This is a genomic window from Dietzia sp. IN118 (genome assembly GCF_032905965.1).
Taxonomy (GTDB): domain Bacteria; phylum Actinomycetota; class Actinomycetes; order Mycobacteriales; family Mycobacteriaceae; genus Dietzia; species Dietzia kunjamensis.
This window is the reverse complement of record NZ_JAUMSR010000001.1, coordinates 2496480-2552384: the sequence shown is the minus strand read 5'-3', so window position 1 is coordinate 2552384 and position 55905 is coordinate 2496480. Positions and strand designations below refer to the sequence as shown.

The window sequence follows — 55905 nt, the reverse complement described above, 5'->3', positions numbered from 1 at the left end:
AAGGAGTACCTGATCCTCTCCTCGCGTGACGTCCTCGCGGTCATCGACTGACGTGAGCTGTTGACCCCCGCCCCGGCGGCGCCGGCCAGAGCCAGGCACCACCGGGGCGGAGGTGTCTCACCCCGCGGTACCCGCCCGTCACGACCACCCACTTCCCTCCAGGAGTTCCATCGATGTCCAAATTGATCGCGTTCGACGAGGAGGCCCGCAAGGGCATGCTCGCCGGTGTCGACGAGCTCGCCGACACCGTCAAGGTCACGCTCGGCCCGAAGGGCCGTCACGTCGTGCTCGCCAAGGCCTTCGGCGGGCCCACCGTCACCAATGACGGTGTCTCCATCGCCCGCGAGATCGAGCTCTCCGAGCCGTTCGCGAACCTCGGCGCACAGCTGGTCAAGAGTGTCGCCACCAAGACCAACGACGTCGCGGGCGACGGCACCACCACCGCCACCGTGCTCGCCCAGGCACTCATCCGCCAGGGGCTGCGCAACGTGGCCGCCGGCTCCAACCCGATGGCGATGGGCAAGGGCATCGAGAAGGCCTCCGCCGCCGTCGTGGAGTTCCTCCGCGCGGCAGCGACACCGGTCTCCGGCTCGGACGCCGTCTCGCAGGTGGCGACCGTCTCGTCGCGTGACCCCGAGATCGGTCGCATGGTCGCCGAGGCCATGGACGCCGTCGGAGTCAACGGCGTCGTGTCCGTCGAGGAGTCCCAGGGGCTGCACACCGAGGTGTCGGTCACCGAGGGCATCGCCTTCGACAAGGGCTTCCTCTCGCCGTACTTCGTCACCGACCCCGACGAGCAGAAGGCCATCCACGAGGACGTGCTGATCCTGATCCACCGGGAGAAGATCAGCTCCCTGCCGGATCTGCTGCCGCTGCTGGAGAAGGTCGCCGAGACCGGCAAGCCGCTGCTCATCATCGCGGAGGACGTCGACGGCGAGGCGCTGTCGACCCTCGTGGTCAACTCGATCCGCAAGACCCTCAAGGTCGTCGCGATCAAGGCGCCGTTCTTCGGCGACCGGCGCAAGGCCTTCCAGGAGGATCTGGCGATCGTCACCAAGGGGCAGGTCATCAGCCCCGACCTGGGCATGAAGCTGTCGGAGTGCGGCCTGGACGTGCTCGGTCAGGCCCGGCGGGTGACCGTGTCCAAGGACAACACGATCATCGTGGACGGTGCCGGCGACCAGGCGGACGTCGACGCCCGCGTCGCGCAGCTGCGCCGCGAGGCCGAGGCCACCGACTCCGACTGGGACCGCGAGAAGCTCGAGGAGCGCGTCGCGAAGCTCGCCGGCGGTGTCGCCGTGATCCGCGTGGGTGCGGCCACCGAGACCGAGTTGACCGAACGCAAGCTCCGCGTCGAGGACGCCGTCAACTCGGCCAAGGCGGCCGTGGAAGAGGGCGTCATCGCCGGCGGTGGCTCCGTGTTGGTCCAGGCGGCCGCGGCACTCGAGCGGCTGGCCGCCGACACCGCCGACGCCGACGAGGCGGTCGGGGTGAACGTGGTCCGCAAGGCGCTGTCCGCCCCGCTGTTCTGGATCGCCGCCAATGCCGGCGAGGACGGCTCCGTCGTGGTGAGCAAGGTCTCCGAGATGGGCCCGCGCGACGGCTTCAACGCCGCCGTGGGGGCGTACGGTGACCTGGTCTCCGCCGGGATCATCGACCCGGTGAAGGTCACCTCCTCCGCCGTGGTCAACGCCTGCTCGGTCGCCCGTATGGTCCTCACGACCGAGACGGCGATCGTCGAGAAGCCCGAGGAGAAGGGCGCCGGCGGCCACTCGCACGCCGGTCACTCGCACTGATCGCGTCCGGCCTCCCGGGCCCCGCTCTCCGCGCCGCGGGGGACGGGGCCCGGCCCCGTTCCGGGCCGGTCACGTGGTCCCGCACGCCCCCCAGCGGTTACGCTTGGCGCTCAGCAGTGGTCCCACGACCCAGGGGTCACACGCCTGTTCTGAGCCCGAGCCGCATCGGCCGCTGACGGGCCGGGACGTGGGATCCGTCGTGACGTGCGTCGCGACCCGAGAGAAAGGCCGTGCCCCGTAACACATCCGTGTAACACGGGGCCCCCGTAATCCGATGACAGGTACAGCAGACGAGTTGGAACTCGCCGTAGCCGAGGCGGTCAAGGGTGACCGCATCGCTGCCACGCGGGTGCTGGAGCTCGTGCGGCCCGGTGTGGTGCGGTATTGCCGTTCCCGCGTCGGCGGCTCGGAGAGGGTCAACCTGTCTGCTGACGATGTCGCCCAGGAGGTTCTGATCGCGGTTCTCTCGGCTCTGCCGGGGTACCGGGACCAGGGACGTCCCTTCATGGCCTTCGTGTACGGGATCGCGGCCCACAAGGTCGCGGACGCCCATCGTGGCGCCGCGCGGAACAAGTCCGACCCCGTGGAGTACCTCCCCGAGGTGCTCTCGACCGACACGGGGCCGGAGGACCACGTCCTCGACGGCGAGGTGTCGAGAGCGGTGAGCCGCCTCCTCGAGACCCTGCCCGAGAAGCAGAGGGAGATCATCCGGCTACGTGTGGTGGTCGGACTCTCCGCGGAGGAGACCGCGGAGATCGTCGACAGTACGGCCGGGGCCGTGCGCGTCGCCCAACACCGGGCGATGAAGCAGCTCCGGGCGAGGATCGAGCAGGACGGAGAGGAGCGATGGCGATGAACGACGAAGTCGATCCCGGCACCCGGGACGATGACGCCTCGCTCCACGTGCATGACGTGGACGGCCACGACGAGGACCGGGTCGACGAGGACCGGGTCGAGGTGGATCGCGACGACGAGCTCCTCGACGCGCTCGGACGCGGCGATCGTCCCGAGGGGGATGAGCCTCTCGTCGCGCTGCTCGCGGACTGGCGCGCCGAGGTGGACTCGGCCGGACTGCCGGAGCTGCCCAGCGACGAGCAGATCGAGGTGGCCCTCGCCCCGAACGTCTCCCGGCTGTGGCCGCGCCGCGGGTGGGTGCGCTCGGGCGAGCACCACCACGGCCAGCGTCCGGCCCTGTGGCAGGCGGTGACCGGCGCTGCCGCAGTGGCGGCCGTGATCGTCGGCGGCCTGTCCGTGGCCGCGCACAGCGCGATGCCGGGCGACCCGCTCTGGGGCGTGTCCAAGACGATGTTCTCCGACCGTGCCGGGAACGTAGAGCTCGTGAGCGATCTCAGCGAGGACCTCGCCGCCGCGGACCTCGCCGCCCGAGAGGGGGACCGGAACGAGGCCGAGCGGCTGCTCGATGAGGTGAGCGCGCGGCTCGACGAGGTCTCCGACGCCTCCGAACGTGTCGAGCTTATGAAGCGTCGGGACGCCATCAAGCGCGATCTCAGTCGGGTCACCCCGAGCGTCGTCCCGTCGCCCGCCCCGGCACCCGCGCCGGCCCCGTCGCCCCCGCCCGCTCCGGGTGTGGCGACTCTCGTTCCCGGCCTCCCCGTGCCGTTGCCGTCCAACCTGGTCCCCCCGCCGCCTCCGGGGATGCCGGTCATCCCGCTCCCGCTCGACGGGCTGCGGATCTCGACCACGCTGCAGATCCCGATCGACACCCAGCGGATCCAGGATTTCCTGTCACCGACGACCGGACGACAGGGTGACGAGGCGGACGATGACCGGGTGGTGCCGGCGCCGACACCGAGCCGCACCACCGTGACCCAGGTCCCGACTCCCACGCAGCCGGCGCCGACCGACTCACAACAGACCTCGCAGTCGGTCCGTCCGACGAACTGACCCCGCGAAACGACTCGATCCCCGCCCCTCTCGGAGGGACGGGGATCGAGTCGTCCGGGCCGGGCCGGGCCGGGCCGAACGGGCGGCACCCGCGCACGGCGACCGCCTCCGTTCAGCGGCGCCAGTTGAGGCGACGGGGGCGCAGGGCGCGGGCGGCGTCCGCGTAACCGCGGCAGTACTCCCAGGTCACGTAGTCGTCCGGGATCGGGTCGAAGGCCGGCTCGTGGGGGAGCAGGGAGCCGTCCTCGAGGAGCTGCATGAGGTTGGCGCGGAGCATGTCCCACTCGTGGTAGTGCTCCTCGGCGCAGTCGTCACACTGGACCGCGACCCCCTTCACCCCGATCGGGGCCAGCAACCGACGGAACTCCGCGAGATCCGCGAGGTCCTCCTCGATCGCGCGCCGCTCGTCCGCGTCGAGCGGGCCCGTGGGCATGTCGTCATCGACGGGGTCGAGCTCGGCCAGCTCCGCGGCCGGATCATCCGGATCGCCGGCGAACGGGTCGGGCGGCATTCCGTGCCGTAGGGGATCGTCCACGACCTCCACCGTACCCGTGACCACGGTCTCACGTGGTCGACGGTTCGAGCCGCGGACCCCGGAACCACTATCCTCGAAAGACAGCACCTAGACGACCCCCCAGGAGGACGGCAGATGAGCGAGTCGAATGGCCCCGTGCGTACCGGCGGCGACGACCCGACCAAGGTCGCGATGGTGGGCCTGACGTTCGACGACGTGCTCCTCCTCCCGGCAGCCTCGGAGGTGGTCCCCAGTGAGGTCGACACCAGTACCCGCCTGACACGGGACATCACCCTGCGGGTGCCGCTGATCTCGTCGGCGATGGACACCGTGACCGAGGCCCGCATGGCCATCGCCATGGCACGGCAGGGCGGGATCGGCGTCCTGCACCGCAACCTCTCCGTGGGGGACCAGGCCGCCCAGGTCGAGACGGTGAAGCGGTCCGAGGCCGGGATGGTGACCGACCCGGTGACCTGCGCGCCCAGCGACACGTTGGCGGAGGTCGACGAGAAGTGCGCCCGCTACCGCATCTCCGGACTGCCGGTGACCGACGAGCGCGGTGAGCTGGTCGGCATCATCACCAACCGCGACATGCGGTTCGAGATGGACAAGTCCCGACGGGTCGACGAGGTCATGACCCGGGCGCCCCTGGTGGTCGCGCGGGAGGGCGTCACCGCGGAGGCGGCGCTCGGCCTGCTGCGCCGACACAAGATCGAGAAGCTGCCGATCGTCGACGGTGACGGGCGACTGACCGGACTCATCACGGTGAAGGACTTCGTCAAGACGGAGAAGCACCCCGACGCCACCAAGGACTCGGACGGCCGGCTGCGCGTGGCCGCCGCCATCGGCACCGGGGAGGACGCCTGGCAGCGTGCCGGGGCCCTCACCGACGCCGGGGTGGACGCCCTGGTGGTCGACACCGCCCACGCCCACAACCGCAACGCCCTCGACATGGTCGCCCGGGTCAAGCGGGAACTCGGCGACCGTGTGCAGGTGATCGGGGGCAACCTCGCCACCCGCGGGGCCGCCCAGGCGATGATCGACGCGGGCGCGGACGCCATCAAGGTGGGCATCGGCCCCGGGTCCATCTGCACCACCCGGGTGGTCGCGGGCGTGGGTGCCCCCCAGATCACCGCGATCCTCGAGGCCTCGGTCGCCGCGCACGCCGCGGGCATCCCCGTCATCGCCGACGGCGGTATGCAGTACTCCGGTGACGTGGCCAAGTCGATCGCCGCCGGCGCCTCGGCCTGCATGTTCGGGTCCCTGCTCGCGGGGTGCACCGAATCGCCGGGTGAGCTGATCTTCGTGGACGGCAAGCAGTACAAGGTCTACCGCGGCATGGGTTCGCTGGGCGCGATGCGTGGGCGCGGCAAGCCCGGGCAGGAGAAGTCGTTCTCCAAGGACCGGTACTTCCAGGACGATGTGCTGTCCGAGGAGAAGCTGGTGCCCGAGGGCATCGAGGGGCGGGTCCCGTATCGGGGAGACGTCGGTCAGGTACTCCACCAGCTCGCCGGCGGGCTGCGCGCAGGCATGGGCTACACCGGAGCCGCCACCATCCCGGAGATGCACCGTGCCCAGTTCGTCCAGATCACGGCCGCGGGGCTCAGGGAGAGCCATCCGCACGCGATCCAGATGACGGTCGAGGCCCCCAACTACAACGTCAAGGACTGAAGTCGCGTGCGCAATGTCGTGGAGATCGGCCTGGGTCGCGAGGCCCGTCGGATGTTCGGGCTGGGCGAGGTCGACATCGTCCCCTCCCGCCGGACCCGCAGCTCCAAGGAGGTGTCCACCTCCTGGCAGATCGACGCCTACCAGATGGACATCCCGGTGATGACACACCCGACCGACGCGGTGGTCTCCCCGGACTCGGCGGTGGAGTTCTCCAAGCTCGGTGGTCTGGCCGTGCTCAACGGAGAGGGACTGTGGGCCCGTCACGCCGATCCCGGTGCCGTGATCGCCGAGCTGCGGGAGCTCGCGCTGGATGACGTGACCGGACACCGGGCCGTGGCGCGACTGCAGAAGCTGCACCGTGCCCCGATCGACCGCGAGCTCCTCGCCGCCGCGGTTCACCGCATCCGCGACGAGGGCGCGACCGTGGCGGTGCGGGTCTCACCGCAGCACGCGCGCGAGCTCACCCCGGGGCTCGTCGCGGCGGGGATCGACCTGCTGGTGGTGCAGGGCACGATCATCTCGGCGGAGCACGTCAGCGGTGAGGACGCCCCGCTCGACCTCAAGGAGTTCATCGGTGGCCTCGATGTCCCGGTGATCGCCGGCGGCGTCGTCGACTACAAGACCGCCCTGCACCTCATGCGCACGGGCGCCGCCGGTGTGATCGTGGGATACGGCGGGGTCGACGGCATCACCACCACCGGCCAGGTGCTGGGTATGGAGGTCCACATGGCCACCGCGATCGCCGACGCGGCCGCAGCCCGGCGGGACTACCTCGACGAGACCGGAGGCCGCTACGTGCACGTGCTGGCCGACGGCGACATCTACACCTCCGGTGACATCGCCCGCGCCGTGGCGTGCGGCGCCGACGCGGTGGTCCTGGGTCCGCTGCTCGCCGGCTCGCTGGAGTCCCCGGGCCGCGGTGTCTACTGGGACGCGGTGTCCGCCCACCCCAAGGTGCCGCGCGGGCATGTGTCCGAGGTGGAGGACGAGACGGCCCTGGCGCCACTGGAAGAGGTCCTCGAGGGGCCCACCAGCGTCCCCGACGGCACCCGCAACCTCATGGGCGGACTGCGTCGCGCGATGGCGAAGTGCGGCTACTCCGATGTCAAGGGTTTCCAGAAGGTGGACCTGTCCGTCCGGCCCTGACCGCCCGACCATGGGTCGGACGCATCCACACTCTGGACAAACCGGGGCCTACTGTCCGGTAGGTTCGAGGGTGCTCGGGTACTGTGATGCCCACCATCGACCACTCCTGGGAGTTGCACCATGACGCCGCACACACCGTCGACCCCGACCGACGCCCCCACCACGCCGACGGACACGGATGTCGTCGTCATCGGATCCGGTTTCGGTGGCAGCGTCACGGCCCTGCGGTTGTCGGAGAAGGGGTACCGCGTCACGGTCATCGAGGCGGGTCGCCGCTTCGAGGACGCGGACCTGCCCAAGACGTCCTGGCGACTCCACCGGTACGTGTGGGCGCCCAAGCTCAAGCTGTTCGGGATCCAGCGCGTCCACATGATGCGTGACGTGATGATCCTCGCCGGCGCGGGCGTGGGCGGGGGATCGCTCAACTACGCCAACACGCTGTACAAGCCCACGAGCCAGTTCTTCAAGGACCGGCAGTGGGGTCACATCACGGACTGGGAGTCCGAACTCTCCCCGTTCTACGACCAGGGCCGCCGCATGCTGGGCGTGGTCACCAATCCCACGCACACCCACTCGGACGAGGTCATGAAGAAGGTGGCCCGCGACATGGGCGCCGAGGACACCTTCGTCTACACCCCGGTCGGCGTGTTCTTCGGCGAGAAGACCGGCGGTCAGGGCAAGCCCGGCGAGCTCGTCCCCGATCCGTACTTCGGCGGGGTGGGGCCGGACCGCAACGCGTGCATCGAGTGCGGCGAGTGCATGACCGGCTGCCGGCACAACGCCAAGAACACGCTGATGAAGAACTACCTCGCCCTCGCCGAGCGCGCGGGCGCCCGCATCCTGGACCGGACCACGGTCAGCGACCTGCGCGAGCGCGGCGACGGCACGTGGGAGATCACCCTCGAGCGGACGGGCGCCTGGACGCGTCGCGGCAAGCGCACCACCACGGTGACCGCCGGTCAGGTCGTCGTGGCGGCCGGCACCTGGGGAACCCAGCACCTGCTCCACTACGCCAAGGACTCCGGGTCCCTTCCCAAGCTGTCGGATGCGATCGGTCGGCTCACCCGCACCAATTCCGAGGCGATCCTCGGGGCGATGCGACCGAACTACAAGCCGGAGCAGGACTTCTCCGAGGGAGTGGCCATCACGTCGTCGTTCCATCCCCGGTCGGACACCCACATCGAACCGGTCCGGTACGGCAAGGGCTCCAACGCCATCGCCATCCTGCAGACCCTGCTCACGGACGGTGACGGGCCGCTCCCGCGGTGGCGCACCCTGCTGGGCGAGGTCCGCCGCAACCCGGCCATGTTCATGCAGCTGTTCTATCTGCGCCGCTGGAGCCAGCGTTCGGTGATCGCGCTCGTGATGCAGAACCTGGACAACTCGCTGCAGACCTACGTCAAGCGCTTCGGTCCGTTCAGGTACGTCACCAGCAAGCAGGGTCACGGGGAGCCCAACCCCACCTGGATCCCCGCCGGAAACGAGGCCACCCGGAAGATCGCCGAGGAGATCGGCGGCCTGCCCGGGGGCACGTGGGGCGAGATCGCCAACATCCCGCTCACCGCCCACTTCCTGGGCGGCTGCGTGATCTCGGATTCGCCCGAGACCGGGGTCGTGGACCCGTACCACCGCGTGTGGAACTACCCGACGATGCACATCGTGGACGGCTCGGCGATCTCCGCGAACCTCGGTGTCAACCCGGCGCTCAGCATCACCGCCCAGGCCGAGCGGGCCATGTCGCTGTGGCCCAACAAGGGTGAGGCCGACCAGCGCCCGGCCCAGGGCGAGGACTACCGGCGCCTGTCGCCGGTCCCGCCCGTGTCGCCGATGGTCCCGGAGGCCGCGCCGGGAGCCCTGCGGCTGCCGATCGTCCAGGTCAGCTGAGGGTCGACCCCCGTGGTCAGGACGTGGTGAGCCGGGTCAGGAGGCGGTGAGCTCGAGCAACTCGTCGAGCGCCGCCGTGATCCCGCGGGCCACCGCGTCCGGGTCCGGCACCAGGTGTTCGCACGAGATCACCCCCAGGTCGAGCCGCCCGTCGGTCGACAGGCTGGTCACGGAGAGCCCCGCACCGTGGAGCAGCGGGCCGAAGGGGTGCATGTGGGTGATCCGCGCGCCGAGGAAGTAGAGGGCGTGACGGGGGCCGGGCACGTTCGAGACGATGAGGTTGTAGATCACCGGGTGGACGTCGGCCAGTCTCAGCGCCTCGTACGCCCGCATGCCCATGTCGAGTAGCCGACGGGGGCCCATGCGGGCCCAGTTGTCCAGGAGCGCCGGGCGGATGCTCGCGGCCTGGCGCTTCGTGGTCTCCGCTGCGGCGGAGATCCGCTCGTACCGTTCGACCGGGTCGGCTACATCCGTGGCCAGGGAGGCGAACATGGCCGACACCTGGTTGGCGCCGCCGGTGGCCAGATCGTCTCGGGTGGACATGGGGACGATCGCCACCATGGAGGAGGTGGGAGAGTCTCCGTGGGCCTCGAGGTAGGACCTGACAGCGCCGCCGACCACGGTGAGGAGGACGTCGTTGACGGTGCCGCCGAGGCGGGCGGTGACGAGCTTGACGGACGCCAGGTCGAGGGACACGGTGGCCACGGCGCGGTGCGGGGTGAGCGAGTGGTTGAAGAGGGTCCGCGGCGCCGTGAACGGGGCCGGCATGGATTCCCCGTGGCCCGCCCGGCCGCGCGCGCGTCTCATGGCCGCGGGGACCGACAGCGTCTCGGGGAGCAGTCGGAGGAGGGCCAGGGGCCGGCCCAGCACGTCGCGGGCGCCACCGGCGATCAGTTGCAGGGTGTTGGCCCGTCCGACGTGCGTGCGCGCGAGCGCGGGATCCTGGTCGGGCGTGGTGGCGTCCGTCGCGGCGAGGGCGGAGAGCAACTCGGCGCCCAGCATCCCGTCGATCACCGAGTGGTGGACCCGGCAGAACGCGCTGACGGTCGGCGCGTGCGGGTCACCCCGCTCGAGGATCCAGATCTGCCACAGCGGGTGGGCGCGGTCCAGCGGGGTGGAGGCGAGCCGACCGCACGTCTCCAGCAGCTCGTCCTCGGTGCCGGCCGGCCCGAGTTCGATCCGGCGTAGGTGGTGGGTGATGTCGAAGTCGAAGTCCTCGACCCACGCCGGGTGGCCGGGGTTCCACGGTGAGTCGTGGACCTTGCGGCGGAACGGGGGGACGGCTTTGACCCGGCGGGCGAGCCCGGATCGGAGGCGTTCGAACGAGTAGCCCTCCTCGATGGTGGTCACGTCGAGGTGGACCAGGCCGTTGATCACCATCATCTGCTCGGGGGTCTCGAGGTAGAGGAAGCTCGCGTCGAGCCCGGTCATCCGTTCCACGTGTCAGCGCTCCCCGGCGGCCGCCGACCGCGCCGCCTCCCGGGTGAGTTCCAGCAGTCGGGCCATCGCCTCCCGGATCCCGGTGGCGAGCAGGTCGGGGTCGGGGGCGAGGTGCTCGCAGGCGTTGATCCCCACGTCGAGTCGACCGCCCATGGACATGGCGGTGACCGAGAGTCCGGAACCGTGCATGAGGGGCCCGAGCGGGTAGACGTGGGTCACCCGGCATCCGAGGAAGTCCAGTCCCTGACGGGGCCCGGGGATGTTCGACACGACGAGGTTGTGCACGACGGGATGCAGGTCCGCCAGGTGGAAGTCGCCGTAGATCCGCATCAGCATCTGCAGGGTCCGGGCGGGGGCGAGCGTGGCGATGTCCTGGATGAGGTCCGGCCGCATGCCGTTCTTCGACTGCTTCTTGCCCCGGCTGGTGCGGGCGGCGATGGCGCGCAGGCGCTCGAGCGGGTCGGCGATGTCGGTCCCGAGGGACGCGAACAGGACCGTCACGCGGTTGTTGCCCCGGGCGTCCTCGGCGTCGCGGGTGGAGACGGGGACCACGGCGACGAGCGACGTGTCGGGCAGGTCGTCGTGGGAGCGCAGGTACCGCCGCAGCGCGCCGCCCATCACCGCGAGGAACACGTCGTTGACGGTCACGCCGAAGGCGTCTTTGATTTCGCTGATCTCGCCGAGGTCGAGTGGGGCACCCCAGACCGCCCGGTGGGGGGTGATGGTGGCGTTGAAGCGGGTGCGGGGCGCGGTGAACGGTGCCGCCCTGGGGACGACGACGCCGTCGTCCGTGGCGTCGGCCGTGCCCGTTTCCCCCGGGGCCGGATCGTCCGACTTCTTCTTGGCGGCCGTGGCCCTGCGCAGTGCGAAGGGGAGCGCGGCGAATTCGGGTACCAGCCGGGCCAGGGTCAGCGGGCGGCGTACGGAGAAATCCCACCACCCGCCGGCGAGGAGCCGGATGGGGTTGGCGTTGCCCGCCTCGACGCGGACCATGTCGAGGTCGCGGGCGGAGGGCTGCTCTCCGGCGGAGGCGAACTTGCGCAGGATGTTCGCGCCGTTGGCCCCGTCGAGGATGGCGTGGTGGGCCCGGAAGTACACGACGATGGTGTCCGGTTCGGTGAGCCGCTCGAGGACCCACATCTCCCACAGGGGGCGTGACCTGTCCAGCGGGCGGCTGCCGAGGGTGCCGCACATCTCGAACACCGCGCGGTCGTCACCGGGGTGGTCCACGTCGACGCGGCGGACGTGTGCGGTGATGTCGAGGTCGTATTCCTCGACCCAGGCGGGGTGGCCGAGGTTGAGCGGGGAGTCGTAGATCTTGCGGCGGAGTTCGGGTAGTTCCTTGATCCGGCGGCCGAGCTCGGTCCGGAGCCATTCGAAGGAGTACCCGACCTCGAGGCCGGAGACGTCGACGAAGAGGATCCCACCCACCACGAGGGGTTGCTGGGGGGGTCTCCATGTACAACAGGCTCGCGTCGAAACCGGTCATTCGCTCCATCGATGCGCTCCAGCTCTCTCGGTCCCGGGACGGCCGGGGTCGTGGTGGGGTTCATTGTGAACCCCGGCACGGGGGATGTGGCCGAGTTCGGCGGATGGGGCGCGGGGCCTAGACTCGACCCCGTGGCCGAGAACGCACAGACCGACTCCCAGATCGCCGCCGAGGCGGTGGCGCCCCGCCCGGTACTCGTGGTGGACTTCGGCGCCCAGTACGCCCAGCTCATCGCGCGCCGCGTGCGCGAGGCGCGCATCTACTCCGAGGTGATCCCGCACACCGCGACGATCGAGGAGATCCGCGCCAAGGATCCCGTCGCCCTGGTGTTGTCCGGCGGACCGGCGAGCGTGTACGCCGAGGACGCGCCCTCGCTCGACCCGGCGGTGTTCGATCTGGGTCTGCCGGTGTTCGGCATCTGTTACGGCTTCCAGGCGATGGCCGGTGCCCTCGGCGGCGAGGTCGCGCACACGGGTAGCCGCGAGTACGGCCGCACCGACGTGAGCGTGTCAGGCGGCCTCCTGCACGCCGGCCTGCCGGAGCACCACCCGGTGTGGATGAGCCACGGGGACGCGGTCACGGCCGCGCCCGAGGGGTTCACCGTCACCGCGTCGTCGTCCGGTGCCCCGGTCGCCGCGTTCGAGTGCACCGAGCGGCGCATGGCCGGAGTGCAGTACCACCCGGAGGTCCTGCATTCGCCGCACGGCCAGCAGGTGCTGAGCCGCTTCCTCACCGAGGTGGCGGGGCTCGAGCCGACGTGGACCGCGTCGAACATCGCCGACCAGCTGGTGGAGGCCGTCCGCGAGCAGATCGGCGACGGCCACGCGATCTGCGGCCTGTCGGGCGGCGTCGACTCGGCCGTCGCGGCCGCCCTGGTCCAGCGTGCGATCGGGGACCGCCTCACGTGTGTGTTCGTCGACCACGGACTGTTGCGTGCGGGCGAGCGTGAGCAGGTCGAGAACGACTTCGTGGCCGCCACCGGTGCCCGCCTCATCACGCTGGACGACTCCGATGTCTTCCTCGGGCACCTCGCCGATGTCACCGACCCGGAGACCAAGCGCAAGATCATCGGCCGCGAGTTCATCCGGTCCTTCGAGCGGGCGGTGACGCAGGCGCTCGAACTCCAGGGTTCCGGTGAGGCCGCCGCCTCCTCCGTCGACTTCCTCGTCCAGGGCACGCTCTACCCGGACGTCGTCGAGTCCGGTGGCGGAGCGGGTACGGCCAACATCAAGAGCCACCACAATGTCGGCGGCCTGCCGGACGATGTGGAGTTCACGCTCGTCGAGCCACTGCGGCTGCTGTTCAAGGACGAGGTCCGCGCCGTGGGCCGTGAGCTCGGTCTGCCCGAGGCGATCGTCGGTCGCCACCCGTTCCCCGGTCCGGGCCTGGCGATCCGCATCGTCGGCGCCGTGGACCGCGACCGACTGGAGACCCTGCGCGCGGCGGACGCGATCGTGCGCGAGGAGATGACGGCAGCGGGCCTGGACTCCACGGTGTGGCAGTGCCCGGTGGTCCTGCTGGCCGATGTCCGGTCGGTGGGCGTGCAGGGCGACGGCCGGACGTACGGTCATCCGATCGTGCTGCGGCCGGTGAGTTCCGAGGACGCCATGACCGCCGACTGGACGCGCGTGCCGTACGAGACACTGGCGCTGATCTCCAACCGCATCACCAACGAGGTCCCTGACGTCAACCGGGTCGTGCTGGACGTGACGAGCAAGCCGCCGGGCACCATCGAGTGGGAGTGAGCCGCCTCCGCACGCCCACACCACCCCACCGCCCCCACCGCCCGGGCATCCGCTCCCGCGCCTGAACTCTCGCTCGCGCGCCTGTACGTTCCGGACACAGCCGCCGACGAATCCGGGGCCGATGGATGGCGCAGTGGCCGTGCGCTGCGTATCGCGGCCGGGCGTCAGCGGCGGGTGACCATCATCAGTCCCACGAGTACCGCCAGGACGAGTCCCGCGGCCAGCAATGCCGTCGGGGCGATCGCGGGCGCTCCCAGGATCGCCCACACCGCCACTCCCAGCGAGGTCACGCCGGCCAGGGCGAGCACCGGCGACCCGAACCGCCGGTGCTCCACCACCTCGACGGCGCCGGCCGGGGTGGTCGCGGGCTCGGGGGAGACCCCGAATCCGAGCGGTTCGGGTGTCGGGTATCCGGTGCCGTAGGGCAGCGGGTCGTACAGCTGCGGGTCGAACCGCGGCGACTGCTCGGGCGGGGCTCCCGCGGTGGAGTGGTGGCGGTCGTCTGCGGGCGTGTTCGTACTCATCGGGTGACCTTTACGCTTCCCATCTCGGTGGTGATGTCCAGGGTCAGGACCGGCCCGTCGGTGTCGGCGGGCGGGTCGGGGCAGTCGACGGAGCCGATGTCGGTCCGGCAGTCGGCCTGCACGGCGAGCCCGTCGGGCAGCAGCACCCGCACCTCACCGACCTGGTTGGTGATGCTGTAGCTGCGGTCGCGGTCCAGGTCGAGCTCGCGCATGTCGACGGTGACGGTGCCGACGTCGTGGGTGACCGGCGTGTCCAGTTGTGCGGGGGAGGTGATCTCCACCCGCTCGTCGCCGATGGTCTCCCAGCCACCCGCGGGGACCTGGACCGACAGGGCGAGCAGCACGAACCCGACGAGTGGTCCGGCCACCACGAGCAGCCCGTACCCGCGGCGGGTGACGGCGCCGACGAGCAGCCCGCCGGCCACCACCGCCAGGGCGATCGCGGCGATGCGCGTGGTGTCGAGCCAGGTGAATCCGCCCAGCGTCGACAACCCGGTGGCGACCGCGGTCGCGATGAGTGCCAGGCCGATCGTGACCTTGGTCAGCCGCGACCGGGGCCGGGTCGGTTCGACCGGGGCGGGGGCGACGCCGGGTTCGGGCAGGTCCCACGCGAACGGGGCGGCGCCGAGCGGATCCCACGACGGCGGCACCGGGGGCCCGAAGGGGGCGTCGGGGCCGGAGCCGGGCGCCTGGGAGGCCCCGGGCGCGCGCCACGGCCCGGCGTCTGTGGCCGCGCCCCTCGACGCGTCGGAGCCGTGCGTGGTGGGGGGCCGCACCGCGGAGACCTCCGCCCACCCGGCGGGTGGTTCGGGGGTGCGCCGGTGCAGGCCGTACCAGCCGGCGAGCATCGCCGCGACCATGAGGAACCCGGCGCCGACGAGGAGGGTCTCCCCGGAAGCGCCGAAGGTGGGGGCGGAGAGGAGGACGACGACGACGAGGATCACCGCGGTGACCTTGGAGCCCGACGCCCGGCCCTTCCCCAGGAGCGCCTCCCCGGAGGAGACCTCGTCGCCGGCGGAGCGCAGGAGCAGCCACATCAGGGCGTACAGGAACACGCCCGCCCCACCCCACAGTGCGGCGATGACGAACGCGACGCGGAAGAGGACCGGGTCGACGCCGTAGCGCCGACCGAAGCCGCCGCACACGCCGGCGATCCTGGAATCGTCCGGGGTCCGGACGGGTCGGGTCCGCCACAGGGAGCGGCGCTCGGACGGGAGGTCGTGGGTGTTCGTTCTGGACATGACCCCATCGTGGTCCGTGGGCGTCCGCGGCACATCGGGGTCCGACCCTGATTTCCGACCCCGAGACCGCAGGGGAGGGAGGATGGCGGGATGGTCGACACCGTCATGGGTTTCCTGGGCTCCGACGAACAGCTGCGGCTCTTCGGGGTGACGCTGGTCGGGGTCAGCGGGCGGACCGTTCTCAAGGTGCTGCTCAGCATCCTGTTGTTCGTGTTGCTCTCCCTGTTCACGTCGATCTCGCGGGCGGTGATGCGGCTGATCACTGGGCCCGCCGGGTCCGCGTCGAGGTTCTGGACGAAGCAGAGTCTGCAGCTGTTCACCGCCATCGTGGCCGTGCTGGCGCTCTTCTCCATCTGGGTGACCCCGGGAACCGACCTGACGGTGGGGGTCGGACTCGTCACCGCGGGCCTGGCGTTCGCGTTGCAGAAGGTGATCGCGAGTCTGGCGGGATACTTCGTCATCCTCCGGGGGAGGGTCTTCGCGGTCGGTGACCGGATCGCCGTGGGAGGGGTCCGGGGCGACGTGATGTCGCTCGGGTTCCTCCGCACGACCGTCATGGAGATGGGGTCCCCGTCGTCGATGGCCGGCGCGGAGACCGGCAACTGGGTACCGAGCCGTCAGTTCACCGGCCGGGTGGTGACGGTGTCGAACGGCGTCATCTTCGACGAGGCGGTCTACAACTACACCCGCGGGTTCCCCTTCCTCTGGGAGGAACTGTCGCTCACGCTGCCGTTCGACGTGGATCTCCGACGTGTCGACAGGGTGTTCCACGCCTGCGCCGACCGGCACACGAGGGAGCTGAGCGACGAGGCGATGGCGAGCATGCAGCGGATGGGCCGCGTGTACGCGGTCGATGTCCGGGAGTTCGGGCCGCAGGTGTTCATCTCGCTGCAGGAGGACGGGATCCTCGCCACCGTCCGCTTCGTCGTGGGCAGTCACGGTGCGCGGGCGGTCAAGGACGCCATCTCCCGCGACCTGGTCGCCGGATTGCGGGAGGGGGGTGTCTCGCCGGCGAGCATGGCCGTGGATATCCGGGTACTTCCCGATTCCCCTCGGGGCGATGATCTGTGACGATGGCGTCCATGAGTGAGAACGCGACCGATCCCGCGCTGGCCACCGCGGTCCGGTCGGCGTCCCCGGTCGTCGGTCCACCGGTGCGGACCGCCGCCGTGGCGACGACAGATTTCCGGTGGTACCCACGGTTGACCCGGGGCAGCGACGGATCCGTGGTCGCGGGCGTGTGCGTGGGCCTGGCCGACCACCTCGGGGTGCGGGTCGTCCACGTGCGCCTGGTCATGGTCCTGCTGGCCACGCTCTCGGGCGCCGGCGTCGCCCTGTACTCGGCGCTGTGGGCGCTCACCCCGGCCGGTCCCGCGCGGGAGGGCGCGGTTCCGGTCGACGAGCGCGAGCGCAGACGCGGCATGGCGCTGGCCGTCGTGGCGGTGGCGGGCGCGGTGCTCTCGTTCATGGTGACCACCGCCACGGGACTGAGCGTCATCGTCCCCGTCCTCGTCGTGGCCCTGGGTGCCGGGCTGGTCTGGCAGCAGTACGACGGTGGGGGACGAGTCGCGCCGCGGTCGGTCTTCGACTGGGCCAGGGTCACCGCAGGGGCCACCCTCGTCGTCGTCGGGCTCGCCGTCGTCGTCCTCGGTCAGGTCGAGTTCGCCGCCCTGCGGTCGTCCCTCCTCGCGGTCGTGGCCACCCTCGTCGGCGTGGGATTGCTCAGCGTGCCCGTCGGACTGCGACTGTGGCGGTCCCTCGAGGAGGAGCGCGCGGCGCGGATCCGTGAGTCCGAACGCAGCGACATCGCCTCCCACCTGCATGATTCCGTCCTGCAGACCCTGGCACTCATCCAGAAGAGATCCGATGACCCGGGCCAGGTGGCGCGGCTCGCCCGCCGACAGGAACGGGAGCTCCGGCAGTGGCTGTTCGGCGCCGGCTCCCGGATGTCCTCGGGCGCGGCGACCTTCGCGGGGGCGGTCGAGGTGATGGTCGGCGACGTCGAGGACGTCTACGGACTGCGGGTGGACCAGGTCGTGGTGGGTGGCGACGGCCCGGTCGGCGACGCCGGGGAGGCGGTCCTGGGCGCCGTCCGCGAGGCCCTGGTCAATGTGGCCAAACACGCTGGCGTCGACACCGCCGACGTGTTCGTGGAGAACGACGGACGTACGCTCAGCGCGTTCGTCCGCGACCGCGGACGCGGCTTCGACCCCGATGCCGTGGGCGGTGACCGCCACGGGCTCGCGCAGTCCATCCGACACCGCGTGGAGAGCCGCGGTGGGACCGTGCGCGTGCGCAGTACGCTCGGGCGCGGGACGGAGATCGGGATCGAGATGCCGCTGGAGGGCGAATGACGGACGGGCCACGCGACGGGTCGGGGGAGTCGACGACGGGCGGCGGCGGGATGTGCCGGGTCTTCCTCGTGGACGACCACGCGGTGTTCCGCAGCGGGGTCCGTGCCGAACTCGCCGGGCAGTCGGCGATCGAGGTCGTCGGCGAGGCGGGCTCCGTCGCCGAGGCCGTGACCGGCATCGGCCGGGCGCGTCCCGACGTGGTGCTGCTCGACGTGCACATGCCCGACGGCGGCGGCGTGGCCGTGCTGCGCTCGGTGCTGGGGGCCGACCCGGGCGGCGTGGCCGATCCCGCCCGCGCCCCGGAGCCGACCTTCCTCGCGTTGAGCGTCTCCGACGCCGCCGAGGACGTCATCGCCGTGATCCGGGCCGGCGCCCGCGGTTACGTCACCAAGACCATCACCGGCGTGGACCTGGCCGACGCCGTGCGCCGCGTCGCCGACGGGGACGCCGTGTTCTCCCCGCGGCTGGCCGGGTTCGTGCTGGACGCGTTCGCCCGCGCCGCCCCCGGGCCCGCCGATCGTGGCGAGCCCGTCCACGACCCCGAGGTCGACTCGCTCACCCCGCGTGAGAAGGAGGTGCTGCGGCTGCTGGCCCGCGGCTACACCTACAAGGAGATCGCCGAGGAGTTGTTCATCTCGGTCAAGACGGTGGAGACCCACGCCTCCAACGTCCTCCGCAAGACCCAGCAGTCCAACCGGCACGCGCTGACCCGCTGGGCGCAGTCCCGGCACCTGGACTGATCCCCGCGGCCGGCCGGCCGGAGTGGTTTCTCGCCCGGGTCGGCTCCGCGCACCCACCCGGACCGATAGCGTGACCGGGATGAGCGAACCGCGCGACCTGCCCGTGTGCATCATCGGTGACTCGTTCGTGGCCGGATACGGCGATGACACGGGCCGCGGGTGGACCGCGCACCTGATCGAGGCCGGCCCCGCGGCCGGTGTGCACATCCACGCCGCGGTCGCCGGGATCGGCGGGGACACCTCCGAGATGATCCTGGCCCGCTGGGACGAGGTCGATCGTCGGCGGGCCGCGTTCCCCACGACCGCGGTGATCGCGGAGTTCGGCGTCAACGACGTCATGGAGCACGAGGGTGCGTTGCGCGTCGACGAGGCGGGTACCGTCGCGGCGCTGCGCGGAATGATCGACCGGGCGCCCGAGGGGCGGTTCCTCGTGGTGGGGCCGCCGCCGGTGGTGTGGGACGAGGTCAACGAGCGGATCGCGGCCCGGGCCGAGACCATGGCGCAGGTGTGCGACGAGGCCGGGGTGCCGTTCGTGCCGACCTTCGACGTGTTGCTGGCGGGTGGTCAGTGGATGCGCGAGGTCGCCGCCGGCGACGGCGCCCACCCCGGGCCCGGCGGGTACGAGCAGTTCGGCCAGGTGATCTCCGGTCCTGTGCTCGAGTGGTTGCGTCTCCTGCCGGATGTCGAGCCGGGCTACTAGCGGGAACTCTTCATGGCGGCCCTGACCGTCACCGTCGGGTCCGCCTCGAGCTCGGCCACGCGCGTCGAGTCCATGGGCAGCAGCGCGATGCGCCCGTCGGAGTCGAAGTGCAGCGCCCAGCCGTAGGTCTTGGCCAGCGGGGAGGTGCGCAGGCACGGTTGGCCCGTGGAGAAGAACCGTTCGCGTTCGGCTGCGCGGTCGACCTCGGCTATATCCTTGCGCTGGCAGTACACGTCGAAGATCAGGTCATCGCTCGTCCACCTGTAGTCCTCGCCCGAGAGTCGTTCGTACTGCAGCTCGGCCACCGACCCCTTCCCGGAGGGCGGGGCGGTCGCCGCCACGGCCCTGGTGTCCGGGGCGGGCAGGATCAGGGTGTCGGTGTAGTGGGTGGTGTGCATTGTGCGCCTCTGTTCCTGTAGCGGTTCTGGGTGTCCGGTCGTCCCGGCGGTGAGGTGATGGTCTCCGGTAACCTGATTCTCGTCGTACGCCCCGTACGGCGGCAGGAGGATGAATCATGACGAGTCCGCAGAACCCTGACCGTGTCGGCGAGCATTCCGAGGAGCCCGCGGACAAGGCCCGGTATGACCACGACGACGCGGTCGCCGACGAGTGGGGTGACGAGTCCTTCCCGGCCAGTGATCCCCCCGGCGCGCTCTGAGTCAGCGCAGGATCTCGAACTGTTCGGACACCGCCCGCAGTGCACTCGCGCTGCGGGCGAACTGTTCGCGTTCGGTGGTGTCGAGCTCCAGCTCCACCACCCGCTGGACGCCGGTCCGCCCGATCACCGCGGGCACCCCGATGAAGATCCCGTCCTGGTCGTACTCGCCCCGCAGCAGGGTGGAGACCGGTAGCGAGACCTGCTCGTTGCGCAGCACCGCCCGGGTGATGCGGGCCAGCCCCATCCCGATGCCGTAGCTGGTGGACCCCTTCGAGTCGATGATCCGGTAGGCGGCGTCCCGGGTCTCGTCGAAGATCTGCGTCAGACGTTCCCGCTTGGCCGGGTCGCCCGCCAGGTCGCGGCGCAGCGGCACCCCGGAGACGTTGGCGGAGGAGAAGACCGGCAGCTCGGTGTCGCCGTGTTCCCCGATGATCGAGGCGTGCACGCTCATCGGTGCCACGTCGTAGTACTGGCCCAGCATGAACCGGAAGCGCGCCGAGTCGAGGATCGTGCCGGAGCCGATGACCTGCGCGGCGGGGAGCCCGGAGTAGCGCCACGACGCCTGGGTGAGGATGTCGACGGGATTGGTGGCCACCAGCAGGATGCCGTCGAACCCGGTCGCCATGACGTCACCGACGATGTTCTCGAACAGCGTCATGTTCTTGCCCACGAGGTCGATGCGGGTCTCGCCGGGTTTCTGGGCTGCGCCGGCGCAGATGACCACCATGGTGGCGTCGGTGCAGTCGGCATAGGTGCCCTCGGTGACGAGGGTGGGGGAGGGCGCCCACACGACCCCGTGGTTGAGGTCCATGACCTCTCCGAGGAGTTTGTCGTGGTCGATGTCGATGATGGTCAGATGGTCGGCCAGCCCCTGGTTGACGAGCGCGTAGGCGTAGGCGATACCCACGTCCCCGGCGCCGATGAGCACGATGCGATTCCCGACGGAGGCCTTCATGCCCGCAAGGGTAGAGGCGTGGGGTCGCCGCCCGGAGGGTATCGGAGGAACGTCGGTGGGCCCTGCCGTCCGGCTCGGCCCCGCTATCCGGCGGCGTCCAGTACGGCGCGGTGACGACGCTCGATGGTGATCCGGTCGTCGGCGTTGCGGGTGGCTTCGAGGGCGTCGTCACGGAGCTTCGTGGCGTGGTGGGTGAGGACCGCACGACGGTCGGGGTCATCGAGGACCTGCGTCGCGACGGCGAGGACGTCGAGAATCCTGATGCTGACCGCTGGCGCACCCGCACCGTACTGCCGCATCTGGTCGAACATCGTGGCGACGAGGCCGGCGAAGTCGGAGGTCGCCACGACGAGGCGGACCTCCCCGTCCCTGGCGTGCACCCCGGTCGGCCATTCCCTGTCCTCGAGGGTGCACAGGGCGTCCCCGAAGCGGTCCACGACGTCGACGGCGGTGAACGGGTCGTTGGTCCCGGGGCTCAGGGCACGCGTGCCCACCTCGGCGAGTAGACGGACGGCGTGCTCGACATCCTGGTCGCGGGTACGGGATTCACCGACCGTGAGGGCGGGCATGATGCCCTCGGGCAGGGTGGGGACGGCCTCGGCCACGGGGGAGTTCGGATAGAGATAGTCCCCGGGTCGCACGAGGAGCCGGATCGTCGTCCCGGTCTCGACGGCGAGTTCGACGAGCCGCCCGTGGTCGACGAGCTGCAGGTAGCCGCCCTTCTCCACGAGGAGAGTCTCCGCGTCCGCCCAGAACTCCTCCTCTGGTGGGGGCAGCACATCGCGGTCCGGATCCGTCAGTTCGGTGGCGGTGAGCAGGGAGGAACGTAGATCCGTGGTGAGGAGGTTCACGACGCGGGTGGTGTTGATCGACCCGGTGACGTGGCCGATGAAGTACACGAGTGCGCTGATGCACCCGAGCGCCAGGATGAGGGCGAGGGTGACGTTGTACTGGGGGACGAACGGGGTCCCCTCGTCGCCACCGGTGACCGTGCGGAGGCTGTAGAGGCTGAAGGCGAAGGTGGAGATGAAGACGCCCAGTGTGATCTGGTTGCCGCGGTCCTCGGTGAAGTTCTGGAGCAGGCGCGGCCCCATGGTGCCGGCGGCGTAGGAGAGGGCGGCGATGGTGATGGAGAAGACGGTGCCGCCGACGCCGATCGAGCTGCTCGCCACGGCGGCGAGGATGCTCCGGGAGCCCTCCACGCCGCCGCCGTAGATCCAGGAGGCCGCCTCGTCACTCGTGCCCGGGTTGGTGGACAACCACGCCCCCAGGTGGGCGAGGCCCAACGCGACGAGGGTCATCACGGCGGGGAGAAACCAGAAGCGCCGGCTGATCTGTCGGAGTCGGAAGCGTAGTCCGGCCATGGCTGTCCTCTCTGTGGTGGACACAGCGTAGCCGGTGGGTCCGACGGTGAAGCGCGTTCCGGCCTGTCGAACAGGTGTTCTTGCGCGATGTCGTACCCGTGGTGTTCACTGATCGCGTACTCGAAAAGCCATTCGATCAATGGTCTGTCCGGCGTGTCGGACCCGGTGGGAGGTGGGGATGATGGTAGTGGCGACGTCACCTGTCGACCTGTCCGGCCTCGGCCGGGAGGAGCGTGTCACGGAGCTGCGTCGCCGCCTGGCCGCGATGCCCGGCGGCGGTGCACCCGCCGCGGTTCGCGCCCAGGCCCCGGCAGGGCCGGCTTCGGTCGTCTCTGCGCCCTCTGCTCCGGCTGCCCCGGCTGCCCCCGTTGCCCCCGTTGCCCCCGCGGAAGCGGCGGAGATCGTGGTTCCCGGAGTCGCGGTTCCGGGGTCGGTGGCGCCCCTGTTGCCGGGTGGGGTGCTGCCCGCGGGCCGCGTCACGGCGGTGTCCGGCAGCGCCACCCTACGGGTGGGGTTGCTCGCCGCGGCCACGGCCGCCGGTGCCAGGTGTGCGGTGGTCGGATGGCCGGAGCTCGGCGTGGCCGCGGTGGCCGAGCAGGGAGGTCGACTGGACTGTCTGGCGCTGGTCCCGGATCCCGGCCCGGATCCCGCAGCGGTGGTGTCCGTCCTGCTCGACGGGCTGGACCTGGTCTTGCTGGGGCCTGGTGTGGCCCCGGTCGCCCCGTCCCGTGCGCGGGTGCTGGCGGGGCGGGTCCGAGCCGCTGGCGCGGTGTTGCTCGTGGGCGCCGGGTGGCCCGGGGCGGAGCTGACACTGGCGGGGCGGCACTGCCGCTACGGCGGACTGGGTGCGGGCGCGGGTCGGCTGGCCTCGGTCTCCACGGTGGTGCGCTGTTCCGGCCGGGCGGCACCCGCCCGGACCGCGGAATGGGTGGCGGCGGGATGAGCGCCCGGGTCATGGCGGTGTGGTGCCCGGACTGGCCGACGGTCGCGGCGGCACGGGCCGAGGGGCACGGGCTGCATCTTCCGTTGGCGGTCGTCGGGCCCCGGGGGGTGCTCGCGTGCAACGCCGTCGCCCGCGCGGTGGGGGTGCGTCGTGGTCTGCGCCGGCGTGAGGCGCAGTTCCGCTGTCCCGAACTCGTGGTGGTCGCGGCCGACCCGGCCCGGGACGCCGCGTGGTTCGAGCCCGTGGTGCAGGCGCTCGATGCCGTCGTCCCGGGTATCGAGGTGCTGCGCCCCGGACTGTTCGTGTTCTCCGCAGCGGGTGCCCTGCGCTTCCACGGTGGGGTCGAACAGGTCGTCACCCGCGTCGTCGACGCGGTGGCGGCCGCCGGCGCGGAGTGTCAGGTGGGCCTCGCGGACGAATTGCCCACGGCCGTGCTCGGGGCCCGCGGTTCGGCACTGCTGGAACCAGGTGGGGACGCTGACTACCTGGCCGGATTGCCTGTGGACGCACTCGTGGTGGAACCCGCGTTGGGGGACCCCGAGGTGCTGTCCGAGTTGGTCGGGTTGCTGCACCGCCTCGGCGTGCGGACGCTCGGCGACTTCGCCGCGCTACCGCCGCGTGATGTGGCCACCCGCTTCGGGGAGGGGGGTGCGGTGGCGCACCGTATCGCCCGCGCCGTCCCGTGGCGTCCGCCCTCGGTGTCCGCGGTGCCCACGGGGTCGGCGGTCGAGCACCGGTGCGACCCGCCACTGGAGCGTGTCGACGAGGCCGCGTTCCTCGGCCGGCGGCTGGCGGGGGAGTTGCACGCCGTGCTCGCCGCGTCCGGCGTCTCGTGCCTGCGTCTGTCCATCACCGCCCGGGTGGAGGGCGGTACGGAGGTCAACCGGGTGTGGCGGTGCTCATCGCCCCTCACCCCGGAGGGCACCGCCGATCGGCTCCGCTGGCAACTCGAGGGTTGGCTCACCGGGACCGCGATCGCCGGTGGGGCCGGGGGCGCGGTCACCGCCCTCGTCCTGGAACCGGTGGAGGTGGTCCCCGCCGGCCGCGTACAGGAGGGGCTCTGGGGCGAGGCCGGGCTCGCGGAGGCCCGCGTCCACCGCGCACTGGTGCGGGTCCAGGGTCTGCTCGGGCCCGAGGCGGTCCGTGTGCCCGTGGAAGTGGGTGGCCGCGGGCCGGCCGAGCGGGTGCGGTCACTGCCGTACGGTGACGCCCCGGCCGAGCCCGCCGCTCAGGGGCCGTGGCCGGGGGCGCTGCCCGCCCCCTCGCCGTCGGTGGTGTGGCCGGGGCCGGGCTACCGGTTGGAGATCCGCGAGAGCGGCGACCCGGGAGCCGCCGTCGCGGCGCGGGTGGCCCTCGTCAGGGGAGTCGTGCTGCGCAGTGCAGCCGGAGATGTCGTGGGGGTGACCCCGCGGGGTCTGCTCAGCGGCAGGCCTGCCGCGGTCGAGGTGGGCGGTCGCCGTTGCGCGCTGCTCGGCTGGTCACGGCCGTGGCCGATCGACGAGGCCTGGTGGGAGCCGACGCCCGACGGCGAGCCTCGCCGCCCTCGGGCCCGCATGCAGGTCGTCCCCGAGCGTGCGGCGGCATTGCTGCTCTGCGGCGTGCTCGGGGACGAACAGGGGAACTGGATCGTGGAAGGAGTCTACGAATGAGCCGTTCGCGGATGAGGCGCCCCCGGCGCGGCTCAGCGCTCGATGTCGACCACCAGGCGGGTCGGGTTCTGCAGCAGGAAGGCGGAGAATGCCCGGTCCGAGCCCTCGAGGCCGATCACGGACTGCGCCTGCCCCTCGAACTGTCCCGTGAACGCCACGCCCGCCACCCCGGTCGCGTCGTCGCCGGCCACGGTGCCCACGGGGACCTCCTCCATGCCGGTCTGGGTGGGCAGGACCTGGCCGCCGATCGTCACCTGCAGGAAGGAGTCGCCCGGCACTTCCACCGGAAAGCCGCTGCCCTGCTGGGCCGGGCTGTCCACATAGTCCACGGAATAGCTCGGGGTCCCGCGGCCGTCGAGTTCGAAGACCACACGGTCCTTGCCCTGGAAATTGCCCATGCGGATCTCGGATACCACCAGTTCTGCGCGTCCGGCGGCAGCGTCCGCCTCCTCGCGCTTGGGGGCGGAGTCCGTCGGGCCGGCGGTGGGGTCGGCGGCCTCGGTCTCCTCCGGCGCCAGAGCCTGCGCCAGGGCGGCCGGGGAGGATCCCGCAGTGGTCGTCTGGCTGGTGGCGGGGGCGTCGGTCGAGGTGTCGGCCCCGCAGCCCGCCATGGCCAGGGACGCGGCGGCGGTCAGGGCGGCGGCCGCTGCGAGGCGGCGATGTCGGGTACGCATGGCCCCAGCTTAAGTCCCTCTCATCACTTTTGTCCCACGAGGTGGCTACAGTTACACCACGTCGCGCGGTGGGGCACCATGGGGGCGTGTCAGTCATCGATCCCACCCCACTCACTGCCTGGTGTTCCCTCCAGTCGGCCGATGAGCCGCCCGCCGGTACCGCGGCCCACGAGGAATCGTGGGTCCTGTTGGAGGTTCCCGCGCGCTGGGGACGCGATATCTTCGACGGCGAAGCCCTGGGCGAGGAGCTGTCCGAGCGACTCAAGGAACATGTCTCGGCCTGCGGATCCCGGATGCTCTTCATCCGGCGCCCGGGCCGCGAGGGCCAACGCATCGACCGTCACCGTTTCTACCTGTGCGACACCAGGCCCGGCCGGCGGAGTATCCGGGTCGGCCGTGTCGACCGTCCCGCGGACATGCTCGACCTGGACCTCTCGCCCGGTGGGCACGTGGCGGGTACCCGCGAGATCTCGGCCCCGGTGCCGCTGGTGTGCACCCACGCCAAGCGTGACCAGTGCTGTGCGGTCCGGGGGCGTCCGGTCGTGGCCGAACTGGATGAGCTGGTCGGAGCCCGCCTGTCCGCGCTCGATCCGGACGCCGCGGTGTGGGAGTGCTCCCACACCGGCGGGCACCGCTTCGCCCCGGTCCTGCTGCTCCCCGGCACCGGCTACACCTACGGACCCGCGGAGGCGGATCTCGCGGCCCGCATCGTCGAGGCCGAACTGGACGGTCGGGTCGTCACCGAGCACCTGCGGGGTCGCAGCACGTGGGCGCCGGCCGGGCAGGTGGCAGAGGTCGCCGTCCGGGAGTCCGGCGTGGAGGCGGGGATCGACGATCTCATCGTCGACGTCGACCCGGATGACCCGCTCGTGGTCGTCGTCCGGCACACCGACGGACGCGCCTGGCGGGTCGAGGCAGGGAAGCGACCGCTCCCGCCACGCCAGCAGAGTTGCCGCAAGCCCGCCGGCGAGGCCTCGGCGTGGGTCGTGGAGTCCCTCACCCTGCTCTGAATCGACCCACCGACACCGGGCGGGTGAGCACCGGTGAACTGGTACCACGGACCCAGGACGTGGTCGGAACTCGAACGGGTGCTCTCCGGACGACCGGGCCCGCGAGGGGCCGAGAACCCGCACCCCGGCGACGGCAGCGACGCCCCCGCCTGGTCACGCAAGCGTGGCGGGTACACGGCCCCTCCGCGGGCCCGCGCCCGGGGGCGAGTGCCGTACGCGGAGCTGCACGCCCACACCGCGTTCAGCTTCCTCGACGGGGCCTCCTCTCCCGAGGCCATGGCCGAGGCGGCGGCGGAACTGGGGCTCACGGCGCTCGCGATCACCGACCACGACGGGTTGTACGGGGTCGTGCGCTTCGCCGAGGCCGCCTCCGAGCTGGGACTGGCCACGGTGTTCGGGGCGGAACTCTCGCTACCGGGCGGCGAGCACCTGCTGGTCCTGGCCAGGGGTGAGGAGGGCTACCGGCGGTTGTCGCGCTCGATCGCCCACGCCCACCTGCGGGGTGGGGCAAAGGGCGAACCGCGGTACGAGATGACCGAGCTCGCGGAGGCGGCCGGCGGTCACTGGTATGTGCTCACCGGCTGTCGTCGAGGCCGGGTCCGTCGGTCCCTGGAGCGCGGCGGGACGGGGGCGTCCGACTTCGACATCCCCGCTGCCGGTGCGGCCCTGGACCAGCTCGTCGAGCTGTTCGGTCAGGACAGGGTGGTCGTGGAGCTGACCTGTCACGGGGTTCCCGAGGACACGGAACGATGCGACGCGTTGGCGGGTCTCGCCGCGCAGGCGGGCCTGCCCGTCGTCGCGACCACCGCTGCCCACTGCGCCGGGCCGGAGGACGCGCGACTGGCCTCGGTCATGGCGGCGCTCGGTGCGCGCGACGCACTGGAGACCCACGCAGCGCACCTGCCCGCCGCGGGCGGGGCGCACCTGCGCTCGGGCGAGGAGATGACGGAACTGTTCGACCGCTGGCCCGATGCCGTGGCCGGGGCGGACAGGCTGGGCCGGGAGTGCGCGTTCGACCTCCGGCTCATCGCCCCGCAGCTACCTCCGTTCGACGTCCCCGAGGGCTACACCGAGGACACGATGCTCGCCGAGCTCGCCTACGCCGGCGCCGCCCGTCGCTACGGGACACGCGAAGAGGCCCCGGAGGCGTATGCGCAGATCGACCGCGAACTACAGGTGATCGCCGAACTGGGCTTTCCCGGGTACTTCCTCGTCGTCCACGACATCGTCGAGTTCTGCCACCGCGAGGGCATCCTCTGCCAGGGCCGCGGCTCGGCCGCCAACTCGGCGGTCTGCTACTCGCTGGGGATCACCAACGTCGACCCGGTGGGCGCCCAGCTGTTGTTCGAGCGGTTCCTGGCGCCGGAGCGAGACGGTCCGCCGGACATCGACGTGGACATCGAGTCGGGCCGTCGGGAGGAGGCCATCCAGTACGTCTACTCCCGGTACGGCCGGAACCACGCCGCCCAGGTCGCCAACGTCATCACCTACCGCGGACGATCGGCCGTGCGGGACGTGGCCCGGGCCCTGGGCTACTCCCCGGGGCAACAGGACGCGTGGTCGAAGAGCGTCGACCGGTGGTCGGGGTTGAAGAACCACGAGAGGGAGGCCACCGAGCACACCGTCCCGCCCGATGTGCTCGCGCTGGCACGGCGGCTCGTCGGACTGCCCCGCCACCTGGGGATCCACTCGGGAGGCATGGTGATCTGCGACCGCCCGGTGGCGGACGTGGTACCCGTCGAGTGGGCACGCATGCCGGGACGGACGGTCCTGCAGTGGGACAAGGACGACTGCGCGGCGGTCGGGCTGGTCAAGTTCGACATGCTGGGCCTGGGCATGCTCACCGCACTGCATCACGCCATCGACCTCGCGGCGGAACACAAGGATCTCGACGTGGACCTGGCCCGGTTGGACCTCGCGGACCCGAAGGTCTACGAGATGCTGTGCCGGGGCGACTCGGTGGGTGTGTTCCAGGTGGAGTCCCGCGCACAGATGGCCACCCTGCCCCGGCTCCGACCGCGGACGTTCTACGACCTGGTGGTCGAGGTGGCGCTCATCCGCCCCGGCCCCATCCAGGGCGGGTCCGTGCACCCCTACATCCGTCGCCGCAACGGCCGGGAGAAGGTGGTGTTCGACCACCCCGCGCTGGAGGAGGTGCTGGGACGCACGCTGGGGATCCCGCTGTTCCAGGAGCAGCTCATGCAGATCGCCACCGTCATCGCGGGCTTCACCGGAGCGGAAGCCGACCAGTTGCGCCGCGCGATGGGGTCCAAGCGGTCACCCGAACGGATGGCCCGACTGAAGGAACGGTTCTTCGACGGGATGCGCGACCTGCACGGGATAGGCGCCAGCCCGCCCGGGACCCCGGTCACCGGGCCGGAGGTGGGGGAGCGGATCTGGGAGAAGATGTGCGCCTTCGCCAACTACGGCTTCCCCGAGAGCCACTCCCAGTCTTTCGCCGCCATCGTCTACTACTCCGCATGGTTCAAGTGCCACCACCCGGCGATCTTCTGCGCGGCGCTGTTGCGCAGCCAGCCCATGGGCTTCTACTCGCCGCAGTCGCTCGTCGCCGACGCCCGCCGGCACGGTGTCACCGTGCACCGACCGTGCGTCAACCGCTCACTCGGTGGGGCCACCTGCGAGAACGATGGTGCCGAGGTGCGCCTCGGACTGGAGTCGGTCCGGGCGATCGGTGAGGACCTGGCCACCGCGATCGCCGACGAACGCGACACCCACGGCCCGTACACCTCCGCCGCCGACCTCGCCGGCCGCACCGGCCTGTCCGTCCGGCAGATGGAGGCGCTCGCCACCGCCGGGGCGCTCGACTCGCTCGGCACCGGGGGCCGTCGGTCCGCCCTGTGGTCGGCGGCCACCGCGGCCCGCGAGAAGCCCGGCATGCTGCCCGGGCTCAGCCAGGTCGACGCCCCGGCCCTGCCCGGCATGAGCGTCCTCGAACTCACCTCCGCCGACCTGTCGGCCACCGGGATCAGCCCCGAGGAATACCCGACCGTCCACGCCCGGCCGTGGCTCGACTCCCGCGGCGTATGCACCACCGCCGGGCTCGCCCACGTCCCCGACGGCAGCCGCGTCGAGGTCGCCGGAGCCGTCACCCACCGTCAGCGGCCCGCCACCGCGGAGGGCGTGACCTTCCTCAGCCTCGAGGACGAGACGGGCATGACCAACGTCGTGTGCTCGGTGGGACTGTGGGCGCGATACCGGCCGATCGTCTCCGCGTCCCCGGCGCTCATCGTCCGCGGCACCGTGGAGAACCGCTCCGGCGCGGTCAGCGTGGTGGCGGACAAGATCGAACGCCTCCACCTGGGTATGGCCATCGGTCGCAGTCGGGACTTCCGGTGAGCCGCCCCCGGTCAGGCGGCCCGCGCCCTCGCGATCGCCCGCACACTGGCGACCGCGCACAGCGACCAGATGACGATCAGCACCATCACCGTGAACACACTCGCCGCATCCCAATCCAGGTAGAACGACCCCAGGGCGCACGTCGACAGCGGGTACGCCATCGCCCACCACCCCGGATTGAACGGCATGCGCGCCAGGAAGCCCCTGATCGTGGAGAACACCGCGTAAGCGCCCAGCCCGGCCCCCGCCACCAGCACCGAGGCGGCATAGGCCCGGGCGACACCCCCCAGGGTCGCGCCGAACAGCACCTGCGCGGCGGCCGCGGACTGACCCACGATCCCCAACGGGATCCACGTCGTCGTCGCCAACTCCACCGGGACGGGAGTCCGAAACCAGGCGTGGTGATACGTCCTGGCGATCACCGCGCCGCCCAGCACCAGGGCCAACACGAAGCACACCGAGCACGCGCCCACCAGAACCGACCGGACAGCCTCCGAATCGACGTGCCTGGACATCAGGCCCCCCGCACCCGCGGACACCATCGGCGGCACCACCGGCAACGCCCACGTCGGCAACGGATGGTCGGGACGGGCGGTGACCAGCCACACGGTGAACCTCAGCGCGGTGGCCAACCCCAGCACGGTCCCCGCAGCCCACAACGCCGCGTCCACCCCGAACGCGATGGTCGACAGCGCCGGCGCGCGGGCATCGACCACCACAAAGGACGCGGAGCCCACCGCGAGCAACCCCATCGAGACCATGCCCCACAGCGGCAGCATCGCCGCATCCCGGACCGAGGACGTCCACATGTCCGGGGCGCGCGCCACCGATCGCGCGAACCCCGCGCCGAGCCCCAGCAACAGAACCCAGCCCAGGATCACCATGACCACCGCGGCCGGCGCGAAACCCGGAACCCGCACCGCGTGGATCTGCAGGAGCGTCGCCAGACCACCGGTGCCCATCACGGCACCGAACCAGGCGGGGCCGGGCCCCGGGACGGACGGGGCCGCGGGCGCTGATCGCGGTCCCCGGCTCGTGGTCACCAGGACACTATGCCCGCACCTCGTCGTTGCCCGAAAATCCGGGGGGGACAACGACATCCGCCGCTCCGTCGCGCCCCGGCGAGCGACTGCCCGGATCCCCGACGCCCACGGGCACGACACCGTACGTTCGATCCCATGAGCGCCCCGACCGCCTCCCGTGGCCCCGATCCCGCCGCCCCGCTGGATGAACTGCGAGCCCGACTCGACACCGCGCGGATACTCACCGACCCGGACCTTCTGGAGGGCTACCGCCAGGACTGGGCCAAGGCCCCCGACCCGGGCCTGCCCCTGGCGGTGGTCCGGGCCCGCACCACCGAGGACGTGCAGGAGGTCCTGCGCTGGGCGAGCGCGCACGGCGTCCCCGTGGTCCCGCGGGGTGCAGGATCCGGCCTGTCCGGCGGCGCGACGGCGGTCGACGGCGGGATCGTGCTGTCCACCGAACTCATGCGCGACATCGACGTCGACCCCGTCACCCGGACGGCCACCGTCCAACCGGGGCTTTACAACGCCGAGGTCAAGCAGGCCGTCGCAGAGCACGGTCTCTGGTACCCGCCGGACCCGTCGTCCTACGAGATCTGCTCGATCGGCGGCAACATCGCCACCAACGCCGGGGGCCTGTGCTGCGTGAAATACGGGGTGACCACCGACTACGTCCTGGGGATGACGGTCGTGCTCGCCGACGGTACGGCGGTGCGCCTGGGCGGGCCGCGCCTCAAGGACACCGCCGGGCTGAGCCTGACCAAACTGTTCGTCGGCAGCGAGGGGACGCTGGGGATCGTCACCGAGATCATCCTCCGGCTGATCCCGGAGCAGCCGCCGCGCTCGACGGTGGTGGGGATCTTCCCCGACGTGGTCGCCTGCAGCGAGGCCGTGCTGGCCATCACCCGGCGGATCCGCCCGGCGATGCTCGAATTCATGGACACCGTCTCCATCCGGGCCGTCGAGGCGGACCTGCGGATGGGCCTGGACACCACGGCGGGGGCGATGCTCCTGGCCCAGTCCGACCTCACCGGCCCCGACCGCGCGGCCGAGACCGGGTTCATGGCCGAGGCGTTCCGCACCCACGGTGCGACCGACGTGTTCGCCACCGACGACCCCGACGAGGGTGAGCAGTTCACCATGGCCCGCCGGGCCGCGTTCACCAGCCTCGGCAAGACCGGCACCCTGCTGCTCGAGGACGTGGGCGTGCCCCTGCCCTCGCTTCCCGACCTGGTGGCCGGGATCGAGGAGATCTCCGCCCGCCGTGACATCCCGATCGCGCTGGTCGCGCACGCCGGGGACGGCAACACCCACCCCATCATCGTGCTGGAGGACGGCGACCCGGACCGGGCCGAGCGTGCCCGGATCGCGTTCGGCGAGGTGATGGACCTGGCGATCGGGATGGGCGGGACGATCACCGGTGAACACGGTGTCGGTCGGCTCAAGGCGCCGTGGCTGCCCGCCCAGCTGGGGGAGGACGTCATGGAGCTGAGCCGGCGCATCAAGTCCGCCCTCGACCCGCAGGGCATCCTCAACCCCGGGACGATGCTGTAGCGGCCGGGCGGGTCGGGCGGCCGGGCCGCCCCGGCTGCGCGGGCGACGCGAGCCGCGGGAATCAGGTCCGATCCCGGGGATCTCCCCGATGTGCGGCCCTCACCGGTCGGCGAGTATCGGGTCCATGGCCACCGACCGACTCAGCCTCCTGCTCTATCGGGCGTTGCTCCTGTCGACCGCGGCGATGGCGCTGGGTCTGGGGGTCGCCGCCGGGCTCGAGGCACCCACCATCACCCCGGAGTACCAACTCACCGCCTACTGGCGGGCCTACGGCCTGCTCGTCTTCGCCGCCCTGACCGGCTACCTGGGTGCCACCCCGCCCGGGGCCACCGTGCTGTGGGTGGTCGTGATCTTCCACAAGGCGTCCATGACCATGACCGCTGTGCTCCTGCTGCGCCACGACGTGACCGGGGCACCGGCCGCCGCCGCGGTCGACGGGGCGATCGTCCTGGCCACCCTCGTCGCACTCGGCCTGCGGTGGCCGGCCTCGCGGGCGGCCCACCCTGACCGCTCGGCGAACGCCACTGCTACCCGCACGAGAGCACCGGCCACCGTCCCCGACGCGGCGTGAGCGACCGCGGGCGGTGGGTCCGCCGCGGACCTCGTCGTCGTGGTCGGCTCAACCGTCGTCGTCGGATCCCGTCCCGGCGGTGACCCGGACGCGCACCGCGGCGGCCACCGGCGTCCCCACCTGGACGATGCGCCCGCCCAGGGACACCCCGATGATCCCCAACTCCACCTGGCGCGAGACCACCTCGACGGGCGAATCGGGGCGCAGGCCGATCTCCGCGAGGTGGCGCAGGACGGCGTTGTCGCGATCGGAGACCCGGGTCACGACACCTGTAGCGCCTTCCGGGGCCTGATCCAGCGGCACGTCCCCGAGGGGGTCGACCCGCCCGTCGCGCGTGGGGATGGGGTCACCGTGCGGGTCGCGGCGCGGGTGGTCGAGGAACTCGTCCAGGGCGTCGACGAACCGGTCCGACACCACGTGTTCGAGCGCGTCGGCCTCGGCGTGGACCTCGTCCCACGGGTAATCCAGGCACCGGGCCAGGAACGTCTCGATGATCCGGTGGCGGCGCACCATCGCCACCGCGAACGACCGCCCGGCCTCGGTGAGCTCGACGGGCGCGTAGGGGCGGTGCTCGGCCAGGCCCATCGCCACGAGTTTGCGCACGCCCTCGGTGACGGAGGAGGGGGACGCACCCAGCCGTTCGGCCAGCGCGCCGGACGTGACGGGGTCGCCGCCGGACCCCAGCGCGTGGGCGGCCATGAGATAGGCCTGGATCGTCGGGGTGAGGTCGGCGAGCCCGGTCGGGTGGTCGACGGTCATGCCGACATCATCCCCGACCGCCGCGCGCGCATGCCGGCCGCCGCCCGGGGGATGACCCCGCGCCGGGGCGCGACGAGCTGTACCACCGTGAAGATGACGGCCTGGGTGAGGACCACGACGGCGCCCGGGGGCAGGTCGGCGTAGTAGCCGACGTACAGCCCGGTGACACCGCCGACGAGGGCGACGACGACGGCGAGGATCATCGTCCCCCGCATGGTGTCCGCCACCAACTGGGCGGTCGCGCCCGGGATGATGAGCGTCGCCACGACGAGGATCACGCCCACCGACTGAACCCCCGCCACGGTCGCGGTGGCGAGCGTCGCCAGCAGCAGGGCGGTCAGTGCCCGGGTGCGCAGTCCCAGGGTGTGGGCGTGGAGTCGGTCGAACGCCACCATGACGAGGTCACGGCGGAACGCCAGAAGCACGATGACCGTGAACGCGGAGACCGCCATCACCTGGACGAGTTCGGAGTCGCGGACGCCCAGCACACTGCCGAACAGGATCGAGTGCAGGTCCTGCTGGGTGGGGAAGCGGGCGATGAGGATCAGGCCGAGGGCGAACAGGGCCGTGAAGACGATCCCCATCGCCGCGTCCTCACGCACCGTTCCGCTCTCGCGCACCGCGCCGATCATCGTGACCGCGACCAGTGCGGCGACCAGGGCGCCCACCGCGAACGGGGTGCCGGTCATCGCGGCGATCACCACTCCCGGCAGGACCGCGTGGGACACGGCGTCACCCATGAGCGACCAGCCCATGTGGACCAGCCAGCAGCTCAGCAGGGCGCCGGCGATCCCGGAGGCCGTCACCACGATCAGGGCGCGGCGCATGAAGTCGTAGCTCATCGGCTCGGCGAGCAGGTCGATCACGGCAGCGCTCCCTCGGTGACGGTGCGCTCGGCGGTCCCGGTCTGCCGGGCGCCGAGCAGGGTGGACAGGATCTGCGGGGTGGTCGTCTCGGCGACCGGGCCATGGGCGATGAGGGAGCCGTTGAGCAGGGCCACCGAGTCCGCGAGCCGCTCGACGGTGCCCAGGTGGTGGGTGGAGACCAGCGCGGTGCGCCCCTCGGCCGTGAGCTCGCGCAACACGTCGATGTACACCTCCTCGCTGCCTGCGTCCATCCCGTTGAACGGCTCGTCGAGCAGGAGCAGGTCGGCCTCCTGTGCCAGGCAGCGTGCCAGCAGGACACGACGGCGCTGACCGCCGGAGAGTTCGCCGATGCGGCGGGCCGCGAGCCCGGACAGTCCCACGCGGTCGAGAGCTGCGGCCACGGCGGCGCGGTCGGCGGCGCTCGGTCGGCGCCAGGGGCCGGTGAAGTGACGGCGCCCCTGCATGACCACCTCGGCGGCGGTCACGGGGAAGCCCTCGTCGACGCCGTCGGCCTGGGGGACCGCCGCCACCCGGCCGCTGCGCAGGGCGCGACGGACCGACGACCCGAGGACGCGGACCGTCCCGGCGGACGGGGTCACCAGGCCGAGCATCGCCTGCAGCAGGGTGGACTTGCCGGAGCCGTTCGGGCCGAGCAGGACCGTGATCTCGCCGCTCGGAACCGAGAGGGAGACCGAGTCGAGGGCGCGGACCTGGCCACGGTCCACGGTGAGGTCGGTGACGACGACGGGGGGCGGCCCGGTGAACGGCGAGTACGGCAGTGGTCGGTCGGTCATGGCGTCAGCTCCCGGGAGATGATCTCGAGGTCGTGGTCGAGCAGGTCCAGATAGGTGGGGACCGGTCCGGTCGGGCCGGAGAGCGAGTCGACGTACAGCAGGCCGGCCAGGTGACTGCCGGTCTCGTCCGCGACCTGCTGCATGGCGGCGTCCGACACCGTCGACTCGCAGAACACGGCGCCGATCTCGCGCTCGCGGATCTCGTCGATCAGGGCCGTGATCTGACGGGGCAGACCCTGGTTCTCGCTGTTGACCGGCCACAGGTACAGCTCCTCGAGGCCCAGGTCGCGGGCGAGGTAGGAGAACGCGCCCTCGCAGGTGACCAGCACGCGCCGGTCCTCCGGGACGGACTCCACGGCCGCGCGGGCCCGGTCCGTCATGTCCTCCAGTTCCCCGATGTAGTCCGCGGCGCGGGCGGTGTACCCGCGCTCGCCGTCCGGGTCGAGGTCGGAGAGCGCCGCGGCGATCGTGCGGATGTACTCGGCCCCCTCGAGCGGCGACATCCAGGCGTGCGGATTGGGCCGGCCGGTGTAGTTGCCCGCCCGGACTGGCAGGGGATCGACCCCGTCGGAGGTGACCACGTGGCGCGCGTCGGTCCCGTCGATGAAGCGCAGCAGCCAGTCGTCCATCCCGAGACCGTTGCTCACCACCAGATCCGCGCCCTCGACCCGCTTGAGGTCCTCGACGGACGGCTCGTACTGGTGCACGTCGGCCCCCGGGGTGGTGACGGACTCCACCTGTACGCGGTCCCCGCCCACCCGGCGGACCATGTCGGCGAGGACCGTGAACGTCGTGGCCACCACCACCCGGTCACCGGGGTCGGCGAACCGCGGCCGGTCGTCCACGTCGGCCGCACCGGTGGGGCCGACCGCGCACGCCGAGATCGCCGTGATGCAGGCGGTGACCGCGGCGGCGACGACCGCCCCGGTGGCCGGGTGGACGCCACCAGACTTACGGGGTTCGCGCAGACGGAATTTCGGCATACCGAAATTCTAAGTCATGTGGGCGGAAAGGTGCTAGCTGCCGGCGTAACCGTGCTGGCGCCAGGCCTCGTAGACGGCCACCGCGGCCGCGTTGGACAGGTTCATCGACCGGCGTCCCGGCAGCATGGGGATGCGCACAGTCGCCGTGACCCGATCGTCGGACAGCACCTCCTCGGACAGGCCCGTGGGCTCGGGCCCGAAGAGCAGGACGTCGCCGGGGGAGAACCGCACCTCCGGGAGCGCCAGGTCCGCCCTCGCGCTGAAGGCCCAGACCCGCGCGGGCAGGAGGCTCGCGTACGCGGCCTCGAGATCCTCGTGCACCTCCACGTGGGCGAGGTCGTGGTAGTCCAGCCCCGCACGCCGCAGCTGCGGGGCGGAGAGGTCGAAGCCGAGCGGGCCGGCGAGATGCAGCTCGCAACCCGCCCCCGCCGCCATCCGGATCGCGTTGCCCGTATTGGGCGGAATGCACGGACGATCGAACAACACACGCACACCCACACCGGTCATGGGGCCATTCTCGCAGCGCCGTGCCGACGGACCCGCCGGGGAGTGGGATACTGGTCCGCGTGACCGCGATCAAGCTGGACGGAAAGCTCACCCGCGACGAGATCGTCGCCGACCTCACCGCACGCGTGACCGCGTTGCGGGACAAGGGCATCACCCCGGGACTGGGCACCGTCCTGGTCGGGGACGACCCCGGTAGCCACTCCTACGTGAAGATGAAGCACCGCGACTGCGAGCAGGTCGGCATCGCCTCTATCCGGCGTGACCTGCCCGCGGACACCACCCAGGCCGAGCTCGAGGCCGTGATCGACGAACTCAACGCCGATCCCGCGTGCACCGGCTACATCGTGCAGCTGCCGCTACCGAAGCACCTGGACGAGAACGCGATCCTCGAGCGGATCAATCCGGACAAGGACGCCGACGGCCTGCACCCGGTGAACCTGGGCAAGCTCGTGCTGAACGAACCCGCGCCACTGCCGTGTACCCCCAACGGCAGCATCCACCTGCTGCGTCGGTTCGGGGTGGGGCTCGACGGCGCGCACGTCGTGGTGATCGGGCGCGGCGTCACCGTGGGCCGTCCGATCGGGCTCATGCTGACCCGGCGCAGTGAGAACGCCACCGTCACCCTCTGTCACACCGGGACACGCGACCTGGCGGCCGAGACGCGGCGGGCCGACGTGATCGTGGCCGCTGCGGGCGTCGCCCACATGGTGACCGCCGACATGGTAAAGCCCGGAGCCGCGGTGCTGGACGTCGGCGTGTCACGGTTGGACGGCAAGCTCGCCGGGGACGTGCACCCGGACGTGTGGGAGGTCGCGGGGGCGGTCTCGCCTAACCCGGGCGGCGTGGGCCCGCTGACGAGGGCGTTCCTGCTGAGCAACGTGGTCGAGCGCTGCGAGCGGCTCGACTCGGGCGACTAGGCCCCCGATGACCCACCCCGCTCCCGACCGGCCCCGTGACGGGGCGACCGACGCGAGGCCGCGCCGTACGCGGCCCGCGCGTCTGACGTGGGCGCAGGTGCGGGCGCAGTGGCCACTCGCGCTCGTGCTGGCGGGGGTGATGGTCGCGCTGGGGTTCGTGATCCTGGAGCGGTGGCGACGCGGCGCGTTCCTGCTGGGCGTGGTCGCGCTGGCCGCGGCCGTCCTACGGGCGGCGGTGCCTGATGAGCGGGCGCGGTTGCTCGGGGTCCGGGGACGGACCTTCGACGTCGCCTTCTACACCGGGCTCGCCGTCGTCATCCTGTGGCTGGCGACATCGGTCGACTCGCTCGGCACCGGGTAGCGGAGCCGGGTCTGCGCGGACGCCTACGCCGAGTCGGCCGATTCTGCACCGGCTGACGGCGGCCGGGTCTGCGCGGACGCCTACGCCGAGTCGGCCGATTCTGCACCGGCCTGCCGTCGCGCGCCGTTGCTATCGCGGGCCGTTGCCGTCGCGCGCCTGTGTTCCACCACGCGCGTGCCCTGCCGCATCCGCCGAACCCCCGCGCCACCTATCGGATGGCGAGTCACCCAGCGGGTCCGATAGGTGGAGGGCGATCAGATAGGTGGCGGGCGATCCGATAGGTGGCGATCACGTGGCGTTGCTTCTGGCCATCGTCGGCCGGCAACCCGGTCGGCAATCAAACACGTCGGGCAAACACGTCGGGGCCGAGTCCGCTCACGATAGGGCAGGTGGTCTGGTCACGCGGCTGCGGAGAAGAGCACCCGCTTGATTCGCGCAGCCAGGACATGAGGCTCCTCGAGATCACGCCACCGCCAATGTAAGACTCGATAGCCGAGTGCCATGAGTTCGGCATCGCGATCCTTCTCCATCCCCAATCGATGCCGTGTCTCTGCGGGGGTCAGCCCCTCGAAGTACTTACCGAAACCGTCACATTCTCCCACCACGCCGTACTCGGGCCACAGGAAATCCACGCGCGCTACTCTGATGCCGCGGGAGTTGACGATGTCGACCTGGATCTCGGGCTCCGGCAGGCCGTGGTCACGGAATGTCAGCCGGCTCAGGGTCTCTGCCACACTCTCGCTCCGCCCGTCCGCGAGGCTCAGCGAGTGTCGGGCGCGCCTGATCCCGCGACGGCCCGCGGACTTTTCCAGAGATTCTTCGAGCGCGATCCTGGTGACGAGTTCGCCGTGGAGCGCAGCATCGGCAACCGCCACGCAGGCATCCCTGTTCGTCGAGATCGCGATGTCCGACACTGTTCGCGCCGGAGTGGTGACCCGCAATCCGTTGACCGTCGTGACCTCACCGGCGAGATCAGGAACAAAGCGGAAGGTCGTCAGATCGGTGGTGCGGGATCGCGGTGACGCCCCCTCCTCGCACACCGCGACCTTTCGCAGCGGCAGACCCCAGTCCGGAAGACCGTGGATGAGAGCCGCAGATGCGTGAGAGAACACCGGCGAGTCAAGTGCAGTGTTCGTGGCCAGAACCGACAGGAGGTGGCGGTCACGCCGGCAGAGATCGCGTGCTCTCTTCTCTACGAAGAACCCGGGTCTGAGCCGGATCAGATCGCCGGATCTCACAGCGCGGCTCAGGCTGTGGCTCGTCATTCCACGGCTGAGCAGCCGATCGGTGGTGAGGAGCAGAGGGATCAGATCGTCTGGTGTGTTCATGCCCCGATGATCGTGGCCATCTCGCAGGGAGATCGGCTCAGTGCCGTCTGACGACGGCCGCCTGTGGAGACCGAAGGGCCTGGGGGAAGAGGGCCCGCGCTTCACGTATCCCGCGCGGAGCAGCGAGAACGGCGCCTATCGCGATCCGCGGGGGGACGATCTCACGATCATCGCATCGCCGCAGAGCAGATTCCCTCCGCGGCCAGGTTTCCTCCGCGCCGGTGTGGATCACCTATCGGATCACGCGCTGCCCTTGGCACCCGATGGGTGGCGCGACGCCCGATGGGTGGCGTTCTGGAAGGGCGGCGCGACGGAGGGGAGCGAGTCAGCGGAGCCTGAGAGGTACGCCCTCGCGGACGTGCTCCCGAATGCTGTCCGACGCGAGCAGATAGCCCATCGTCACCAGGACCAGCAGGGAGAAGATGCTTCCCACCACGGAGATGAACGTGAGGCTGTCCAGCACGACTCGTGCCAGTGAGTTCGCAGCCAGGAGCGCCACCGCCGCCCCGAGGACCACCCGGGACCAACGGTGGGCCCGCCACAGGAGCACGCCGCCGACGATCAGCAGTATGCCCAGGGCAGATGAGGACACGGCGGTCACAGCCATCGGCCGGTACCGGGTGATGTCGTTGCCGCCGCTGGCGGTTGCGGTGATACCCAGGAGGGTGGCGAACCCGACGGCCACCCCGATGGCCCCGAATCCCACGGCGAGACCCGCAAGTCCGAGGGCGGCAGGCCGGGGGGTGCGATCGAATTCGGTCATACGTGTCCTCGTGTCCGGTCCGTGGATCCCTGCTCGGCGAGTTCCAGGGTCCGCTGAAGCATCGGTCCCACCACGTCGGATTCGGTGAGGAACCCGTCGTGGCCGGCCGGGCTGTCGATCACCACGAGTGGGTCGGCAGCCGGGAGCAGCGCCGCCAACTCTCGCTGCTGCCGTAGGGGGTAGAGCCGGTCGGTGGTGACCCCGCCGATCACGCACGGGACCGGGCACGACCGCAGCGCTTCCTCGACGCCACCGCGGCCCAGGCCCACGTCGTGCCGGTTCAGGGCGTCGGTGAGCAGGACGTACGAGCAGGCGTCGAACCGTGAGACGAGCTTGCCGGCCTGATGGTCGAGGTAGGACTGGACGGCGAACCTTCCGGACATCGACAGGTCCTCACCGCGGGGATCCTCCCCGGGCTGCGGGCGGTTGGAGAACCGCTCGTCCAGTTCCTGCTCGCCCCGGTAGGACAGGTGCGCGATGCGTCGCGCGATTCCCAGGCCGGTGACCGGGGTGCGGCCGGTGCCGTGATAGCCGCCCTGCTGCCAGTGCGGGTCGGAGGTCACGGCCATGATCTGGGCAGTCTGGATGCCGATCTGGTCGGCGGAGGCGCGGGCGCCGACGGCCAGGACGCACGCCGCACGGACGCGGTCCGGGTACGTGACCATCCACTCGAGCGTCCGGGCGCCGCCCATGGAGCCGCCGATCACTGCCGCCCAGCGGCCGATCCCCAGCAGGTCCGCCAGCAACCGCTCGGACTCGACCATGTCGCGCACCGAGACGGCCGGGAACCGCGCGCCCCAGTAGTGGCCGTCGGGGTGGAGCGAGCTCGGCCCCGTCGACCCCCGGCAGCCCCCCAGGACGTTCACGGACAACACGCAGTAGCGGTCGGTGTCCAGCGGGAGTCCGGGCCCGACGAGCCCGTTCCACCACCCTGGGGTGGGGTGCAGGGAGTCGACCGAACCCACGAGGTGGGAGTCCCCGGTGAGCGCGTGCTCGACCAGGACGATGTTGGACAGGTCGTCCGCGATCCTGCCCCACCGCTGCACGGCGAGCGTCACCCCCGGGATGACGACACCCGTGACCAGGGTCAGATCGCCGATGGCGAGGTGGCCGAGGGTGCCGTCGCCCGGGGGCAGCAGCGCGAGCGGATCGGAAGAGCGGACCATGGGGGCGGGTCAGGAGATCGCGGCGAAACCGAGCACGAGGTCGGCGAGGATGTCCTCGACGGCCTCGATGCCCACCGACAGGCGGACGGTCGCGAGGGTGATCCCGGCGATCGCGTTGGCCTCGGGGGTGCCCTGCGAGTGGGTGGTGGTCGCGGGGTGGCACACGAGTGACCGCACGTCACCGATGTTGACCAGGCACGAGTGCAGCTTGAGGGCGTCGATGAACGCCCAGGCACGGGCCTTGACATCGTCGTCGGACGTGCCCTCCGGCACGGCCAGGTCGAACGTGACGATCGCGCCGGCGCCCTTGGGGGCCAGCTTCTTCTGGAGCTCGTGGTAGGGCGAGGAGGCCAGGCCCGCGTACTGGACCTTGGCCACGTCGGAACGGGCCTCGAGCCACTCGGCTATCCGCTGCGCGTTGGACACGTGGCGCTCGACCCGCAGGCTGAGCGTGTCGATGCCCTGGGCGAGGGTCCACGCGTTGAACGGGGAGGCCGCCGCGCCGGTGTCACGCAGGAGGGTCACCCGGGCCTTGAGCGCGAGAGCGGGCGCGCCGAGATCGGCGTAGACGAGGCCGTGGTAGGCCGGGTCCGGGGTGGTGAAGGACGGGAAGACGTCCTGGCCGTCGCGCTGCACACGCCAGTCGAACTTGCCGCCGTCCACGAGCACTCCACCCAGGGACGAGCCGTGGCCACCGAGGTACTTGGTGGCCGAGGAGACCACCACGTCAGCACCCAGCTCCAGCGGGCGGATGAGGTAGGGGGTGGCCACGGTGTTGTCGATGACGAGCGGAACCTGGTTGCGGTGCGCGACCTCGGCGATCGCCGGGATGTCGAGGATGTCGTTGAGCGGGTTCGAGATCGACTCGCCGTAGAAGAGCTTCGTGTTGGGGCGCACGGCCGCCTCCCAGGAGGCGGGGTCGTCGGGGTTCTCGACGAACGTCGTCTCGATGCCGTACTTGGGCAGGGTGTGGCGCAGCAGGGTGTCGGTGCCGCCGTACAGGCGGGGGGACGCCACGACGTGGCCGCCGGACTGGGCGATCGCCTGCACGACGGCGGTCTCGGCCGCCTGTCCCGACGCGAACAGCAGACCCGCGACGCCGCCCTCCAGCGAGGCGATGCGATCCTCGACCGCTGCCACGGTGGGGTTGGTGATGCGGGTGTAGATGGGGCCCATCTCCGCCAGCGCGAAACGGTCGGCCGCCTGCTTGGCATCGGCGAACACGTACGAGGTGGTCTGGTAGATCGGCAGATTCCGGGCTCCGGTGTCGGAGTCGACGGGCTGCCCGGCGTGGATCTGACGCGTCTCGAAGGCCCAGTCCGTATTGCTGTTGTCGTAGGTCATAGGGGCGGAGCCCCTCCTCTCATCGAAAAGGGTCCGCCCGCTTGACGACAGCGGACCCGCGCTTGCCCGTCACCCGGTCGGGTGGTGGCCAGGTCGTCTCCCGGGGCACCCCACCGCGGTGGAGGGTTGCCGTCCAGCGAGCCGGGGCTTTCCGCTGGAACTCATGACCTGGGGTCAGGCTAGCCTAAGCCGCTCGACGGAGGCAACGAGGGGTTACCCGTCGCAGCGGCGGCTCCGGACCGTGCCGAGCAGTAAAGTGAGACCTACGTCACGTAAGGACCGACAGCGTCGGCCCCACAAGGGCCGGGCGGGGAAAGAGGATCCGATGTCGAAGATCAAGGTCGACGGGACCGTCGTGGAACTCGACGGCGACGAGATGACCCGCATCATCTGGAAGTTCATCAAGGACGAGCTGATCCACCCCTACCTCGACGTGGATCTCGAGTACTACGACCTCGGCATCACCAGCCGTGACGCGACGGACGACCAGATCACCGTCGACGCGGCCAACGCCATCGCCAAGCACGGCGTCGGCGTCAAGTGCGCGACCATCACGCCCGACGAGGCCCGCGTCGAGGAGTTCGGGCTCAAGCGGATGTACCTCTCACCGAACGGGACCATCAGGAACATCCTCGGCGGGACGATCTTCCGCGCGCCGATCATCATCTCCAACGTCCCGCGACTGGTCCCCGGCTGGACCAAACCGATCATCGTCGGCCGCCACGCCTTCGGCGACCAGTACAAGGCGACCGACTTCAAGGCCCCCGGCCCGGGAAAGGTCACCATCACCTACACGCCGGCCGACGGGTCCGAGCCGATCGAACACGAGATCGTGAACCTGCCCGAGGAGGGCGGGGTGGTCATGGGGATGTACAACTTCACCAAGTCGATCGAGGACTTCGCGCGGGCCTCGTTCAACTACGGTCTCGACCGCGGGTACCCGGTGTACCTGTCCACCAAGAACACGATCCTGCAAGCCTACGACGGCGCGTTCAAGGACATCTTCCAGGACGTGTTCGACCGCGAGTTCAAGGACGAGTTCGACAAGGCCGGCCTGACCTACGAACACCGCCTCATCGACGACATGGTGGCCTCCGCGCTCAAATGGGAGGGCGGTTATGTCTGGGCGTGCAAGAACTACGACGGTGACGTGCAGTCCGACACCGTGGCCCAGGGGTTCGGCTCACTCGGTCTGATGACCTCCGTCCTGCTCACCCCGGACGGGAAGACCTGCGAGGCGGAGGCCGCCCACGGCACCGTCACGCGACATTTCCGGCAGCACCAGGAGGGCAAGGCGACCTCCACCAACCCGATAGCCTCGATCTTCGCGTGGACCCGGGGTCTCGAGCACCGCGGCAAGCTCGACGGCACCCCGGAGGTCATCGAGTTCGCCCACCAACTCGAGGACGTGGTCATCAAGACCGTCGAGGAGGGGCAGATGACCAAGGACCTCGCGCTGCTCGTCGGCGATGGCCAGGAACACCTCACGACGGAGGAGTTCCTCGCGGCGCTGGATGAGAATCTCAAGCGCACCCGAGCAGAGGCCTGATCCCGCGCGCCCACCGTTCGGCGACGACCCCGCGCCCGCCGGTGTGGGGTCGCGGCGGCGCCCGATCGGTTACCGTAGTCGGACAGTGGTCCACGTCACAGGCGTGGCCAGCCGTTCCGTCGTGAGCCCAGGAGACGTCCGTGGATCAGAGCCCCTTGGTCGATATCGGCCTGCCGATCGCCCTGGCCATCATCATGGTCGGCATCGGGTTGAGTCTGACCAGGGAGGACTTCGCGGTCCAGGCCAGATCGCCCAGGGCCACGATCGTCGGACTGTTCGGCCAACTGGTCCTGGTTCCGCTGGTCGGTGTCGGTGTGGCCCTGCTCTTCGGCCTCACGCCGATGCTGGCGCTCGGGGTGGTGCTCGTGGCCGCGACGCCGGGCGGGGCGACGTCGAACCTCATCACTTATCTCTCCCGCGGCAACGTCGCCCTCTCGGTCATCCTCACCGCCCTCACCTCCGTCGCCGTCATCCTCACCCTGCCGATGTGGTTCGGCATCGGCGCGCGCCTCATCCCCGGAGCCGCGGACGAGGAGGTGACCGTCCCTCTCGGCCAGACTTTCGGACTCCTGCTGGGCGTCATCCTCATCCCGGTCGCGATCGGGATGATCCTCCGTGCCAGGAGGCCCGCGCTCGCCTCCCGCATCGAGCGCTACGTCGGGATCGTGGGCCTCGTCGTGCTGGTCCTGCTCATCGTGGGGATCGTCCTCGGCGAACGGGACTGGATCGTCGACCTCGTCGTGACCGTCGGCCCCGCCGTGATCGTCCTCAACCTCGCACTGATCGTTCTCGGCGGCCTCCTGGCATGGGTGAGCAGGCTGAGGCGGGCGGAGCAGATCGCGATCGCCGTGGAGTTCGGCATCAAGAACACCACCCTGACGCTGTTGATCGCCTTCACCGTGATCGGTGACGAGGAGGTCGGGCTCGCGGCCGCCGTCTACAGCATCGTCATGTACGTCACGGCGTTCGCGCTGGTCTACGGTGGCCGACGCCTCATGCGCACCGCCCCCTGATCGGGCTGACGTGGCAGGCCCGGCCGGGGTGGTGGGCGTAGCCTTCGTCGGTGACCACGAGCCCCGCAGCCGCCCCGGCGCCGGACACCGAGCCCGCCGCACCCACCCCTCGCCGTGTGGCGCTGGCGATCCTCGCGCTCGCGCTGGGCGGGTTCGGCATCGGCGTCACCGAGTTCGCGGCGATGGGACTGCTGCGGTCGATCGCCGAGGGCTTCGGGCTCACCGAACCACAGGCCGGCAACGTCATCAGCGCCTACGCGCTCGGCGTGGTCGTGGGTGCCCCGCTGCTGACCGTGTGGACCTCACGGTGGCGGCGCCGCACCCTGCTGCTCGTCCTCATGGCGATGTTCACCGCGGGCAACGTCGCGGCGGCCTTCGCCCCGGCCGCCGAGATCCTGGTGGCGGCCCGGTTCGTCGCCGGAATCCCGCACGGGGCGTACTTCGGGGTCGCCTCCCTGGTGGCGGCCTCCCTCGCGGGTCCCGGACGGCAGGCGCGGGCGGTGTCCCAGGTGCTGCTCGGACTGTCGGTCGCGAACGTGATCGGTGTCCCGGCGGCGACCTGGCTCGGGGAGACGATCGGGTGGCAGTCCGCCTTCCTCGCGGTCGGGGTGATCGGCGCGCTGACCGTGGCGGCCATCTTCGTCGTCGTCCCCGAACCCACGGGGACGGTGGTCGTCAGGGCGCGCGAGGAGCTCGCCGCGTTGGCGAGGCCACAGATCCTGGCGACGCTCGCCGTGGGGTCCGTCGGGTTCGGCGGCATGTTCGCCGTCTACACCTACATCCAGTGGACGATGGTCGACGTCGCCGGGATCGATCCCGGCTGGATGCCCGCGGTGCTCGCCGTCTACGGACTCGGCATGGTGGCCGGCAACCTGCTCGGCGGTGTGGTTGCGGACCGGGACCTCGACCGCGGGCTGGTCGCGATCGCCGCGGTGATGACCGTGGTGCTGGCGCTGTTCGCCGTCGCCGCGCACCATCCCATCACGGCGCTGGTGGGTCTGTTCCTGGTGGGCACGACCGGATCCGCGTTGGTGCCGGGGCTGCAGTCCCGACTGATGACATACGCGGGCAGGGGACAGACGCTCGCCGCCTCGCTCAACCACTCGGCCCTCAACGCCGCCAACGCGCTGGGCGCGTGGCTCGGCGGGGCCGTGATCGCGCTGGGCTTCGGCTACACGTCCCCGGCGCTCGCCGGGGCGGCCCTGGCGGCGGCGGGTCTCGCGATCCTGGTGGGCGCGGTCTGGGCGGCGCGGCGGACGGCGACGGGGTAGCCGAACCGTCACGTCCCCGGCGATCGGTAGCCTGTGGGCCGTGAGCCTCACCGTGAGCACCGTCAACGTCAACGGGATCCGCGCCGCCGTCAAGCAGCGGTCGGAGACCAACCTCGGATTCCTGCCCTGGCTGGAGGGCAGCGGGGCGGACGTCGTCGCCCTCCAGGAGGTGCGCGCCGACTCCGACCAGACCCGCAAGGCGCTCGCGCCCGCCCTCGACGCCGGGTGGCATCTGGTGGGCGCTCCGTCCTCGCTCAAGGGTCGAGCCGGTGTGGCGATCCTGTCCCGCGCCGAGCCGACCGACGTGCGCGTCGGGTACGGCGACGAGGAGTTCGAGGAGTCCGGCCGGTACATCGAGGCCGTCTACCCCGGGGCTGTCGACGGTGAGACCGTCACCGTCGCCAGCCTCTACCTGCCCTCGGGGTCTGCCGACACCCCCAAGCAGGACGAGAAGGACCGTTTCCTGGGGACCTTCCGCGAGTACCTCGCCGAGCGGGCCGGGCATCTGAAGACCCGTGAGGGTCACGAGATGGTCATCTGTGGCGATTGGAATATCGCCCACCGTGAGGCCGACCTGAAGAATCACAAGGGCAACCACAAGAGCTCCGGTTTCCTGCCGCACGAGCGGGAGTGGATGACCGACGTCTTCGCCGACGGCAGCGGCTGGACCGACATCGTGCGGTATCGCCGCCCCGACCAGATCGGCCCGTACTCGTGGTGGAGCCAGCGCGGTAAGGCCTTCGACAACGACGCGGGCTGGCGGATCGACTACCACGTGGTGTCCGACGGACTGGTCGACCGGGCGGTGTCTGATCGAGTGGACCGGGCGAGCGCGTACGACATGCGGTGGTCCGACCATGTGCCGGTCACCGTCGTCTACGAGTAGGTCCGAGACGAGTATGTCCGAGACGAGTGGTGACGACGACGAAGGCGACTTCTGAGATCGGGCCCGCGGTCGCGGATGTCACGCGGGGGACGGGTCCGTAACCTCGGCACCATGCCGAAGAATGCGACCGCCGAACGTCCCGATCGAGCCGGCCTCGACGATTTCGTCCGCCCCCGACACCGCGCCGTCCTCATCACCCGTCGGTCGTCCGGCGGGCTGCAGACCTCGCCGGTGACCTGCGGTGTCGACTCCGAGGGCAGGCTCGTCGTGGCCACCTATCCGCAGCGGGCGAAGGTGACCAACATCCGCCGCGACCCGGCCGTGAGCGTGTGCGTACTGTCCGACGACTTCAACGGCCCGTACGTCCACCTCGACGGCACCGCGGAGATCGTCGACCTGCCCGAGGCGGTGGAGCCGCTGGTGGAGTACTTCCGCAGCATCGCCGGGGAGCACGACGACTGGGACGAGTACCGGGCGGCGATGGTGCGGCAGGGCAAGTGCCTCATCCGGGTGGCCATCGATGACTGGGGCCCGATAGCCACGGGCGGCTTCCCGCCGGAGATGGCGCCGCCCGCCGACCGCTGACAGTGCGGCGACCGCCCGCGCGAGGGCGTGGGCGGTGGGTTGTCGGGGACGTGGGAAGATGAACGCCATGTCTGAGCAGTCCTCCTCCGCAGATCCCACGCCCGCAGAGCCGACCGGGTCGCAGGCGCCCGCGAAGCGCCAGCGTGTCCTGTCCGGCATCCAGCCCACCGCCGACTCGTACCACCTCGGCAACTACCTGGGCGCCGTGCGGCAGTGGGTCGAGCTGCAGGACGACTACGACGCCTACTACTTCATCCCCGACCTGCACGCGATCACCGTCAAGCAGGACCCCAAGGAGCTGCGCGAGCGGGTCTTCCGCGGCTGCGCGCAGCTGCTCGCGCTGGGCGTGGACCCCGCCCGTTCGGTGCTGTTCGTGCAGTCGCACGTGCCCGAGCATGCCGAGCTGTCGTGGGTGCTCAGCTGCATCACCGGCTACGGCGAGGCCGCGCGGATGACGCAGTTCAAGGACAAGGCCGCCAAACAGGGCACCGACGGCACCACGGTGGGGCTGTTCACCTACCCGGTGCTCATGGCCGCCGACATCCTGCTCTACCGCCCGCACCTGGTGCCGGTGGGCGAGGACCAGCGCCAGCACCTCGAGCTGACCCGCGACCTGGCGATGCGCTTCAATTCCCGCTACAAGAAGACGTTCGTGGTGCCGGAGGGCAAGATCCTCGAGGGTTCGGCCAAGATCTACGACCTGCAGGAGCCCACCGCCAAGATGAGCAAGTCCGGCGAGAACCCCAAGGGCGTCGTCAACTTGCTCGACGATCCCAAGGTTTCCGCCAAGCGCATCCGGAGCGCGGTCACCGACTCCGACGGGAACATCCGCTACGACCGCGAGATGAAGCCCGGCGTGTCCAACCTGCTGGCCATCCAGTCCGCCTTCACCGGGCGCGCGATCGCCGACATCGTCGCCGACTACCAGACCGCCGGAGCAGGCTACGGCGCGCTGAAGACCGACACGGCCGACGCCCTCGAGGCGTTCGTGACGCCGCTGCGTGGCCGGTTCGACGAGTTCATGTCCGACCGCGCCGAGCTCGAGCGGATTCTGGCGGACGGCGCGGAGAAGGCCCGCGCGGTCGCCGGCCCCGTCCTGTCGCAGGTCTATCAGGCCGTCGGATTCACCGCGCCCCGCCGCGGCTGACCAGTGATGATAGGCCCAAGAACTACTAGTCAGGTGTAGTAACTGTAGCGGCTATCGAGTTCACGATGTCGAATGTCGACTGAAACGCCGGTGCCACACTACGTTCTTAGAGTCGGACCCAGCTCATCGGAGACGAAGCTCCGACGAGTGGTCGTATCCCGTCACCTGACAAGGAGTCACACAATGGGTCTAGTTGCCGGTCTCATCGGAATCGTCGGCGATCTCCTCCACCTGCTTCTCGGTGGCCTGTAGGCGCCCGCCGGCGCCGGGGAATGGTGCCCCTCACCGGACGCGGTGAGGGGCACCTTCTCGTGCGGGACGGGGCTCAGGCCTCCGGCGTCCCCTGCTGGAACGTCTGACGCCACGACCCGCCGGAGCGGACCCAGACCGAACTGCGCAGCGTGGAACCGTCGCCCGACCGCTCCCGCCACAAGAGCAGGATCGACTGCGCCCCGACCCGGCGGGCCTCGATGAGATCCATCGTGCGTTCAGCCGTCGACCGAACGGATGATCCGGCGGCGGCGAGCCTGTCCGCGCGGGACCACACCTCGCCCCGGGCGCACACGTGGCTCCACGAGGGATCCAGCAACTCCTCCAGCCGGTCGCGGTCACCCCGGACCGCCTCCGTGAGCAGCGACCGCTCGAGATCCACGACCAGGTCCAGGTCCGTCCGGTCCGGCGCCTCCTCGGCGTCGTCGGCCAGGGAGAACAGATCGGGCTCGGCGGCGGAGGATGCCCTCGTCGTCGTCGCCTTCGTCGTCGTTTCCCTCGCCTTGCCCCCGCCTGCCGGGGCGGACGCCGGCATCGACGCGGACTCCGACCGCCGAACGGTGTCACCCGCCGCTGGGGGAGCGGCCGGGTCGTCGCCGGCGCCGACGGCCTGCGCGCCCGGATAACCCGGGCCGGCCTCCGGCTCCTTTCTGGCGGCATGCGCCTTGGCGGCGCCGTTGGCCAGGACGTCAGCCTTCTCGTTGAGCTCGTGGCCGGCGTGGCCCTTGACCCACTCGAACGTGACCTTGCGGCCCTGCATGGCATCGTCGAGGGCCTTCATCACCTCGACGTTGAGCACGGGCTTGCCGTCGGACTTCTTCCAGCCCTTGCGCTTCCAGCCCGCCATCCACTTAGTGATGGAGTTGATGACGTACTGCGAGTCGCACAGGATGTGAAGTGGCTCCGGGGAGTGCGCTGTCTGACGCAACAGGTCCAGGACAGCGGTGAGCTCGCCCTGGTTATTGGTGCCGCGCTTCCAGCCGCCGCAGCGCCACGTCGAGTCGTCGATGTACCAGGCCCAGCCGGCGGGGCCGGGATTTCCGAGGGCGGAGCCGTCCGCTGCGGCGATGATCGTCACGGTCGACGATCCTGCCACCGTTGCGGACGCGACCATTCACCGGCTCCCCGAGGCTGAGCCGCGGACGGGCTGAACGACTGAGCCGCGGACGGGCTGAGCCTCAATCCAAGATCCACCGATCGAATTACGAGCCACCTACGGAATTCCCTAGGTGGATCGCAATTCGATAGGTGGATTGCCTGGCGCGGTGGAGTTGGGCGGCGTCTCGGCGTCCCGGCGACCGGGGGCCACCGAGCCCCGTCGCGCGTGTCAGCCCTGGAGGTCGCCGTCCTCGATGTCGTCGAGGTCGATCGGCCAGGTGTCCTTCTCCGCGCCGGATCGCCCGCCGCGCTGCTGTTCTTCGCGGCGGGAGATTCGGGCGGCCTCACGCATTTCGATGCCCTCGGTGACGAAGTCGCCGACCTCCTTGGCGATCGAGCCGATCGCGTCCGTGATGATGACGGCGATACGTCCCACCAGCGACGCGCCCGCCTGGACACCTGCCTGGACCTGGTCCTTGTTGCGTTCGAAGTCGCTCATGGACCGCTCCCTTCGTCGGTGATGCCCTTAGACGGTACCCGCGGCTCAGGCGGCGACGGGAGTCTTCCTGCGCTCGATGATCACCGCCGGCGTGTCCGCCGCGGTGGGAGGCAGGGGCAGCGCGAGGCGGAACATCTTGGACCAGACGTTCGCGACCTGCTTCCACAACGGGCCGGTCGTGTACGGCAGGCCGTGCTCCTCGCAGATCGCGCGCACCTCGTCCGCGATCTCCGGGTAGCGGTGCGCGGGAAGATCCGGGAACAGGTGGTGCTCGATCTGGTGCGACAGGTTGCCGGTCGCCAGATGCATGAACGGGCTGCCCGAGATGTTGGCCGACCCCAGCATCTGCCGGACGTACCACTCGCCGCGGGTCTCCTCGGCCGTCTCCTCCTGCGTGAACACCTGGGCGCCGGACGGGAAGTGGCCACAGAAGATCACCGAGAACGCCCAGATGTTGCGGACGACGTTCGCGGTGAGGTTGCCGGCGAACGTGAGCGGGAACAGCGGCCCCGTGAGCGCCGGGTGCACGATGTAGTCCTTGGCCACCTGGCCGCGGACCTTGTTCCACCAGCCGGCGAGCAGGCCCTTGACGTCGGACCACTTGCGCTTGCCCTTGAGGACGTTGTCGTACTCGAGGTCGTGCATCATCACGCCCCACTCGAACAGCATCATCAGCGCGAACGCGTACACGGGGTTGCCCAGACGCAGCGGGGTCCACTTCTGCTCGTACTCCATCCGCAGCAGGCCGTAGCCGATGTCGCGGTCCAGGTCGAGGATGTTGGTGTACGTGTGGTGCATGTAGTTGTGCGAGTGCCGCCACTGGTCCGACGGGCACACGTTGTCCCACTCGAAGCTCGAGGAGTGGAGCATGTCGTCGCGCATCCAGTCGTACTGGCCGTGCATGACGTTGTGGCCGATCTCCATGTTGTCGAGGATCTTGGACGCACTCAGGGCGGCGACGCCGGCCAGCCAAGCCGGGGGCAGGAAGCCGAGGAACATCAGCCCGCGGCCGGCCAACTCCAGGCGGCGCTGGGTGCGCACCACCCGCAGGATGTAGTCGCGGTCGGCGGTGCCGAGGTCGGCCCTCACGCGGTCGCGGATGGCATCGAGTTCGTGGCCGATGATCTCGACCGACTCGGCCGACAGCACGATCGGCTCGGGGCCGGGGGTCTTCGCGGTCTTCGCGTCGGCGGCCTTGCCGGCCGCCTTGCCGCTGGCCTTCGGCGGCTTCGGCGTGGTGGACTTCTTCGGGCGGAGGCCGGGCAGTTGCAAGAGGGTCATGATGGGGTCCTTCCGGGTCGTTCCGGGCGGGTGGTGGTGAAGGTGGTCAGAGCTCGATCTCGACGTCGCCCACGGGCGCGTTGACGCAGATCTGAACGTGGCAGTCAGGAGTGGCGTCGATCTCGCCGGTGCGAAGATCCCGGGTGGTGCCGGAGACGCGCACGGCCGTGCAGGTGTGGCAGATGCCCATCCGGCACCCGTGCTGGGGGCGCAGGCCGACGGCCTCGGCGCCCTCGAGCAGGGTGGTTCCCTCGTTCCGGGCGGTGACGCCGCTACGCAGGTGGGTCACGGTGCCTCCGTCGCCGTCGGGCACGGGCCCGGTCGCGGAGGTGAAACGCTCACGCAGGACGCCGGAGAACCGCTCGGCGCCGAGGACCTCCTCGAGGCCACGGGCCAGCGGCTCGGGGCCACAGAGGAACACCGCGGCGTCATCGTGCCAGGGGGCTGTCTCCTCGAGATGCTCGGCGGAGAGGTGACCGGCCAGGCCGCTCGGGGTCGTCCCCTCGGCGGTGGGGACCACCGTGACCGTCACCCCCGCCCGGGCCAGCTCACGGAGCTGGTCCCGGAAGGGCACGTCCTCCACGCGGCGGGCGTAGTGCAGCCACGCCACGCGGCCGGGCGCCCCGTCGCCGCAGTGGCCGTCCGCGGCGAGCGTCGAGGCGATCGCCAGCATCGGGGTGATGCCGCTGCCACCACTGACCAGCAGCACATCGGCGGGGCGGGCCTCGGGCAACGCCATCTCGCCGACCGGGTTGCCCAGGAGCAGTCGCATCCCGGGCGTGGCCTCGTCCCAGAGATGGTTCGAGACAACGCCGTCCGGGTGCCTGCGGACGGCGATGGTCGCCAGCCCGTCACGGCGGGACGCCGGATCGACGGGGGAGTAGTGGCGGCGATGGACGACGCCGTCCACCACGACCCCGATCTCGAGCGCGGCGCCGGGTGCGGGCCGGTCGACCCCGGCGGGCAACCGCAGGGTGAGGACCGTGACGTCGGGGACCGGCCGGTCGACTGCCACGACGGTCGCCCCGGTGGGGTCGTCGGACCAGTCCACGCCCAGGGAGCGGACGTAGTGTTCGACCGGATGGGGGGTGAGCAGGGTGCGCGTGACCCGGCGGGAGAAGAGTCTGCGGATGGGCGGGGCGGTCATGTGGACCTCCGTTGAGGATGTGGGTCGGTGTGGTCGGACGCCGTCGGATGCGGCCACTCTCCGGCGGTCATCGCGCCTCGCACCGGGTCGGTGCCGTCGCGGTCGGGGTGCGCATCCGTCCGGTTCGACCACCGGACGTTTTTGAGTGTACAGCCGTTCTCCGAAATGGGAAGGGGGTCGATTTGTGGCCCGGCCCACACCCCGTGCACGGGGTGGTCTCCGGCGCGTCAGACCTGGCTGGCGATAAGATGGCGTCTGTGACGACGCCCAGGACCCGCGCAGAACAGAAGCGGCACACCCGTGCACTCATCGTCGAGGCGGGCCGGAACGGGGTGGCCACGCGCGGCTTCACCGGGCTCGTCGTCCGCGAACTCGCGCGCGAGGCCGGCATCGTCCCCACCGCGTTCTACCGGCACTTCGAGTCCGTCGACGACCTCGCTTCGGAACTCGCGTCCGGCGCGGCCGACGCCCTCGGGTCGTTCATCGACGAGCTGATCTCCGCCGCGACCGACGACCCCGCGACCGACTGGCCCCGCCTGGCCTCCGCCGCCGCCACCCGGGATCCGCAGACCTGGGCCATGCTCGCGCGCGGCCTGGTCGACACCGCGCACCCCGACCACCGGGTCCTCGCGGCCGCCGTCGATTCCGCCCGCCGTCGGCTGGGGATCACCCTGGGTCGGCTCGAGACGCTCTCCGGAGCGAACGACACCTCCATCGACATCGCGGCCGACCTCGTCGTCGTCGTCCTCCTCCGCGCCCTCGTCGAGATGGCCGACGATTCCGACGCCCGCACCACGGTCGACGAGTGCGCCGGGCGTCTGCGGGTCATTCTCGCCGGCGCCGGCGCCGTCTCCTGACCGGCCGTTCCCCGGCCGTTCCCCGACCGTACGCGCCGACGCGGCGGCCGCTACGGACGTGAGGCCGGGCCCCGGGCTAGTTCCGTGACCGCAGCGTGAGGACCGCCCCGGCCACCACGACGAGTCCCGCCGCGCCCAGCGCCAGCCACGTGCTGTAGCGCTCGAGCACCGAGCCGCCGACGATCGCCGTCTCCGGCGTGCCCGCACCGCCGAGGCCGCCGGCCAGGTGCTCGGTCGCGTGATCGGTCGAGTCCTGCGGCCCGGCCTCGAGCACGCCCACAGGGTCCGAGTCGCCCGCCGCGTACCCCGCGTCCAGCAGTGCGGCCGCCTGCTGCCACGGCGGGCTGGGCACACGCGTGCCGTCGAGCAGCACCACCGCGAGCCGCCGACCGTCCCGCTCGGCCGCCCCGATGAACGTGTGCCGGGCATCGTCGGTGAAACCGGTCTTGCCGCCGATCGCGCCCGGGTAGTTGTGGAGCAGCAGGTTGTCGTTGCCCAGCACGAAGCCGGGGTTGATCATGGTCCCGTCCGCGCCCATCGTCGGGCCGGTGTGCGCCGGTGCCGCTGCCGGATCCGGTGGTTCCGTACCCGGCCCCGCCGGGTATCCCGGAAAGCCCGTGGACGGGGTGGCGACGATCTCCGCGAACGCCGGGCGGGCCATCGCGTCCCGGAAGATCAGCGACATGTCGTAGGCGGTGGACATCATGCCCGGGCCGTCGAGGCCGTTCACGGTGGCGACATGCGTACTGCGGGCCCCGAGCGCGACGGCGTGCGCGTTCATCGCGGCGCGCGTCTCCTCGATGCCCCCCAGTTGCCGCGCCAGGACCACCGCGGCGTCGTTGCCGGAGGCCATGAGCAGCCCGCTGAGGAGCCGTCCCACGGAGTACTCGCCGCCCGGCCCGATGCCCACGAGGCTGCCCTCGGCCCCCTCGAGGTCCGCGTCGGTGACCTCCACGACCCGGTCGACGTCGAGCGAGTCCAGCGCGACGGAGGCGAGCAGTGTCTTGATCACGCTCGCGGGGCGGTATCGGCCGTGCGGGTCCTTGGCCGCCACGATCTGGCCGGTGTCCAGGTCGGAGACCAGCCACGCGCTGGCGGTGACGTCGCGTGGCACCTCGAATCCGTCGGGCGCCACGACCTCGCAGCCGGCGAGCCCGTCACCGCCCGGAGGGGTGTCGGGCACCGGGGGAGGGGTCGGGGACGTCTGCCCGGGGAGCGGGACCTCGGACTCGTCGACGGGAGCGGGCGGTGTGGTGCGGTACGGGCACCCGGTGATGTCGCGCGGGGTGTCGAAGTACGACGGCGACGTGGTCGACGGCAGCACGGCGGCCGGCGGCGGCTCCGTCAGCGGAACGGCGGGGGCCGGCTCCACGGCTGTCACGGGTGCCGCTGCCGCGAGCGGTACCAGTGCGACCAGGGCTGCGGTCACGAGGCCGGCGGCTCGCTGGACGGGCCGTCGTCGGGTGCTGGTCACGGGGGTCGAGTCTACGTCCGGTCGACGTCGCCTCGGGTCGGACCCGCTGGCCCGGGTCTGACCCGCCCTCGCCCCGCAGCCGCTCCCCGGGGTGGCGTCTCGCACCCGCTTCGGAGCAGGCGAGATGCCACCCC

General features: G+C 71.0%; 52 protein-coding genes and 1 riboswitch (1 of these 53 cut by a window edge). Of the genes, 28 read left to right on the top strand and 24 right to left on the bottom strand.

The window, feature by feature from the left end:
- The 4 genes from groES to Q2K20_RS12215 all read left to right on the top strand — a co-directional run.
- Positions 1-51 carry the final stretch of a co-chaperone GroES gene (gene groES / locus Q2K20_RS12230; protein WP_181694306.1) on the top strand. Its footprint begins 243 nt before the window's first position, so only the last 51 of its 294 coding nucleotides appear in the window; its start codon lies off the left edge, out of view; it ends in the stop codon at positions 49-51.
- Between the two features lie 122 nt (positions 52-173).
- A complete protein-coding gene (groL, locus tag Q2K20_RS12225; RefSeq protein WP_069389997.1) occupies positions 174-1796 on the top strand; it encodes a chaperonin GroEL in 1623 nt (540 codons plus the stop codon).
- A gap of 274 nt (positions 1797-2070) precedes the next feature.
- A complete protein-coding gene (locus Q2K20_RS12220; protein ID WP_096905922.1) occupies positions 2071-2652 on the top strand; it encodes a sigma-70 family RNA polymerase sigma factor in 582 nt (193 codons plus the stop codon).
- On the top strand, positions 2649-3701 hold the full coding sequence (locus Q2K20_RS12215) for an anti-sigma-D factor RsdA (RefSeq protein ID WP_268817118.1): 1053 nt from the start codon (positions 2649-2651) through the stop codon (positions 3699-3701). The genes Q2K20_RS12220 and Q2K20_RS12215 overlap by 4 nt, the downstream gene beginning before the upstream one ends.
- A gap of 112 nt (positions 3702-3813) precedes the next feature.
- On the opposite strand, the gene Q2K20_RS12210 is transcribed toward Q2K20_RS12215, so the two are convergent.
- Entirely contained in the window at positions 3814-4236 is a 423-nt protein-coding gene (locus Q2K20_RS12210) for a DUF5319 domain-containing protein (RefSeq protein ID WP_069390006.1), read from the bottom strand.
- 114 nt (positions 4237-4350) lie between these two features.
- Here Q2K20_RS12210 and guaB point away from each other — a divergent pair, with 114 nt between their 5' ends.
- From guaB to Q2K20_RS12195, 3 genes are all read left to right on the top strand, one after another.
- Positions 4351-5886 (top strand): IMP dehydrogenase, encoded by a 1536-nt coding sequence (gene guaB, locus Q2K20_RS12205; RefSeq protein WP_069390000.1) that lies wholly within the window; start codon positions 4351-4353, stop codon positions 5884-5886.
- A gap of 6 nt (positions 5887-5892) precedes the next feature.
- Positions 5893-7032, top strand: a complete 1140-nt coding sequence (locus tag Q2K20_RS12200; RefSeq protein ID WP_069390001.1) for a GuaB3 family IMP dehydrogenase-related protein — start codon at positions 5893-5895, stop codon at positions 7030-7032.
- Between the two features lie 120 nt (positions 7033-7152).
- Positions 7153-8916: a GMC family oxidoreductase gene (locus tag Q2K20_RS12195; protein WP_317176821.1), complete on the top strand. Its 1764-nt coding sequence runs from the start codon at positions 7153-7155 to the stop codon at positions 8914-8916.
- Positions 8917-8952: 36 nt separating this feature from the next.
- On the opposite strand, the gene Q2K20_RS12190 is transcribed toward Q2K20_RS12195, so the two are convergent.
- Positions 8953-10347: a WS/DGAT/MGAT family O-acyltransferase gene (locus Q2K20_RS12190; protein WP_269529291.1), complete on the bottom strand. Its 1395-nt coding sequence runs from the start codon at positions 10345-10347 to the stop codon at positions 8953-8955.
- Between the two features lie 12 nt (positions 10348-10359).
- Positions 10360-11787: a wax ester/triacylglycerol synthase family O-acyltransferase gene (locus Q2K20_RS12185; protein ID WP_317176820.1), complete on the bottom strand. Its 1428-nt coding sequence runs from the start codon at positions 11785-11787 to the stop codon at positions 10360-10362.
- Between the two features lie 189 nt (positions 11788-11976).
- On the opposite strand from Q2K20_RS12185, the gene guaA reads away from it, so the two are divergent.
- The gene (gene guaA, locus Q2K20_RS12180) at positions 11977-13590 is read left to right on the top strand and encodes a glutamine-hydrolyzing GMP synthase (RefSeq protein ID WP_269502373.1); all 1614 of its coding nucleotides are present in this window, start codon (positions 11977-11979) and stop codon (positions 13588-13590) included.
- A gap of 164 nt (positions 13591-13754) precedes the next feature.
- Here guaA and Q2K20_RS12175 read toward each other — a convergent pair whose 3' ends face one another.
- Together Q2K20_RS12175 and Q2K20_RS12170 are read right to left on the bottom strand one after the other, a co-directional pair.
- Positions 13755-14114: a hypothetical protein gene (locus Q2K20_RS12175; RefSeq protein WP_317176819.1), complete on the bottom strand. Its 360-nt coding sequence runs from the start codon at positions 14112-14114 to the stop codon at positions 13755-13757.
- Positions 14111-15355 carry a PspC domain-containing protein gene (locus tag Q2K20_RS12170; protein ID WP_268091728.1) on the bottom strand — a complete coding sequence of 415 codons (1245 nt, stop codon included), beginning with the start codon at positions 15353-15355 and terminating at the stop codon, positions 14111-14113. Before Q2K20_RS12170 ends, Q2K20_RS12175 begins: the two co-directional genes overlap by 4 nt.
- 90 nt (positions 15356-15445) lie before the next feature.
- On the opposite strand from Q2K20_RS12170, the gene Q2K20_RS12165 reads away from it, so the two are divergent.
- The 4 genes from Q2K20_RS12165 (at position 15446) to Q2K20_RS12150 (ending at position 19149) form a co-directional block, all read left to right on the top strand.
- The gene (locus tag Q2K20_RS12165) at positions 15446-16426 is read left to right on the top strand and encodes a mechanosensitive ion channel family protein (protein WP_132063540.1); all 981 of its coding nucleotides are present in this window, start codon (positions 15446-15448) and stop codon (positions 16424-16426) included.
- 11 nt (positions 16427-16437) lie between these two features.
- Positions 16438-17709: an ATP-binding protein gene (locus Q2K20_RS12160; RefSeq protein ID WP_132063539.1), complete on the top strand. Its 1272-nt coding sequence runs from the start codon at positions 16438-16440 to the stop codon at positions 17707-17709.
- The gene (locus Q2K20_RS12155; RefSeq protein WP_269529278.1) at positions 17706-18449 is read left to right on the top strand and encodes a LuxR C-terminal-related transcriptional regulator; all 744 of its coding nucleotides are present in this window, start codon (positions 17706-17708) and stop codon (positions 18447-18449) included. The genes Q2K20_RS12160 and Q2K20_RS12155 overlap by 4 nt, the downstream gene beginning before the upstream one ends.
- Before the next feature lie 79 nt (positions 18450-18528).
- Positions 18529-19149 (top strand): SGNH/GDSL hydrolase family protein, encoded by a 621-nt coding sequence (locus Q2K20_RS12150; RefSeq protein ID WP_096907330.1) that lies wholly within the window; start codon positions 18529-18531, stop codon positions 19147-19149.
- Here the strand turns inward: Q2K20_RS12150 and Q2K20_RS12145 are convergent.
- A complete protein-coding gene (locus Q2K20_RS12145; protein WP_096905916.1) occupies positions 19146-19547 on the bottom strand; it encodes a DUF6157 family protein in 402 nt (133 codons plus the stop codon). The genes Q2K20_RS12150 and Q2K20_RS12145 overlap by 4 nt on opposite strands.
- A gap of 116 nt (positions 19548-19663) precedes the next feature.
- Here Q2K20_RS12145 and Q2K20_RS12140 point away from each other — a divergent pair, with 116 nt between their 5' ends.
- Positions 19664-19807 (top strand): hypothetical protein, encoded by a 144-nt coding sequence (locus Q2K20_RS12140; protein WP_167457923.1) that lies wholly within the window; start codon positions 19664-19666, stop codon positions 19805-19807.
- Position 19808: 1 nt separating this feature from the next.
- Here Q2K20_RS12140 and Q2K20_RS12135 read toward each other — a convergent pair whose 3' ends face one another.
- Together Q2K20_RS12135 and Q2K20_RS12130 are read right to left on the bottom strand one after the other, a co-directional pair.
- On the bottom strand, positions 19809-20762 hold the full coding sequence (locus tag Q2K20_RS12135; RefSeq protein WP_096905915.1) for an L-lactate dehydrogenase: 954 nt from the start codon (positions 20760-20762) through the stop codon (positions 19809-19811).
- A gap of 83 nt (positions 20763-20845) precedes the next feature.
- Complete coding sequence (locus Q2K20_RS12130; protein ID WP_096905914.1) at positions 20846-22126, bottom strand: DUF2254 domain-containing protein; 1281 nt, start codon at positions 22124-22126, stop codon at positions 20846-20848.
- A 181-nt stretch (positions 22127-22307) separates the two neighbouring features.
- On the opposite strand from Q2K20_RS12130, the gene Q2K20_RS12125 reads away from it, so the two are divergent.
- Together Q2K20_RS12125 and Q2K20_RS12120 are read left to right on the top strand one after the other, a co-directional pair.
- Complete coding sequence (locus tag Q2K20_RS12125) at positions 22308-23069, top strand: hypothetical protein (RefSeq protein WP_227022330.1); 762 nt, start codon at positions 22308-22310, stop codon at positions 23067-23069.
- Complete coding sequence (locus Q2K20_RS12120) at positions 23066-24718, top strand: DNA polymerase Y family protein (RefSeq protein ID WP_269529279.1); 1653 nt, start codon at positions 23066-23068, stop codon at positions 24716-24718. The genes Q2K20_RS12125 and Q2K20_RS12120 overlap by 4 nt, the downstream gene beginning before the upstream one ends.
- A 32-nt stretch (positions 24719-24750) precedes the next feature.
- On the opposite strand, the gene Q2K20_RS12115 is transcribed toward Q2K20_RS12120, so the two are convergent.
- The gene (locus Q2K20_RS12115) at positions 24751-25392 is read right to left on the bottom strand and encodes a hypothetical protein (RefSeq protein ID WP_067712563.1); all 642 of its coding nucleotides are present in this window, start codon (positions 25390-25392) and stop codon (positions 24751-24753) included.
- A gap of 86 nt (positions 25393-25478) precedes the next feature.
- On the opposite strand from Q2K20_RS12115, the gene Q2K20_RS12110 reads away from it, so the two are divergent.
- On the top strand, positions 25479-26402 hold the full coding sequence (locus Q2K20_RS12110; protein WP_067712561.1) for a sucrase ferredoxin: 924 nt from the start codon (positions 25479-25481) through the stop codon (positions 26400-26402).
- A gap of 33 nt (positions 26403-26435) precedes the next feature.
- Positions 26436-29759 carry an error-prone DNA polymerase gene (locus tag Q2K20_RS12105; protein WP_206474529.1) on the top strand — a complete coding sequence of 1108 codons (3324 nt, stop codon included), beginning with the start codon at positions 26436-26438 and terminating at the stop codon, positions 29757-29759.
- 11 nt (positions 29760-29770) lie between these two features.
- On the opposite strand, the gene Q2K20_RS12100 is transcribed toward Q2K20_RS12105, so the two are convergent.
- The gene (locus tag Q2K20_RS12100) at positions 29771-30802 is read right to left on the bottom strand and encodes a C4-dicarboxylate ABC transporter (RefSeq protein WP_200841548.1); all 1032 of its coding nucleotides are present in this window, start codon (positions 30800-30802) and stop codon (positions 29771-29773) included.
- 135 nt (positions 30803-30937) lie between these two features.
- Here Q2K20_RS12100 and Q2K20_RS12095 point away from each other — a divergent pair, with 135 nt between their 5' ends.
- Both Q2K20_RS12095 and Q2K20_RS12090 read left to right on the top strand, forming a co-directional pair.
- The gene (locus Q2K20_RS12095) at positions 30938-32335 is read left to right on the top strand and encodes an FAD-binding oxidoreductase (RefSeq protein ID WP_181694304.1); all 1398 of its coding nucleotides are present in this window, start codon (positions 30938-30940) and stop codon (positions 32333-32335) included.
- A 124-nt stretch (positions 32336-32459) separates the two neighbouring features.
- Complete coding sequence (locus Q2K20_RS12090; RefSeq protein ID WP_119192265.1) at positions 32460-32906, top strand: hypothetical protein; 447 nt, start codon at positions 32460-32462, stop codon at positions 32904-32906.
- Between the two features lie 48 nt (positions 32907-32954).
- On the opposite strand, the gene Q2K20_RS12085 is transcribed toward Q2K20_RS12090, so the two are convergent.
- From Q2K20_RS12085 to Q2K20_RS12065, 5 genes are read right to left on the bottom strand one after another with little or no spacing between them, the layout of a single operon-like run.
- A complete protein-coding gene (locus tag Q2K20_RS12085) occupies positions 32955-33665 on the bottom strand; it encodes a metal-dependent transcriptional regulator (protein WP_132063534.1) in 711 nt (236 codons plus the stop codon).
- Positions 33662-34531: a metal ABC transporter permease gene (locus Q2K20_RS12080; protein ID WP_206474532.1), complete on the bottom strand. Its 870-nt coding sequence runs from the start codon at positions 34529-34531 to the stop codon at positions 33662-33664. Before Q2K20_RS12080 ends, Q2K20_RS12085 begins: the two co-directional genes overlap by 4 nt.
- Positions 34528-35325 (bottom strand): metal ABC transporter ATP-binding protein, encoded by a 798-nt coding sequence (locus tag Q2K20_RS12075; protein ID WP_120286206.1) that lies wholly within the window; start codon positions 35323-35325, stop codon positions 34528-34530. The genes Q2K20_RS12080 and Q2K20_RS12075 overlap by 4 nt, the downstream gene beginning before the upstream one ends.
- Positions 35322-36308: a metal ABC transporter substrate-binding protein gene (locus Q2K20_RS12070; protein ID WP_317176818.1), complete on the bottom strand. Its 987-nt coding sequence runs from the start codon at positions 36306-36308 to the stop codon at positions 35322-35324. Before Q2K20_RS12070 ends, Q2K20_RS12075 begins: the two co-directional genes overlap by 4 nt.
- Before the next feature lie 33 nt (positions 36309-36341).
- The gene (locus Q2K20_RS12065; RefSeq protein ID WP_120286204.1) at positions 36342-36815 is read right to left on the bottom strand and encodes a tRNA (cytidine(34)-2'-O)-methyltransferase; all 474 of its coding nucleotides are present in this window, start codon (positions 36813-36815) and stop codon (positions 36342-36344) included.
- Between the two features lie 59 nt (positions 36816-36874).
- Between Q2K20_RS12065 and Q2K20_RS12060 the strand changes: the two genes are divergently transcribed.
- Positions 36875-37732 carry a bifunctional methylenetetrahydrofolate dehydrogenase/methenyltetrahydrofolate cyclohydrolase gene (locus tag Q2K20_RS12060; RefSeq protein WP_206474534.1) on the top strand — a complete coding sequence of 286 codons (858 nt, stop codon included), beginning with the start codon at positions 36875-36877 and terminating at the stop codon, positions 37730-37732.
- A 7-nt stretch (positions 37733-37739) separates the two neighbouring features.
- Positions 37740-38093 (top strand): DUF3017 domain-containing protein, encoded by a 354-nt coding sequence (locus tag Q2K20_RS12055; protein ID WP_120286202.1) that lies wholly within the window; start codon positions 37740-37742, stop codon positions 38091-38093.
- Between the two features lie 398 nt (positions 38094-38491).
- On the opposite strand, the gene Q2K20_RS12050 is transcribed toward Q2K20_RS12055, so the two are convergent.
- The 4 genes from Q2K20_RS12050 to Q2K20_RS12035 form a co-directional block, all read right to left on the bottom strand.
- The gene (locus tag Q2K20_RS12050; protein WP_206474535.1) at positions 38492-39421 is read right to left on the bottom strand and encodes a type IV toxin-antitoxin system AbiEi family antitoxin domain-containing protein; all 930 of its coding nucleotides are present in this window, start codon (positions 39419-39421) and stop codon (positions 38492-38494) included.
- Positions 39422-39746: 325 nt separating this feature from the next.
- The gene (locus Q2K20_RS12045; protein ID WP_119192267.1) at positions 39747-40184 is read right to left on the bottom strand and encodes a hypothetical protein; all 438 of its coding nucleotides are present in this window, start codon (positions 40182-40184) and stop codon (positions 39747-39749) included.
- Entirely contained in the window at positions 40181-41350 is a 1170-nt protein-coding gene (locus Q2K20_RS12040; protein WP_317176817.1) for a homoserine O-acetyltransferase MetX, read from the bottom strand. The genes Q2K20_RS12045 and Q2K20_RS12040 overlap by 4 nt, the downstream gene beginning before the upstream one ends.
- 9 nt (positions 41351-41359) lie before the next feature.
- Positions 41360-42694, bottom strand: a complete 1335-nt coding sequence (locus tag Q2K20_RS12035) for an O-acetylhomoserine aminocarboxypropyltransferase/cysteine synthase family protein (RefSeq protein ID WP_317176816.1) — start codon at positions 42692-42694, stop codon at positions 41360-41362.
- Positions 42695-42747: 53 nt separating this feature from the next.
- Positions 42748-42863, bottom strand: a riboswitch (SAM riboswitch).
- A gap of 156 nt (positions 42864-43019) precedes the next feature.
- Between Q2K20_RS12035 and Q2K20_RS12030 the strand changes: the two genes are divergently transcribed.
- From Q2K20_RS12030 to trpS, 6 genes are all read left to right on the top strand, one after another.
- Positions 43020-44243, top strand: a complete 1224-nt coding sequence (locus Q2K20_RS12030; RefSeq protein WP_167492429.1) for an NADP-dependent isocitrate dehydrogenase — start codon at positions 43020-43022, stop codon at positions 44241-44243.
- Between the two features lie 140 nt (positions 44244-44383).
- Positions 44384-45256, top strand: a complete 873-nt coding sequence (locus Q2K20_RS12025) for a bile acid:sodium symporter family protein (protein ID WP_317176815.1) — start codon at positions 44384-44386, stop codon at positions 45254-45256.
- A gap of 50 nt (positions 45257-45306) precedes the next feature.
- Positions 45307-46527, top strand: a complete 1221-nt coding sequence (locus Q2K20_RS12020; RefSeq protein WP_386850688.1) for an MFS transporter — start codon at positions 45307-45309, stop codon at positions 46525-46527.
- Positions 46528-46567: 40 nt separating this feature from the next.
- Entirely contained in the window at positions 46568-47413 is an 846-nt protein-coding gene (locus Q2K20_RS12015) for an exodeoxyribonuclease III (protein WP_317176814.1), read from the top strand.
- Between the two features lie 111 nt (positions 47414-47524).
- A complete protein-coding gene (locus Q2K20_RS12010) occupies positions 47525-47998 on the top strand; it encodes a PPOX class F420-dependent oxidoreductase (RefSeq protein ID WP_317176813.1) in 474 nt (157 codons plus the stop codon).
- A gap of 58 nt (positions 47999-48056) precedes the next feature.
- Entirely contained in the window at positions 48057-49145 is a 1089-nt protein-coding gene (trpS, locus tag Q2K20_RS12005) for a tryptophan--tRNA ligase (protein ID WP_317176812.1), read from the top strand.
- Positions 49146-49470: 325 nt separating this feature from the next.
- Here trpS and Q2K20_RS12000 read toward each other — a convergent pair whose 3' ends face one another.
- The 4 genes from Q2K20_RS12000 to Q2K20_RS11985 all read right to left on the bottom strand — a co-directional run bounded on the left by Q2K20_RS12000 (position 49471) and on the right by Q2K20_RS11985 (position 53440).
- Positions 49471-50529 (bottom strand): ribonuclease HI family protein, encoded by a 1059-nt coding sequence (locus tag Q2K20_RS12000; protein ID WP_317176811.1) that lies wholly within the window; start codon positions 50527-50529, stop codon positions 49471-49473.
- Between the two features lie 213 nt (positions 50530-50742).
- Positions 50743-51012: a hypothetical protein gene (locus tag Q2K20_RS11995; RefSeq protein WP_227022319.1), complete on the bottom strand. Its 270-nt coding sequence runs from the start codon at positions 51010-51012 to the stop codon at positions 50743-50745.
- 45 nt (positions 51013-51057) lie between these two features.
- Positions 51058-52293, bottom strand: coding sequence for a fatty acid desaturase family protein (locus Q2K20_RS11990; RefSeq protein ID WP_269529056.1), 1236 nt, complete (start codon positions 52291-52293; stop codon positions 51058-51060).
- A 46-nt stretch (positions 52294-52339) separates the two neighbouring features.
- Positions 52340-53440, bottom strand: coding sequence for a flavin reductase family protein (locus Q2K20_RS11985; protein ID WP_119192274.1), 1101 nt, complete (start codon positions 53438-53440; stop codon positions 52340-52342).
- 257 nt (positions 53441-53697) lie between these two features.
- On the opposite strand from Q2K20_RS11985, the gene Q2K20_RS11980 reads away from it, so the two are divergent.
- Positions 53698-54297: a TetR/AcrR family transcriptional regulator gene (locus Q2K20_RS11980; RefSeq protein WP_119192291.1), complete on the top strand. Its 600-nt coding sequence runs from the start codon at positions 53698-53700 to the stop codon at positions 54295-54297.
- 76 nt (positions 54298-54373) lie between these two features.
- On the opposite strand, the gene Q2K20_RS11975 is transcribed toward Q2K20_RS11980, so the two are convergent.
- Entirely contained in the window at positions 54374-55771 is a 1398-nt protein-coding gene (locus tag Q2K20_RS11975) for a D-alanyl-D-alanine carboxypeptidase family protein (RefSeq protein WP_317176810.1), read from the bottom strand.
- Between the last annotated feature and the right edge of the window lie 134 nt (positions 55772-55905).

What these genes read in the sequence shown, in the direction of transcription:
- groL (WP_069389997.1), top strand. Translation starts at nt 174, where the DNA reads ATGTCCAAATTGATCGCGTTCGACGAGGAGGCCCGCAAGGGCATGCTC.
- Q2K20_RS12220 (WP_096905922.1), top strand. Translation starts at nt 2,071, where the DNA reads ATGACAGGTACAGCAGACGAGTTGGAACTCGCCGTAGCCGAGGCGGTC.
- Q2K20_RS12215 (WP_268817118.1), top strand. Translation starts at nt 2,649, where the DNA reads ATGAACGACGAAGTCGATCCCGGCACCCGGGACGATGACGCCTCGCTC.
- guaB (WP_069390000.1), top strand. Translation starts at nt 4,351, where the DNA reads ATGAGCGAGTCGAATGGCCCCGTGCGTACCGGCGGCGACGACCCGACC.
- Q2K20_RS12195 (WP_317176821.1), top strand. Translation starts at nt 7,153, where the DNA reads ATGACGCCGCACACACCGTCGACCCCGACCGACGCCCCCACCACGCCG.
- Q2K20_RS12190 (WP_269529291.1), bottom strand. Translation starts at nt 10,347, where the DNA reads ATGACCGGGCTCGACGCGAGCTTCCTCTACCTCGAGACCCCCGAGCAG.
- Q2K20_RS12175 (WP_317176819.1), bottom strand. Translation starts at nt 14,114, where the DNA reads ATGAGTACGAACACGCCCGCAGACGACCGCCACCACTCCACCGCGGGA.
- Q2K20_RS12170 (WP_268091728.1), bottom strand. Translation starts at nt 15,355, where the DNA reads ATGTCCAGAACGAACACCCACGACCTCCCGTCCGAGCGCCGCTCCCTG.
- Q2K20_RS12165 (WP_132063540.1), top strand. Translation starts at nt 15,446, where the DNA reads ATGGTCGACACCGTCATGGGTTTCCTGGGCTCCGACGAACAGCTGCGG.
- Q2K20_RS12160 (WP_132063539.1), top strand. Translation starts at nt 16,438, where the DNA reads ATGAGTGAGAACGCGACCGATCCCGCGCTGGCCACCGCGGTCCGGTCG.
- Q2K20_RS12155 (WP_269529278.1), top strand. Translation starts at nt 17,706, where the DNA reads ATGACGGACGGGCCACGCGACGGGTCGGGGGAGTCGACGACGGGCGGC.
- Q2K20_RS12150 (WP_096907330.1), top strand. Translation starts at nt 18,529, where the DNA reads ATGAGCGAACCGCGCGACCTGCCCGTGTGCATCATCGGTGACTCGTTC.
- Q2K20_RS12145 (WP_096905916.1), bottom strand. Translation starts at nt 19,547, where the DNA reads ATGCACACCACCCACTACACCGACACCCTGATCCTGCCCGCCCCGGAC.
- Q2K20_RS12140 (WP_167457923.1), top strand. Translation starts at nt 19,664, where the DNA reads ATGACGAGTCCGCAGAACCCTGACCGTGTCGGCGAGCATTCCGAGGAG.
- Q2K20_RS12135 (WP_096905915.1), bottom strand. Translation starts at nt 20,762, where the DNA reads ATGAAGGCCTCCGTCGGGAATCGCATCGTGCTCATCGGCGCCGGGGAC.
- Q2K20_RS12130 (WP_096905914.1), bottom strand. Translation starts at nt 22,126, where the DNA reads ATGGCCGGACTACGCTTCCGACTCCGACAGATCAGCCGGCGCTTCTGG.
- Q2K20_RS12125 (WP_227022330.1), top strand. Translation starts at nt 22,308, where the DNA reads ATGGTAGTGGCGACGTCACCTGTCGACCTGTCCGGCCTCGGCCGGGAG.
- Q2K20_RS12120 (WP_269529279.1), top strand. Translation starts at nt 23,066, where the DNA reads ATGAGCGCCCGGGTCATGGCGGTGTGGTGCCCGGACTGGCCGACGGTC.
- Q2K20_RS12115 (WP_067712563.1), bottom strand. Translation starts at nt 25,392, where the DNA reads ATGCGTACCCGACATCGCCGCCTCGCAGCGGCCGCCGCCCTGACCGCC.
- Q2K20_RS12095 (WP_181694304.1), top strand. Translation starts at nt 30,938, where the DNA reads ATGAGCGCCCCGACCGCCTCCCGTGGCCCCGATCCCGCCGCCCCGCTG.
- Q2K20_RS12090 (WP_119192265.1), top strand. Translation starts at nt 32,460, where the DNA reads ATGGCCACCGACCGACTCAGCCTCCTGCTCTATCGGGCGTTGCTCCTG.
- Q2K20_RS12085 (WP_132063534.1), bottom strand. Translation starts at nt 33,665, where the DNA reads ATGACCGTCGACCACCCGACCGGGCTCGCCGACCTCACCCCGACGATC.
- Q2K20_RS12075 (WP_120286206.1), bottom strand. Translation starts at nt 35,325, where the DNA reads ATGACCGACCGACCACTGCCGTACTCGCCGTTCACCGGGCCGCCCCCC.
- Q2K20_RS12070 (WP_317176818.1), bottom strand. Translation starts at nt 36,308, where the DNA reads ATGCCGAAATTCCGTCTGCGCGAACCCCGTAAGTCTGGTGGCGTCCAC.
- Q2K20_RS12065 (WP_120286204.1), bottom strand. Translation starts at nt 36,815, where the DNA reads ATGACCGGTGTGGGTGTGCGTGTGTTGTTCGATCGTCCGTGCATTCCG.
- Q2K20_RS12055 (WP_120286202.1), top strand. Translation starts at nt 37,740, where the DNA reads ATGACCCACCCCGCTCCCGACCGGCCCCGTGACGGGGCGACCGACGCG.
- Q2K20_RS12050 (WP_206474535.1), bottom strand. Translation starts at nt 39,421, where the DNA reads ATGAACACACCAGACGATCTGATCCCTCTGCTCCTCACCACCGATCGG.
- Q2K20_RS12045 (WP_119192267.1), bottom strand. Translation starts at nt 40,184, where the DNA reads ATGACCGAATTCGATCGCACCCCCCGGCCTGCCGCCCTCGGACTTGCG.
- Q2K20_RS12040 (WP_317176817.1), bottom strand. Translation starts at nt 41,350, where the DNA reads ATGGTCCGCTCTTCCGATCCGCTCGCGCTGCTGCCCCCGGGCGACGGC.
- Q2K20_RS12035 (WP_317176816.1), bottom strand. Translation starts at nt 42,694, where the DNA reads ATGACCTACGACAACAGCAATACGGACTGGGCCTTCGAGACGCGTCAG.
- Q2K20_RS12030 (WP_167492429.1), top strand. Translation starts at nt 43,020, where the DNA reads ATGTCGAAGATCAAGGTCGACGGGACCGTCGTGGAACTCGACGGCGAC.
- Q2K20_RS12010 (WP_317176813.1), top strand. Translation starts at nt 47,525, where the DNA reads ATGCCGAAGAATGCGACCGCCGAACGTCCCGATCGAGCCGGCCTCGAC.
- trpS (WP_317176812.1), top strand. Translation starts at nt 48,057, where the DNA reads ATGAACGCCATGTCTGAGCAGTCCTCCTCCGCAGATCCCACGCCCGCA.
- Q2K20_RS12000 (WP_317176811.1), bottom strand. Translation starts at nt 50,529, where the DNA reads ATGGTCGCGTCCGCAACGGTGGCAGGATCGTCGACCGTGACGATCATC.
- Q2K20_RS11995 (WP_227022319.1), bottom strand. Translation starts at nt 51,012, where the DNA reads ATGAGCGACTTCGAACGCAACAAGGACCAGGTCCAGGCAGGTGTCCAG.
- Q2K20_RS11990 (WP_269529056.1), bottom strand. Translation starts at nt 52,293, where the DNA reads ATGACCCTCTTGCAACTGCCCGGCCTCCGCCCGAAGAAGTCCACCACG.
- Q2K20_RS11985 (WP_119192274.1), bottom strand. Translation starts at nt 53,440, where the DNA reads ATGACCGCCCCGCCCATCCGCAGACTCTTCTCCCGCCGGGTCACGCGC.